This is a genomic window from Serratia sp. YC16 (genome assembly GCF_009707615.1).
In the GTDB taxonomy this organism is placed as follows: Bacteria; Pseudomonadota; Gammaproteobacteria; order Enterobacterales; family Enterobacteriaceae; genus Serratia; species Serratia surfactantfaciens.
Map to the genome: position 1 here is coordinate 56,269 of NZ_WLYN01000003.1, position 57,671 is coordinate 113,939.

Below are 57,671 nucleotides of genomic sequence, written 5' to 3' on the forward strand. Positions count from 1 at the left end.
GCTATCTCTACACCAGCAAAGACGGCAAGAAGAACTGGAACAACGTCACCGCCAGCTCGGTGATCGCCGCCCGCAACGGCGACAGCCCGAAACAGATAGTGATCGTCGCCCACTTCGACACCTATACGCCGCAGAGCGACGAAGATCTGGATAACAATCTCGGCGGCTTGACGCTGCAGGGCGTCGACGACAACGCCTCCGGCATCGGCGTGATGCTGGAACTGGCGGAACGCCTGAAGAACATCCCCACCGCCTACGGCCTGCGCTTCGTCGCCACCAGCGCCGAAGAGATCGGTTCGCTGGGGGCGCAGAACTACCTGCAGCGCATGAGCGCGGAAGAGAAAAGCAACACCGTACTGGTGATCAACCTCGACAGTCTGATCACCGGCGATCGCCTGTACTTCAACGCCGGGCGCAACACGCCGCCGCAGATGGCGAAGCGCTCCCGCGATCGCGCGCTGGATATCGCCCACCGCTACGGCATCGCCGCCGCCACCAACCCTGGCAATGCACAGCATCCGCAGGGTACCGGCTGCTGCTCCGATCAAGAGGTATTCGATGCGGCGGGCATCCCGGTGCTGTCGGTGGAAGCCACCAACTGGTCGCTGGGCGACAAGGACGGTTACCAGCAACGCGCCGTCAGCCCGCACTTCCCGCAGGGCGTCACCTGGCACCGCCCGCAGTATGACAACCTGCAGTATCTGGATCGCTACCTGCCGGGGCGGATCGATAAACGCAGCCGCGACAGCGTGCAGATCCTGCTGCCGCTGATCAAAGAGCTGGCGCAGGCGCACCCGCCGAAAGCGAAAGCGAAAAAGAAAAAGTAGCCCGCAAAAAAAACAGGGCCCAGCATTGCTGAGCCCTGTCGTGTGATTCGCCTCGTTTAGCCTTCGTGCAGACCGCACTCGCGCTTCAGCCCGAAGAAACGCGTCTCTTCCTCGCTCATGCCCGGCTCCCACTTCTGGGTGGTGTGGGTATCGCCTACCGACAGGTAGCCCTGCTCCCACAGCGGGTGATAGCTCAGCCCGTGTTCGGTCAAATACTGGTAAATCTTGCGGTTGTCCCAGTCGATGATCGGCAGGATCTTGAACACCCCGCGCTGCACCGCCAGCACCGGCAGATTGGCGCGGCTGTCGGACTGTTCGCGCCGCAGGCCGGCGAACCAGCTCTGCGCGCCCAGCGTCTCCAGCGCGCGATTCATCGGCTCAACCTTGTTGATCTGGTTGTACTTTTCAATCCCTTCCACGCCCTGTTCCCACAGCTTGCCGTAGCGCGCCTCTTGCCAGGCGGGAGACTGTTCGGCGCGGAACACCTGCAGATTCAGCTTCAGCTGGTCGGTCAGTTGATCGATAAAGCGATAGGTTTCCGGGAACAGGTAACCGGTGTCGGTCAGGATCACCGGGATATCCGGCCGGATGCGCGTCACCAGGTGCAGACATACTGCCGCCTGAATGCCGAAACTGGACGAGAGTACGAACTCGCCGGGCAGATGCTCCAGCGCCCATGCAACGCGCTGTTCGGCGCTGAGGGTCTCCAGTTGGCCGTTGACCACCGCCAATGCCAGCGCCTGCCCGGATTTGGGCAGCGCGTTCAGCGCCGCCAGATCGAATTCAGCCATGTTGTCTCTCCTGCTACTTGAAATTGCCTGTGCGGCCCCTCTGCCCAGAGGCCGCCCGGCCTCACTCCCAGAAATCCCGCGCCGGATCCAGCACCGGTTTGACGATGCCCGCGCGAACGGTGAAGTCGCCGAAGCCTTCGCCGGCGTTGCGCTCCTTCGCCCAGCGCCCCACCAACAGGTCAATCTCGCTCAGGATCTCGTCTTCGTTGATGTTCTCGCGGTACATGCGCGGAATACGCGTGCCTTCGCGGTTGCCACCCAAATGGAGGTTATAGCGGCCGACCGCCTTGCCCACCAGCCCCAGCTCCGCCAGCAGCGCGCGGCCGCAGCCGTTCGGGCAGCCGGTGATGCGCAGCACGATATGCTCGTCGCCCACCCCGTGCCGATGCATGATCCCTTCCACCTTGGTGACAAATTGCGGCAGGAAGCGCTCGGCCTCCGCCATCGCCAGCGGGCAGGTCGGGAAAGACACGCAGGCCATCGAGTTTTTGCGTTGCTCGCTGATCTGGTCGTCGATCAGGCCATGTTCGCGCGCCAGGGCTTCGATCTTCGCCTTCTCGCTTTCCGGCACGCCGGCGATGATCACGTTTTGGTTCGCCGTCAGACGGAAGTCGCCTTTATGGATCTTGGCGATCTCCGCCATACCGGTCTTCAGCGGGCGCCCCGGATAGTCCAGCAGGCGACCGTTCTCGATAAACAGCGTCAGGTGCCACTGATCGTCGATGCCCTTCACCCAACCGATGCGATCGCCGCGGCCGGTGAATTCATACGGCCGGATCGGTGCAAAGGTGATGCCGGCGCGCTTTTCCACTTCGGCGCGGAAAACGTCCACCCCGACGCGCTCCAGCGTGTATTTGGTCTTGGCGTTCTTGCGATCGGTACGATTGCCCCAGTCGCGCTGCGTGGTCACCACCGCTTCCGCCACCGCCAGCGTATGCTCGAGCGGAATGTAGCCGAACTCGCTGGCCTGACGCGCGTAGGTTTTCTTGTTGCCGTGCTCGATGGACAACCCGCCGCCCACCAGCAGGTTGAAGCCCACCAGCTTGCCGTTTTCGGCGATCGCCACGAAGTTCATGTCGTTGGCGTGCAGATCGACGTCATTTTGCGGTGGGATCACCACCGTGGTTTTGAATTTACGCGGCAGGTAGGTCGATCCCAAAATCGGCTCTTCGTCGGTGGTGGCCACCTTCTCCTGATCCAGCCACACTTCTGCGTAGGCGCGGGTGCGTGGCAGCAGGTGTTCGGAGATCTTCTTCGCCCACTCGTAGGCTTCCTGATGCAGCTCGGACTCCACCGGGTTGGAGGTGCACAGCACGTTGCGGTTCACGTCGTTGGCAGTCGCCAGCGCGTCCAGCCCCAGACGGTTCAGCAGTTGGTGCACCGGTTTGACGTTGCCTTTCAGAATGCCGTGAAACTGGAACGTCTGGCGGTTGGTGATGCGAATGCTGCCGTACAGCGTGCTTTCCTGCGCGAACTTGTCGATGCCCAGCCACTGCTGCGGACTGATGACGCCGCCCGGCAGGCGGCAGCGCAGCATCATGGCGTGGCGCGGCTCCAGCTTCTGCTCGGCGCGTTCGGCGCGAATGTCGCGGTCATCCTGCTGGTACATACCGTGAAAACGGATCAACAGGAAGTTGTCGCCGTTGAAGCCGCCGGTCAGGCCGTCGTTCAAATCTTCGGCGATGGTGCCGCGCAAGAAGTTGCTCTCCTTCTTCATGCGCTCCGCATCGGCCAGTTTGCCTTCGACTACCAAAGGCCCGGGGTGTTTATCACTCATCAGTAAACATCTCGCTGATAACGGCGCTCAAGGCGCAGCTCACTTAAAAATTCATCCGCCTGCTCGGTATCCATGCCACCGTGCTCGGCCACCAGTTCCAGTAATGTGTTTTCCACGTCTTTTGCCATGCGATTGGCATCGCCGCAGACGTAAATGTGCGCGCCTTCCTGAATCCAGCGCCACACTTCCGCGCCCTGTTCGCGCAGTTTGTCTTGTACGTATATTTTATGTTGTTGGTCGCGGGACCAGGCCAGATCGATGCGGGTCAGCAGGCCGTCTTTCACGTAGCGCTGCCATTCGACCTGATACAGGAAATCTTCGGTAAAGTGCGGGTTGCCGAAGAACAGCCAGTTTTTGCCGCCGGCGCCGTCGGCATCGCGCTGCTGCATAAAGGCGCGGAACGGCGCGATGCCGGTGCCCGGGCCGATCATGATCACCGGCGTTTCCGGGTTGGCCGGCAGGCGGAAGTTATCGTTATGTTCGATAAACACCCGCACGTCGCCGTCTTCCTCCAGGCGATCCGCCAGGAAGCCGGAGGCGCCGCCGCTGCGGGCGCGCCCGTCGATGTCGTAACGCACCACGCCCACGGTGATGTGCACTTCGCTTTCGTTCTCCGCCTGTGAAGAGGCGATGGAGTACAGGCGCGGCGTCAGCGGGCGCAGCAGACCGACCAGCTGTTCGGCGCTCAGGTCCGCCGGCGCCTGACGCACCATGTCGACGATCGGCGTGTTGTGCGCATAGTGCTGCAGCGCGGCTTTATCCGCCAACAGGCCGATCAGCGTTTCATCGCGCGACAGCGCGGCGTATTTATCGACGATCGGCGTGGTGTTCTGCGTCAGTTCGAAATGGCTGCGCAGCGCCTGCGCCAGCGGCAGGGTTTGCCCTTCCACCTCGACCGGCTCGTCGCCTTTCAGCCACAACAGCTGCACCAGTTCGTCCACCAGCGCCGGATCGTTGTCGAACCATACGCCGAGCGCATCGCCCGGCTGATAGCGCAGGCCGGAGTCGCCCAGATCGATCTCGATATGGCGCACGTCTTTATCCGACGCGCGGCCGGTAATTTTCTGATTGACCGCCAGTTGGGCGGTGAGCGGCTGTTCCTTGCTGTACGGGCTGCTGTCGATCAGATCGACCGCGCCGCTGGCCAACACGCCCGGCGCGGCGCTTTCCGCCGGCGCGCGCGCCTTCAGCACCGACACCACCTGTTTGCGCCAGGCGGCGGCCAGCTCCTGGTACTCCACGTCGGCGTCCACACGCTCCACCAGGCGCTCGGCGCCCAGTTCGGCCAGTTTGCCGTCGAAATCTTTACCAGACTGACAGAAATTCTCATAAGAGGTGTCGCCCAGCCCGAACACCGCAAAAGCGGTATCATTCAGCTTCGGCGCCTTCTTCGAGAACAGGAATTTATGCAGCGCCACCGCTTCTTCCGCCGGTTCGCCCTCCCCCTGCGTGGAGGCGACGATCACCAGCAGGCGCTCTTGCGCTATCTGTTTGAATTTGTAGTCGCCGGCGCTGACCAACGTGGCGCTCAGATTGGCGGCCAAAAGATCGTCTCGCAGCTGCTCCGCCAGGCGGCGCGCATTGCCGGTCTGCGATGCGGAAATGATGGTGATGCCGGCAGCCGCCGCTGGGGCGACAGGCGCAATGCCCACGGCTCCGGGCTGTTGATTGACCATTCCCCAAAAATAGCCGGACAGCCACGCCAGCTGCGTCGGCGAATAATCGCCGATCGTCGCCTGCAGGCGCGCCAGCTGTTCGGGCGTCAGCGGGAGCAAAGATGTTGGAGGAGCCTGAGTCGTCATTGCTGTACTTATTTCCTATACTTAGCGCCTTTGCTGCCAGGCGCGCGCCAGTGTCAGTCGCTGTCTCTTCGCTGCGTCGGGTGTGCGGAAAAGATCAGGAGAGTTTGTAAGGTTACCGAGCAGAATAGCAACGATTAAATAAGGGATAGCAATAAATCATAACCAAAATGACTAAGCTGTTTTTCCGGTAAGGGATAACGCTTAAACCGTTAAACAAAGTTTTTTATCCAGATGAAAATAAAGCACTTTTTTTCATCATTTTTTCACCGTTCAACATTTCGGCTCATAACCCCAGCCGATAGGTGCCGCAAACACCAAACAAAAAAAGTGTTAACCGGGCGCGTTGGCCGTGGCGGTAGACCATAACGGTATAAATGGCAAGCAGACGCGCTTTCCGGTACTATGCGGCGGTTTTTGAGTCAATGAGGCCGTAATAATGGCAACCACGCTGTTTAAAGATTTTCAGTTTGAAGCCGCACACCGTTTGCCGCACGTGCCGGAGGGCCATAAATGCGGCCGTCTGCATGGGCATTCGTTTATGGTGCGTCTGGAAGTGACCGGTGAAGTGGATCCCCACACCGGTTGGGTGATGGATTTCGCCGAGCTCAAGGCTGTGTTTTCCCCGATCTGGGAACGGCTGGATCACCATTATCTGAACGATATTCCAGGATTGGAAAATCCCACCAGCGAAGTGCTCGCCGCCTGGATTTGGCAGCAGCTCAAGCCCCAGCTGCCGGAATTGACGGCGGTGATGGTGAAAGAGACCTGTACTGCGGGATGCGTATATAAAGGTTAAAAGAAAGGGCGCCGCAATGGCGCCCTGATTTTAGGCGATGTTCAGATACTTGTGGGTCTGCATCGACAGCCGCCAGTTGCGCGCGATGCAGGTTTCGATGCACAGGCGGGTCGCCTCTTCTTTTTGGCTGATCGGCTGCAGCGCGATAATGCGGGTCTTGTCGTCCTGCAACGTCGCCAGCAGCGCATCCAGCGCATCGATGTCGCGCTCACGCGCCACCGGATGTTTCACCTCGTCGGCGCGCCGCAGCGCCTGATCCAATACCTTCATGCCGCCGCGCATGTTCACCTTCGGCGAAACCGTCACCCAGGTGTTGGCGGAACAACGGATTTCGTGGGTGCCGCTGGTCTCAATTTGGCAGCTGTAGCCATGCTGTTCGAACAGCTCGGTCAGCGGCGTCAGATCGTAGATACAGGGTTCACCGCCGGTGATCACGACATGGCGCGCGGTGTAGCCCTGCTGGCGCATTACCGCCAACAGCCGTTCGGCGGTGGCGTTGCCCCAGGCGTCGCTCTCTTCTGTTTTGACCAGGATCCGTTGCAGGTCTACTTCCCGATGGGCTTCCTTTTCCCAGGTATGTTTGGTGTCGCACCAGCTGCACCCTACCGGGCAGCCCTGCAGGCGGATGAAAATGGCCGGCACGCCGGTGAAAAAGCCTTCGCCCTGCAAGGTTTGGAACATCTCATTGATCGGGTACTGCATCGGTTTCTCAATCTGGAAAAGTAAAAAGCGATTATCGCAGATTCCGGCCCGGCGACCAAACGGCCAAAAATGTATTAAATTTTATCCTCGGCGCCGCCGTCAGCATATCTCACCGCTAATGGCGTTCATTTAATTTGTTAACCGGCCTTCGGCATTTCATCGGCGGTGCAAGCTGCTCCACAGAAAACAACACGCAGTTAACAAATAAGATAATTATATTTGACATAAAGCGCCGACGCGCAGATGTATATACAAGCAAACACAAGCCGGGCGACAGTTCCGGCCACGTTCCATCACGACTACATCTGCGTTTAGAGGGTGCCATGACTCATTCCACCAGCGAGTTAAACATTCAACAGGCCATCGACGACAGCAAGTTTTCGCTGTTTCACTGGACACTGATCATTCTCGGGTTCCTGATCCTCGCCATCGACGGTTTTGATACCGCCGCCATGGGCTATATCGCGCCGTCGGTCGCCAAAGACTGGGGCATCGTGAAACAGGACCTGGGGCCGGTGCTGAGCGCCGCGCTGCTGGGGCTATCGCTCGGCGCGCTGATCGCCGGGCCGATTTCCGACCGCATCGGCCGCAAGCGCGTGCTGGTGTTTTCCTGCCTGTTCTTCGGCCTGTCGAGCCTGGCCACCGCCTACGCCGGTTCGCTCAATAGCCTGACGCTGTGGCGTTTCCTCACCGGCCTCGGGCTGGGAGCGGCGATGCCCAACGCCATCACGCTGATCTCCGAATACGCGCCGCAGCGCTGCCGTTCGCTGGCGATCAACACCATGTACTGCGGCTTTCCGCTGGGCGCGGCCGGCGGCGGCGCCATTTCGTCGTGGCTGATCCCGAACTACGGCTGGCACAGCGTATTGCTGCTCGGCGCCATCGCGCCGCTGGCGCTGACGGTGTTGCTGATCCTGCTGCTGCCGGAATCGGTCAAGTATATGGTTAACCGTGGACAGGAAGCGGCGAAGATCAAACGCATCGCGCAGCGTTTCGTCAGCCAGAGCCTCGACGGCGTGACGCGTTTTTACCTGTACGAAGAGAAGCTGGCGCAGACCAAGACCAGCATCGGCCTGCTGTTCAGTCGCCCTTACCTGCTCGGCACGCTGATGCTGTGGGTGACCTACTTCATGGGGCTGGTGATCTACTACGTGTTGCTGAGCTGGATGCCGATCCTGATGCAGGGTTTGGGCTATCAGCTGGAGCAATCGGCGATGCTCACCTCGCTGTTCACCTTCGGCGGCACGCTGGGCATTCTGGTGGCCGGCTGGCTGATGGATCGCTGGAATGCGCATAAGGTGGTCTCGAGCGGCTTTGTCGTCACCGCCCTGCTGATCGTGGCGATGGCCACCGAAGACAAGCAGATCGTGCTGCTTGGCGCCTTCATCTTCCTGATGGGCGTCACCATGAACGGCGCGCAGTCCGGCCTGCAAACGCTGGCGGCCACCTTCTACCCCACCCACAGCCGCGCCACCGGCATCGCCTGGATGCAGGGCATCGGCCGCTTCGGCGGCGTCGCCGGCACCATGATGGGGGCTCAACTGCTGGCCATGCAATGGGAAGTGCAGAGCATCCTGATGTTCCTGTGCGTGCCGGCGCTGATCGCCGCCATCGCGACGGTATGCAAGATGAGCCGCAAACCGACGCTGCAACCGGCCGCCTGATCCTTGCCAGCCCGCTCATGGAGGGCTTTTTTTCCTGCGGTGATAGGGGTTGTTTATCCTCCGCCGCCAACTGTAATCAGTCTGTAAAAATATTGTGACTAGCCGCCCAAAAATGAGTCATTTTTAATTCATTTTTGCCGAATAGCTCACTTTTCTCCGGCCTTGTGCACATGAGGCCGGCGATAAAAAAACGCATATCAACCTGATATAAAAAGAAAATAACTTTTTCTTATGCCACTTTTCAGCGGCAACTGGTCAGTGTTGCATATGCTTGTACATACAAGTATATGTTAATAAGCCCTACGCATTGTTATGCCGTGGTTCTCATCCCCACCGCGGCATGGAATCTGCACCGATACTGTTTGAGGAAAATGCTGTGACTACAAATAACAAAGTTCGCAATGTCGATGTACGCGCGCCACGCGGCACACAATTAAACGCAAAAAGCTGGCTGACCGAAGCGCCGTTACGCATGCTGATGAACAACCTCGATCCTGAAGTTGCGGAGAACCCACACGAGCTGGTGGTGTACGGCGGCATCGGCCGCGCCGCGCGCGACTGGGATTGCTACGACAAGATCGTCGAAACCCTGAAAACGCTGGAAGAAGACGAAACCCTGCTGGTGCAGTCCGGCAAGCCGGTCGGCGTATTCAAAACCCACAGCAACGCGCCGCGCGTGCTGATCGCCAACTCCAACCTGGTGCCACACTGGGCGACCTGGGAACACTTCAACGAACTGGATGCCAAAGGCCTGGCCATGTACGGCCAGATGACCGCCGGTAGCTGGATCTACATCGGCAGCCAGGGCATCGTTCAGGGCACCTACGAAACCTTCGTCGAAGCGGGCCGCCAGCACTACGACGGCAGCCTGCAGGGCCGTTGGGTGCTGACCGCCGGTCTGGGCGGCATGGGCGGCGCGCAGCCGCTGGCCGCCACGCTGGCGGGCGCCTGCTCGCTGAACATCGAATGTCAGCAGAGCCGCATCGATTTCCGTCTGAAAACCCGCTATGTCGATGAGCAGGCCAAAGATCTGGACGACGCGCTGGCCCGCATCAAAAAATACACCTCAGAAGGCAAAGCCATCTCCATCGCCCTGTGCGGCAACGCGGCGGAAATCCTGCCGGAGTTGGTGCGCCGCGGCGTGCGCCCGGACATGGTCACCGACCAGACCAGCGCCCACGACCCGCTGAACGGCTACCTGCCGAAGGGTTGGAGCTGGGAAGAGTATCGCCAGCGCGCCCAGACCGAGCCGGCTAAAGTGGTCGCCGCCGCCAAACAGTCGATGGCCGATCACGTCAAAGCCATGCTGGCCTTCCAGCAGATGGGCGTGCCGACATTCGACTACGGCAACAACATTCGCCAGATGGCAAAAGAAACCGGCGTCGACAACGCCTTCGACTTCCCGGGCTTCGTGCCGGCCTACATCCGTCCGCTGTTCTGCCGCGGCATCGGGCCGTTCCGCTGGGCGGCGCTGTCCGGCGATCCACAGGACATCTACAAAACCGACGCCATGGTGAAAGAGCTGATCCCGGATGACGAACACCTGCACCGCTGGCTGGACATGGCGCGCGAGCGCATCAGCTTCCAGGGCCTGCCGGCGCGCATTTGCTGGGTTGGCCTCGGCCAGCGCGCCAAACTGGGCCTGGCGTTCAACGAGATGGTGCGCCGCGGCGAACTGTCCGCCCCGATCGTCATCGGCCGCGACCACCTGGATTCCGGCTCCGTTTCCAGCCCGAACCGTGAAACCGAAGCGATGAAAGACGGCTCCGACGCAGTTTCCGACTGGCCGCTGCTGAACGCCCTGCTGAACACCGCCAGCGGCGCCACCTGGGTTTCCCTGCACCACGGCGGCGGCGTCGGCATGGGCTTCTCCCAACACTCCGGTATGGTGATCGTCTGCGACGGCACCGATGAGGCCGCCGAGCGCATCGCCCGCGTTCTGCACAACGACCCGGCTACCGGGGTCATGCGTCACGCCGACGCCGGTTACGATATCGCTATCGACTGCGCCCGCGAGCAAGGCCTGAACCTGCCGATGGTTGCCGCTACCCAAGGAGAAAAAGCATGAAAGCGCTGACTATTCGCCCAGGCAAACTGACGCTGGCCCAGCTACGCGACGTCTACCAACATCCGCTGACGCTGACGCTGGACGACAACGCCTATGCCCCTATCCAGCAGAGCGTGGCCTGCGTAGAGCGCATCGTTGAAGAAAACCGCACTACTTACGGCATCAACACCGGATTTGGCCTACTGGCTTCGACGCGCATCGCCCGCGACGATCTGGAAAACCTGCAGCGTTCGATCGTGCTGTCACACGCCGCCGGCGTGGGCGAGCCGACCGACGACAATCTGGTGCGCCTGATCATGGTGCTGAAGATCAACAGCCTGTCGCGCGGCTTCTCCGGCATTCGTCTGGAAGTCATCCAGGCGCTGATCGCGCTGGTCAACGCCGAAGTTTATCCGCATATCCCATTGAAAGGCTCGGTCGGCGCTTCCGGCGACCTGGCGCCATTGGCACACATGAGCCTGGTGCTGCTGGGTGAAGGCCAGGCGCGCCATCAGGGCCAATGGCTGCCGGCGACCGAAGCACTGGCCAAAGCCGGCCTGAAACCACTGACGCTGGCGGCGAAAGAAGGCCTGGCGCTGCTGAACGGTACCCAGGTCTCCGCCGCCTTCGCGCTGCGCGGCCTGTTCGATGCGGAAGACCTGTTCGCCGCCGCGACCGTGGCGGGCAGCCTGACGGTGGAAGCGGCGCTGGGCTCCCGCAGCCCGTTTGACGCGCGTATCCACGAGGTGCGCGGCCAGCGCGGCCAGATCGACGCCGCCCTCGCCTATCGCCACCTGCTCGGCGCGCGCAGCGAAGTTTCCGACTCGCACCGCAACTGTGAAAAAGTGCAGGATCCTTACTCCCTGCGCTGCCAGCCACAGGTGATGGGCGCCTGCCTGACGCAGATCCGCCAGGCCGCCGAGGTGCTGGAGATCGAAGCCAACGCCGTCTCCGATAACCCGCTGGTGTTCGCCGAACAGGGCGACGTGCTGTCCGGCGGCAACTTCCACGCCGAACCGGTGGCGATGGCCGCCGATAACCTGGCGCTGGCGTTTGCCGAAATCGGCTCGCTGTCCGAACGCCGCATCTCGCTGATGATGGACAAACACATGTCGCAGCTGCCACCGTTCCTGGTGGAGAACGGCGGCGTGAATTCCGGCTTCATGATCGCCCAGGTCACCGCCGCGGCGCTGGCCAGCGAAAACAAAGCGTTGGCACATCCATCGAGCGTCGACAGCATCCCAACCTCCGCCAACCAGGAAGACCACGTCTCCATGGCACCGGCCGCCGGCCGCCGCCTGTGGAGCATGGCGGACAACGTACGCGGCATTCTGGCGGTCGAATGGCTGGCCGCCTGCCAGGGCCTGGATTTCCGCAACGGCCTGAAGACCTCGGAAGGTCTGGAGCAGGCGCGCCGTCTGCTGCGCGAGCATGTCAGTTTCTATGACAAGGATCGTTTCTTCGCCCCCGACATTGAAGCCGCCAGCCAACTCTTGGCGGCCGGTCACCTGACATCGCTGCTGCCTGCGGCGCTGCTGCCTAGCCAGGCATAATCATCACACACTGAATCACGCAGTTTGTTCTGCCCCGCCGGGTGCGTTCCACCCGGCGCGGGCAGCGCGTGCCTGTTCGGCAAACACTTAACGGGAAGCAACATGCGTAACGAAACAACACAACTCAGACGCGGACTAAACGCGCGGCATATCCGTTTCATGGCTCTCGGCTCGGCGATCGGCACCGGTCTGTTCTATGGCTCCGCCGGCGCCATTCAGCTGGCCGGTCCGGCCGTGCTGCTGGCCTACCTGGTGGGCGGCGCGGCGGTGTTCATGGTGATGCGCGCGCTGGGTGAAATGGCGGTGCACCAACCGGTCTCCGGCTCGTTCGGCCACTACGCCAGCCACTACCTCGGCCCGCTGGCCGGGTTCCTCACCGGCTGGACCTACACCTTTGAAATGGTGATCGTCGCCCTGGCGGACGTCACCGCCTTCGGCATCTATATGGGGCTGTGGTTCCCGGACGTCGCTCAGTGGGTCTGGGTACTCAGCATCATCCTGTTTATCGGCGCGCTCAACCTGTGCAGCGTCAAGGTCTTCGGTGAAATGGAATTCTGGCTGTCGCTGGTCAAGGTCGCCGCCATCGTGGCGATGATCGTCGGCGGCGCGGCGGTGATGTTGTTCGGTTTCGGACAGACCCAGCACGCCACCGGCATCAGCAACCTGTGGCAACACGGCGGCTTTATGCCTAACGGCATCGGCGGCGTGGTCGCGTCGCTGGCGGTAGTGATGTTCGCCTTCGGCGGCATCGAGATCATCGGCATCACCGCCAGCGAGGCGAAAGACCCCGCCAAAGTGCTGCCGAAAGCGATTAACGCCGTGCCGGTGCGCATTCTGTTGTTCTACGTGCTGACGCTGACGGTGCTGATGGCGATCTACCCGTGGAACAGCATCGGCCAGAACGGCAGCCCGTTCGTTGAGATCTTCAGCAACCTCGGCATCAGCTCCGCCGCCAACGTGCTGAACGTGGTGGTGATCACCGCCGCCATCTCGGCCATCAACAGCGACATCTTCGGCGCCGGCCGCATGATGTACGGCATGGCGCAGGACGGCCAGGCGCCGCGCAGCTTCACCAAACTGACCGCCAGCGGCGTGCCGTGGATGACGGTGCTGGTGATGTCGGTCGCTCTGCTGCTGGCGGTAGTGCTCAACTATCTGATTCCAGAGAAAGTCTTCATGATCATCGCCTCGATCGCCACCTTCGCCACCGTCTGGGTATGGCTGATGATCCTGCTGTCGCAGATCGTCATGCGCCGCACGCTGTCGCCGGAAGAAGCTCGTCAGTTAAGCTTCCCGGTACCGTGGTGGCCGGTAGCGCCGGCATTGGCGACCGCCTTTATGGCGTTCGTCATCGGCCTGCTCGGCTACTTCGAAGAGAGCCGCATCGCGCTGTACGTCGGGCTGGTATGGATAGCCCTCCTCACCGTGGCTTACTGGCTGTGGGTGCGCAAGAAAGGCGGTGGCTCGCCGGTCACTGCGGCAACGCAGCAGATGTAGCGTTCGCTGAAGGTAAAACCCGCTGCGGCGGGTTTTTTATTACACGCTTTTGGCCGAACGCCGGCCATAAAAAAACCCGCCGCAGCGGGTTTTTATTCAGCAACCGAATCGGTCGAACTTACTGGCCTTTAACTTCTTTCAGGCCGTTGAATGGCGCACGGTCACCCAGCGCTTCTTCGATACGGATCAGTTGGTTGTACTTGGCAACGCGGTCAGAACGGCTCATGGAACCGGTTTTGATCTGGCCAGCCGCAGTACCTACCGCCAGGTCGGCGATGGTCGCGTCTTCGGTTTCACCGGAACGGTGAGAGATCACTGCAGTGTAACCGGCGTCTTTCGCCATCTTGATAGCCGCCAGGGTTTCGGTCAGAGAACCGATCTGGTTGAACTTGATCAGGATGGAGTTAGCGATGCCTTTCTCGATGCCTTCTTTCAGGATCTTGGTGTTGGTCACGAACAGATCGTCGCCAACCAGCTGGATTTTGTCGCCCAGTACTTTGGTCTGGTAAGCGAAGCCCGCCCAGTCGGATTCATCCAGGCCGTCTTCGATAGACACGATTGGGTACTGTTTGGTCAGCTCTTCCAGGAAGTGAGTGAACTCTTCGGAAGTGAAGGCTTTGTTGCCTTCGCCGGCCAGCACGTATTTACCGTCTTTGTAGAATTCGGAAGCCGCGCAGTCCATCGCCAGAGTAACGTCTTTGCCCAGCTCGTAGCCCGCCGCTTTTACCGCTTCAGCGATAACCGCCAGTGCTTCGGCGTTGGAACCCAGGTTTGGCGCGTAGCCGCCTTCGTCGCCCACAGCGGTGTTCATGCCTTTGGCTTTCAGAACTTTCGCCAGGTGGTGGAACACTTCAGAACCGATGCGCACCGCTTCTTTCAGGGTTTTCGCGCCAACCGGCTGAATCATGAATTCCTGAATGTCGACGTTGTTGTCAGCGTGCTCGCCGCCGTTGATGATGTTCATCATCGGCAGTGGCATGGAGAATTTGCCTGGGGTGCCGTTCAGTTCAGCGATGTGCTCGTACAGCGGCATGCCTTTAGAGGCTGCGGCTGCTTTCGCTGCTGCCAGAGAAACCGCCAGAATGGCGTTGGCGCCGAAGTTGGATTTGTTTTCGGTGCCGTCCAGCTCGATCATGATCTTGTCGATGTTCGCCTGGTCTTTGGCATCTTTACCCAGTACTGCCTGAGCAATCGGACCGTTTACTGCAGCAACGGCTTTCAGTACGCCTTTACCCAGGAAACGAGACTTGTCACCGTCACGCAGTTCCAGCGCTTCGCGGGAACCGGTAGAAGCACCTGACGGCGCAGCAGCCAAGCCGACGAAACCGCCTTCCAGATGAACTTCGGCTTCTACAGTCGGGTTACCGCGGGAGTCGATGATTTCACGACCGATGACTTTAACGATTTTGGACATTAGGTTTTCCTCAGTACAAGTTAAACTAAAACTCCAGACAAACAGCGCGCGGTTCTCACCGCGCGCCGCCTACCAAATATTTTATTTCACCTGGCGCTTCTGATGCTCGCCAGCGGCTTTCACGAAGCCGGCGAACAGCGGATGCCCATCGCGCGGAGTAGATGTAAATTCCGGGTGGAACTGACAGGCTACAAACCACGGGTGATTCGGCAGTTCAATGATCTCAACCAGCTTGTTGTCGGCGGAACGGCCGGCGACACGCAGCCCTGCGGCTTCGATCTGCTTCAACAGCATGTTGTTAACTTCGTAACGGTGACGGTGACGCTCGACAATGGTCGGTTCGCCGTACAGCTGACGCACCAGGCTGTTGTCGCTCAGGTTGCACTGTTGGCCACCTACGCGCATCGTGCCGCCCAAATCGCTTTCTTCGCTGCGCACTTCGACGTTGCCGTCTTCGTCGCGCCATTCGGTGATCAACGCCACCACCGGGTACTTACAGTCTGGCATAAACTCGGTGGAGTTAGCGTTTTCCATGCCGGCCACGTTGCGAGCGAACTCCATCAACGCCACCTGCATGCCCAGGCAAATGCCCAGGTAAGGAATGTTGTTCTCGCGCGCATAGCGTGCGGTCATCACTTTGCCTTCCACACCGCGGTAACCGAAGCCGCCCGGGATCAAGATCGCATCCAACCCTTTCAGCACTTCCACGCCGCGGGTTTCCACGTCCTGCGAGTCGATCAGCTTGATGTTCACGGTCAGACGGTTTTTCAGCCCGCCGTGCTTCAGCGCTTCGATCACCGACTTGTAAGCGTCCGGCAGCTCAACGTATTTGCCGACCATACCGATGGTCACTTCGCCGCCCGGATTGGCTTCTTCGTAGATCACCTGTTCCCATTCGGCCAGGTTGGCTTCCGGCGCGTTCAGGCTGAATCGTTTACAAATATAATCGTCCAGCCCCTGAGATTTCAATAGGCCTGGGATTTTATAAATAGAATCAACGTCTTTCAGAGAGATAACCGCTTTTTCCGGCACGTTGCAGAAAAGTGCGATTTTAGCGCGTTCGTTAGCAGGAACCGCGCGATCGGAACGGCAAATCAGCACATCAGGCTGGATACCGATGGAAAGCAGCTCTTTTACGGAATGCTGGGTCGGCTTGGTTTTCACTTCGCCGGCCGCCGCCATGTAAGGCACCAGCGTCAGGTGCATGTACAGGGTATGCTCGCGGCCCACTTCCACTGCCATCTGACGGATGGCTTCGAGGAACGGCAGCGATTCGATATCGCCGACGGTGCCGCCGATCTCCACCAGCACCACATCGTGGCCTTCGCCGCCTTCGATGATGCGTTCTTTGATCGCGTTGGTGATGTGCGGAATGACCTGCACGGTCGCGCCCAGATAGTCGCCGCGGCGTTCTTTACGCAGCACGTCGGAGTAGATGCGGCCGGTGGTGAAGTTGTTGCGACGCGACATCTTGGTGCGGATGAAGCGCTCGTAGTGACCCAAATCCAGATCGGTTTCTGCGCCGTCTTCGGTGACGAAAACTTCCCCATGCTGAATCGGGCTCATGGTGCCCGGATCCACGTTGATGTACGGGTCCAGTTTCATGATGGTAACGTTGAGGCCACGGGCTTCAAGAATAGCCGCCAGAGAGGCTGCGGCAATGCCTTTACCCAGAGAGGATACGACCCCGCCGGTCACAAAAATATAATTAGTTGTCATGCTGAACCTGAGAGTTTAGGTTTAAAGACGATGGAAGAACCAGGACGGGAAAGTAGTATACCCGAACCTCTCCTGACCTACAAACGATCGTTTTGCTGTCCATCATCTCGGCCGCCCTCCCGTGTTCATCAGGGTTTACTCCGCCGGCGCCCCGCAAACCCTCCAGGAAATACAAAGAGTTAGCGGAGAATATTTCTTTTTACCGCCCCTCAGGAGCGATAAAACGCCTTAGATTTCAGTTTGTTGGCCTTTTGCTGCCGACGGCAGCCATGCGCCTCTGACCTGACCACGAGCTTAACCGTTTCAGCTTGAGTGAACCTTGTCGGCGATCAACATTGTAGCGGTCCCCCGGCTTTCCTGCTTTACCCAAGCGTTCAAATGAAGATTAAAGACCCTATCCGCTGACTTGATCATTTCCGGGCGATGGGCAACAAAAATGCGGGTTATTGGCAATTGCCCGATAGCGCGAGTGATCCTTTTTTCGTTATCAATATCAAGATCGCTGGTTGCCTCATCAAGCAACAGCACATGAGGTTGCCGGTACAGCGCTCTGGCGATAGAAATACGCTGGCGTTGCCCGCCAGAAAGCGTGCTGCCAATATCACCAATCATCGAATCGTATCCCTGCGGAAATGCGCTGATCTCCTCGTCAATGGACGCATGGTTGGCACACTCAGCCATGCGTTCCATATCGGGTGATGCGGTAAAACCGGTAATATTCTGCTGTATGGTTCCGGCCAGGAGTTTGTCGTCTTGCATGACAAAAGCGACATGTTCACGAATGTCTCGTTTGCCCATGCCGGACATCCCCACATTATTGATGAAAACATCCCCTTCGGTAGATTCGTACAACCCCGCCAACACATGGAGGAATGTTGACTTGCCACACCCGGACGGCCCGACAATCGCCACGTTTTCCCCTGGCATGACCTCAAGATTGATCCCCTCGAAGATGTTGCGCTCGGCCTGGGAATGGCGGAACGCTAAGTTGCGGATCACGATATGCCCATTCAGCTGTGGCGATACATGCTCCCCTTCATCCCGTTCCACAGGTGAAACCGCCACGTCTGTCAGACGCTGGCTATGCATGGATACCAGACAGAAGTCGGAAACCGCATTGACTAACTTCACCGTGCGGGTAATCACCATATCGGCATAAAGCATCACAGCCAACAAGGCGCCAGTCGTAATGCCTTTATCGAACCCGATGGCGCCGACGCTAAGTACGTAAATCCCGGAAAAACCCACAAGCAATACAGCCGCCGTATTGGTCAGCAAATCAAGTTTAAACAGTTGGTTCCCTGCATGTGTGCTGTTGACCACATGGTTGACCCATTCGCGGCGGCGAACCGGCGTCAAATTCAACATTTTGATCGCGCTTATCGCTCTAACCGTCTCAAGGAAGTGGGAGGATTGCACCGCTTCAAAAGCGATATGTTCGATTTTACGATTGCGGTATGTCGAGAACAGGCCCGCTTTTAAGGCGGCATATGCACAGGCGGCGATCAGGGGACCGATAGCGAGCACAGGCGAATAGGTAAAAATAATCGCCATCGAAATGACAATCACAATCGCATCAAGGAGCGAGGCAACCATATCGGCCGTGAACGCTTCCTGAATGGCGGTCAACGATTGGAAACGCGACGCGATATCGCCGGTATGGCGCTTTTCAAAAAATGACAGCGTGAGCCTGATAAGCCGGTTAAAGAACATTTCGGCCCATTTGACGCCCAGCGTATAGCGAAGGTTCATCAAAATCCAGGCACGTACCACGGAAAAGGCGGACTTAATCAGCAATGCTGCAATGACCACGATACCGACAAAAAATATCCCTTCACGATCCGATGAACGCACTAATGTATCGATAGTAAATTGCGAAGCGGCCGGCACGGCAATTGAGAGCAGTTCCACCAAAACCGAAAGCATCAGAACGCCGGTAAAAATGCGTCTTAAGCCCCGTACGCCACGAAAAAGATCGGATACGGTAACATTCATTTCCAGCGGTTTTTTATCGAAGGTCTCCGCCGGCCAGGCCTCCATCAGAATGCCGGTGAACTTATCGGAAAGTTCGCGCAGGGAGATACTGCGCCGACCAATGGCGGGATCGAGGATCACGGCGCCTCGACGCGTGACTTTCACCAGCACCACAAAATGATTGAATGACCAATGAAGAATTGCGGGGCGGGTCAGCGAACGCAGTTCATCGAGCTCCACGCGCGAAGCGCGAGCCGTCATCCCCACCCGTTCAAACGCCGTAATGAGATCCCGCAGCGTCATCCCATGGCTGCTTGCGCCGTGGAGGGTGCGCGCCGAGGCGAGATCGATGCGTTTGCCGAAATAGCCGGCCATCATGGCCAAACAGGCCAGCCCGCACTCATTCATTTCCGACTGCAGGATAAGCGGCGTTTTTTGCCAGGAAAAAACCATGTGTCAACTCTCAGCCGTCATACGGTTAATACTTTGTTTTAATGGTAAAAACAGCCATTCCCAGATGCGCCGATGCGTCGTCAAGATATCGGCCTCGACGTCCACGCCCACCGGGAGCGCACGCGTGCCCACATCGGGCGTTATCAACACGCGAAAGCGCCGGTTGTTTCCCGTTAGGGCCTCAGGACTTGCGCTGATGGCAGCAACCGTACCGGACACTTTCCCAAACCACTCCCAAGGCAATGATGCGACACGCATGAAAACATGCTGACCCGCTTTCACTTCCTGCAACGCGGAAGGCGGGATCCACATTTCCACGAATGGGCGCGCGTTTTCCGGCACCACGACCGCAGCAACGGCACCCGCAGCCACTCTCTGCCCTTCCAAAATGCTCATTGAAGCGACGACGCCATCAAGTGGAGCCACTACCCGCGACTCCACGACCGCAGAAGCATTAATCACCTGTTGTTGCAGCGTAACCTTCTGCTGTTGAATGTCAGTAATAGACTGTTTTTCCTGCGATTCAGAGCGAGCCAGCTCATCCAGGAATTGCAGCAGCTCGCCTTTCACCCGCGCGATATTGATTCGATGCGTGTTCAACTGCGCGATGGAATCATGGTATTCGTTCTCCCGCTCAATTTTCTCTTGTACGGTCGTAATACCTTTCTGTAACAGCTGTTGATAAAGCTCCATGCGCTTCTTCAAACCGGCGACACGCTCCGACTCTGCCGCCGCCGCGGCTTGAATCGCCACCATTTCCCGTTCTTTGGCGCCGACTTTCTCACGCAAACGCAGGCGTTCTTCTTCCCCCTCTTTACGCCGTTCTTCCGCACGCTTTTGCAATTCAGTAAGTTGACGCTGAGCCGCATCTTGCAACGCCTGATTCATTCCTCCCCCCGCATAGGCGACGTCGCGTGAAAACGTTGCGATAACATCGCCTTTTTTCACCCTTTCTCCCTGGCGGACTTCGATGCGGCCGATGATGCCTTCATGATTGAATACCGCCTCCGCTGCGGAGGGGGTATAGATCACTCGCCCGGTGACAGGGACCCTTTTGGCATAGGTGGTAAATAACAGGAGAATAGCCACCAGCAAAACAGCAGCGGCGCTCCATAAGGCAATTGGCAACACTGATGGTGCCGACACGGTAAAATCGCCCAGCCAGGCATTTTTTTTATGCTGCAACGCCTCCGGGCGGAAAAGAGAGTTTTCTTTGTCCATCGCGCTAACGGCTGATATAGAGCAGGCGCTCAGGCATATCGATGATCACCTGATGTCCCCGCATGAACTTCATTCCCAACAAGCCGTCGAAATCCAGTTCCTGAGGCGTTGCGCCAAGGGTGACAACGGCCAGATCATCACGAGTCGTCCCTTCACGATCCGTAAAAGCGATTTTTGTCACCCTGCAATCCAGGTTTGATGCTTCAGGTTCAATATCGCGACAGCCAGAAAACAGGAGGCCTGGCGGCAAACGGTCGGAAAACAACAGAGAATGGCTGGCCGCCGTATCGACAATCAGATGCAAAGACGTATCGCCTGCAGAGGCGATAACGCGTAGCCCAGAGGCGGTGGGTTCAATAGGGTAAGATGACCATTTCTTTATGTCAGAAGGCAAATCGGCCAACAGTTGCAACCGATCGTTTTTAAAATCCATCAGCACCCGGCGCTCTCGAAAAAGCCCCAATCCCATAACTTCATTCACGGGGACATCACCGCCAATGCTTAATCCCCATGGTTTGAAACTGACCGTTTCAACATTATCGAAAGGAATGTTTGAAATAAATAACCGGCTAATTTTCCAGGCGGAGACATTATTTTCTCCACCGGAAACATCCATCAACCGACGAGGCGCTTGTTTCGACACTTCCAGACTCGGATTAGCCACCAAGTTGTCAAGATCGTGTTTATAAAGATGCATCCCCTCCCCGCTGCCGGTATCCAGCATTAAGGTATGAAGGCGGTTATCGATCCGCACATCAATTAGCGGCAACCCACGCTCATCATACCGCAAACGCCCAAAATCAGCGGGTGGATCCGCCATGCTAATGCCGGAAAAAAAGAATGCCAACAAGGATAGCCGTTTGATCATGAGTTAACCTCTAGGTTTTTCATGATTATATCTTCACTCACACCCGATTCAATCAAATGCGAAGCCGCGCGGCTCATAATCTTTCTTATCGACGGACAGAACACGGTTTCACGGTTGAAATCATCGCCTGAGGAATAGCGTTGAATATGGCGGCCACCGCCGCAAACTTTTTGCCATACGCAATCAGCGCAAACGGTAGGAAGCTGATTATTCACCGCCATATATTTTTTCATCTGCCATGAAGCCAACGTGCCTGACAGCATTAAATCCTGAACATTGCCAATAGGCGTAAATATAGCGTCATTAGTCGTTCTGAGCGTATCATCCACATACAGATCGCCATCGGAGCTCACCGTGAAAGCGAGAGTGTCGCTTCCGGCTTTACTCACCCCCATTACTGGACTGAATTCTGAACTCAACATGGATTGAATGTGCGTATGGAAGTAGCGTACATACACCTCTTTATCCGCATCCAAAAAGAACTCATCCAACGCTGAGCAATAAAAATCTGACAGTCCGTCAGGATCGGTACACGTATCATGGCTTTCATCAGGAATGAGGAAGTCAAATTTTTTGCATTTCAGCACATCAACAAAATGGCGATAAATCTCAGCACCTTTTACCGAGGGATTGGCGACGCACAGGATACCGGGTTCATCGATAAGCCGACCCGCCTTCCAGGCTGCCTGTAGCATCTCCAGCCCTTTTACCGTACCTTCGTAGGTGCTGCGGCCCTTTCTATCCAGACGGTGCCTGTCGTTAATGTGCTTAGGACCATCAATAGAAATACCCACGCTGATATTATATTTCGAGAAAATATCAATCCACTCATTATCAATAAGGATAGCGTTTGTTTGGCAGGCCAGGTTGAGCCTGGCGCCTTGGTAATCACCTGAAATAAGCTCTTTGCAGGCGTTATCGAAACGCTCTTTCCCCATCATTAATGGTTCGCCACCATGAAAATCAACCTGTACCGTTTCTATTTCATACTCCTGACAGGCCCGCTCGAAGAACCCCCTCAGGTCTTTAATGATGTTATGAGAAATAATTGGTTTTGAATTTATTGCCAAATCATTGCCCAGGTTGAATACATAGCAATACGTGCAGTTAATGTTGCATCGTTCACTAACCTTTAGAATTATTTCAAGATGCTTTATTTTTTTCTTATTCGTCATTGCCTGCACCACGGTTCAACAAAGGAGGAAATGCAGGGTGGTTTCCCACCCTGCACCAAGACTAATTAGAAACTCTTAGACCAACGCGCAAAGGCGTTGACCCAACCGCCAGAAACGCTATCCAGCATAGATTGAGCCAGTGCTTTTCGTGCGTCTTTTTTATCAGCTGCAACGGTGACGGCTGCTTTATTCATGCTAATTTCTTTGGCTAATTTAGACATCACATAATCCTTTTTGTATTGCACACCGGAATTGATGTGCGCAATTACCTTTACTTAAACATTGTTAAAGATAAAGAAGAAAAAACCAAAAATGTTACACAGGATAAGTTTTTTGTTACTGGATTGATAATTTAAAGACTATTTCAAAAAGTTGAGCTATACCTCTAACGCAATATAAAGCCAAAAACTAAAAGTGTCAGAATAAGGTTTAAATATTATTTACTGACACAGGAAATTAAAGTCATAGATTATTCATGACATATTCAGCATCGGAGGCGTATGAACGGTCAACGTATTGGCTACATTCGGATTAGTCACTGTGAACTGAGTCCCGAACAGCAACTGGAAAGAACTCTGGTAGATAAATCTTTCATTGATAACGCGTCAGTCAAGGATCTACAACGCCCAGAGCTGGATGCCCTGTTCTCGGCAGTGCGCAACGGCGATACCGTGGTGGTTCAGAGCATGGATAGATTGGCACGCAACCTGAATGATCTGCAACGTCAGGTCCACAGACTGGCCGATAAAGGCGTCACCGTTGAGTTTGTGAAAGAGAGTTTGACGTTTACCGGTAAAGATTCATCAGCGGATAAGCTAATGCTGTCTGTCATGGGCGCATTTGCCGAATTCGAACGAGCTTTAATTCGTGAACGCCAGCGCGAAGGCATCGCGCTGGCCAGAGTGCGCGGCGCTTACCGGGGTAGAAAAAAATTGCTGTCCTCCGAGCAACAGGCTGAATTGCGGTTACGCGCAACAAACGGTGAGAGGAAAACGCAGCTTGCTCGCGAATTTGGCATCAGCAGAGAGACGCTTTACCAATACCTGAAAAGATGCGGTTAATGGCTCTTCTGCGACAGGTCCCCTACGCAGAAGAGCGATATCGACTGATGTTGAACCGGCGGGTCAAGAAACTCACTCGCCGTGTGCCTCCATCCATTCAGATTTCAGATTTTTTCACCTGCTGCCAGGCCTCTTCCATCTGCTCCAGCGTGGCGTCTTCCAACCGCAGCCCGCGTTGCTGAACGATCTCTTCCACCTGGCGGAAGCGGCGTTCGAACTTGCGGTTCGCCGCCTGCAGCGCGTTCTCCGCCTTGTGCCCCAGATGACGCGACAGGTTCACCGTGGCGAACAGCAGATCGCCGATCTCCTCTTCCAGCTTGCTCTCGTCGACCACCGCCTGGCGGGCTTCGTGCATCACTTCATCGATCTCTTCGTACACTTTGTCCAGCACCGGGCCCAGAGTGTTCCAGTCGAAGCCGACCGAGGCGCAGCGTTTTTGGATCTTGTGCGCTTTCATCAATGCCGGCAGCGCCTGCGGAATATCGTCCAGCACCGAGTGCAGCGCTTTTTCGGCGCGCTCGCCCGCCTTCAGCTGCTCCCAACGCGCCGCGACGGTTTCGCTGTCTCCGCCCTCGGCGTCGCCGAAGATATGCGGATGACGACGCTCCAGCTTATCGCTGATGGCGGTGCACACCTCATCGAAATCGAACAGCCCCTGTTCCTGCCCCATCTGGGCGTAGAACACCACCTGGAACAGCAAATCGCCCAACTCGTCGCGCAGATCGGCGTAATCTTGCCGCTCAATGGCGTCCAGCACCTCGTAAGTTTCCTCCAGCGTGTAGGGCGCAATGGTAGCGAAGGTTTGCTTGCGGTCCCACGAGCAACCGACCTGTGGGTCGCGCAGCGTTTTCATGATGTTCAACAGACGCTGCAGCGGAGTGGATTGGGTCATAAAAAATCTCTGAGAAAAAAGGGCGTGCTGGTATGCCCGCCGGAACTGATGGAGTTCGGGCCGCATCGACATCGGATGCGGCCCGAAAAGTGCCGTGGGCTTAGTTGCCGTGCAGACGCTTGGCGTCTATCACGTCCGGCAGCTGGTTCAGCTTCGCCAACACCCGCCCCAGCACCTGCTGGTTGTAGATTTCGATATCCATGTCGATGGTGGCCAGCTGTTTCTTGGTGTCGCTGCGGCTGGCGACGCCCAGCACGTTGACCTTTTCGTTGGCCAGAATAGTGGTGATATCGCGCAGCAAGCCGCTGCGGTCATTGGCCATCACACGCACCACCAGCGAATAACCGCTGGAGTAGCTTTCGCCCCATACCGCGTCGACAATGCGTTCCGGCGCGTGCGATTGCAAATCGACCAGCTGATCGCAATCCGCACGGTGGATCGAGATGCCGCGCCCCTGGGTGATAAAGCCGACAATGTCGTCGCCCGGGATCGGCTGGCAGCAGCGGGCGATGTGGTGCATCAGATTGCCCACCCCCTCCACCACCACTCGGCCGTTGTCCTTGTTGCGGGTCGGCGGCGGCGCTTTTTGCTGCACCAGCTGGCGCAGCGCCTCGCGATCCTGCTCTTCGGCGCTCGGTTTGTTGAACTTGCCCTGCAGGTAATTCACCATCTGGTTCAGGCGAATGTCCCCGCCGCCGATCGCCGCCAACACCTCGTCCAGCGAGTTCATGTTGTAACGCGGGATCAGCAGCTTTTCGGCCTCTTTCAGGCTGATGCCGAGGTGTTCCAGTTCGTTGTCCAGCATCTGGCGGCCGGCAAGAATGTTCTTGTCGCGATCCTGCTTGCGGAACCAGTTGTGGATCTTCGAGCGCCCGCGGCTGGTGGTGACGTAGCCCAGGTTCGGGTTCAGCCAGTCGCGGCTCGGGTTCGGCTGCTTCTGGGTGATGATCTCAATCTGATCGCCCATCTTCAGCTGATAGGTGAACGGCACGATGCGGCCGCCGATCTTGGCACCGATGCAGCGGTGACCGACGTCGCTGTGAATATGGTAGGCGAAGTCGAGCGGCGTGGAGCCGGCCGGCAGATCCACCACGTCGCCTTTCGGGGTAAACACATAGACCCGATCGTCGAACACCTGGCTGCGCACTTCATCGAGCATCTCGCCGGAGTCCGCCATCTCTTCCTGCCAGGCGATCAGCTTACGCAGCCAGGCGATGCGCTCTTCGTAGCCGGAGCGCACGGTAACCCCCGCACCCTCTTTGTACTTCCAGTGCGCGGCCACGCCCAGCTCGGCGTCTTCGTGCATTTGCCGAGTGCGGATCTGAATCTCGACGGTTTTGCCGCGCGGCCCCAGCACCACGGTATGGATCGACTGGTAGCCGTTGGGTTTCGGGTTGGCGACGTAGTCGTCGAACTCGTCCGGCAGATGGCGGAAGTGGGTATGCACGATGCCCAACGCCGCATAACAATCCTGCAGACGCTCCGCCACGATGCGCACCGCGCGCACGTCGAACAGTTCGTCGAATGCCAGGTGCTTTTTCTGCATCTTGCGCCAGATGCTGTAGATGTGTTTCGGCCGGCCGTAGATCTCCACCCGAATGCCTTCGCTGGCCATCTCGGCGCGCAACCCGGCGACGAAATCGTCGATGAACTGTTCGCGATCGATGCGGCGCTCGTGCAACAGCTTGGCGATGCGCTTGTATTCTTCCGGGTGCAGGTAGCGGAAGCAAAAATCTTCCAGCTCCCATTTCAGCTGACCGATACCGAGCCGGTTAGCCAGCGGGGCGTAGATATTGGAACACTCTTTCGCCGCCAGCACGCGCTCGTCTTCCGGCGCGTCTTTCACCTCGCGCAGATGGGCGATGCGCTCCGCCAGCTTGATGACCACGCAGCGGAAATCCTCTACCATCGCCAACAGCATGCGGCGCACGTTGTCGACCTGTTCGGAAGCCATCGAGTCGTTTTGGGTGGCTTTCAGTTGGCGAATGGCGTCCATGTCGCGCACGCCGTGCACCAGCGCGACGATGCCCTTGCCGAACGCTTCGGTCAGGATCTCTTCCTGCACGATGCCGGCGTCCACCAGCGGGAACAGCAGCGCGGCGCGCATGCTGTCGTTGTCCATGCTCAGCGTCGAGAGGATTTCCACCATCTCCAGGCCGCGCCACAGCAGCAGCGAGGCGTCGGGATGGTTTTGGGTCTGCTGCTCACAATAACGCCAGGTTGCGGCCAATCGCTCACATGACTGCGGGTTAGGTAGCCCCAAGCTGGCGATCCACTCATCGAGAGCGAACTCACCCGCCGTATTCAGATGTGCACTTCTTACCGCAACCATAACCTCTCCCTACTTTGCAGCGACCTCTGGCGCGCGCTCGTTGATAAACAGCGCCATTGATTCAAGATGCCCCGTGTGCGGAAACATATCCAACATCCGCACGCGCGCAAGACGATAACCGGCGCTCAACAGCACTTTGCTGTCGCGAGCCAGCGTGGTGGGGTTACAGGAAACATAAACCACCCGCGCCGGCGCCAGTTTTACAATATGTGACATCACCCCGGCCGCACCGGCGCGGGCGGGATCCAGCATCACCTTATCAAACCCTTGTGCTGCCCAAGGTTGCCGCTCAACGTCGTCCTCCAGATTCTCATGGAAAAACGACGCATTATTCAGCTTATTCTTATGTGCATTATATTGCCCATTCGCTACCAGCGTGGCAACACCTTCGATGCCCACCACCGCAGCGGCGCGGCGCGCCAGCGGCAGAGTGAAGTTGCCCATGCCGCAGAACAGGTCCAGCACCCGATCATTGGGTTGAATGTCGAGCCATTCAAGGGCCTGCGCCACCATTTGTTGGTTTACGGCGTCATTGACCTGAATAAAGTCGCGCGGGCTGAAGTCTAAGCGTAGCCCGTCAACCTGATAATACGGCGCGTCACCGCACAGTTTTTCCAACCGCTCGCTGTCCGGCGCCAGGTAAACGGCGACGTTTTCCCGCTCGCCAAACGCCAACAGCGCCTGCCGATCCGCGTCCTTCAGCGCATCGAGATGGCGCAGCACCAGCAGCGGACCGTTATCCGCCAGCACCAGCTCCACATGCCCCAGCCGCCGCACCGCCTGCAGCCCGCTTAGGCAGGTGCGCACCGGCGCCAGCAGCTGTTCCAGCTCCGGCCGCAACACCGGGCAGTGCGCCACCGCCACCAGCTCGCTGGAGGCCGCCTGGCGAAAACCCATCATCAGGCGCTGCTGCTTCGGCTGCCACGCCAGGCTCAGGCGGGCGCGGCGGCGATAGCCGTATTCCGGGCCGGCGATCACCGGTTCCTGCTGGGGAGTTACCCCGGTTTCGCGGGCGATCATGCGCACCAGCGCCGCCGCCTTGCTCTGCTGTTGCAGCGCCTCATCCGCGTGCTGCTGCTGGCAGCCACCGCATACGCCAAAATGCGGGCAGCGCGGTTCCACCCGCTGCGGGCTGCGGCTCAGCAGGCGCTTGAGCTTGCCTTTGGCGAACTGGCGCTTGTCTTCGGTCAGCTGAATTTCTGCCTGCTCGCCCGGCAGTACGCCCGGCACGAACACCGCTTTGCCGTCGTGGCGCGCCACGCCCTGGCCGAAAGGATCGAGATCGCTCACCGTCACGGTGAAGATTTGTGAGCTCTGCCGGGTCGTCACGCGGCGTTTGGGAGAGTAGAATTGCGCCATATTTGTCGATTGTGTGCTGGTTCATTAAGCTAGTGTCAGCTGTCAATTCTCCCACATTGGAATCCCATGACCAAATACAGCCTGCGTGCGCGCATGATGATCCTGATTCTGGCCCCGACCTTGCTGATTGGTTTGCTGCTCAGCACCTTCTTCGTGGTGCATCGCTACAACGAGCTGCAGGAGCAATTGGTCGACGCCGGCGCCAGCATCATCGAGCCGCTGGCGGTGGCCAGCGAGTACGGCATGACGTTCCGCAGCCGCGAGTCGGTCAGGCAGTTGGTCAGTCTGTTGCATCGCCGCCATTCGGACATCGTGCGTTCGATCACCGTGTTCGATGCGCAGAACAACCTGTTCGTCACCTCCAATTATCATCACAACTTCGCCCAGCTGCAGCTGCCGAAAGGCGTACCGTTGCCCACCGACCTGATGCTCACCCGGCGCGGCGATTCGCTGATCCTGCGCACGCCGATCCTGTCGGAAAACCAATATCCGGATGAAAACGCCGACGGCGGCAGCCATCCCGACAACAACCTGGGCTATGTGGCGATCGAGCTGGATCTGCAGTCGGTGCGGCTGCAGCAATATAAAGAGGTCTTTGTCTCTACCCTGCTGTTGTTGCTGTGCATGTGCATCGCCATCCTGTTCGCCTACCGGCTGATGCGCGACGTGACCGGCCCGATCCGCAACATGGTGAACACCGTCGACCGCATCCGCCGCGGCCAGCTCGACAGCCGCGTGGAGGGCTACATGCTCGGCGAGCTGCACATGCTGAAGAACGGCATCAACTCGATGGCGATGTCGCTCACCGCCTACCACGAAGAGATGCAGCAGAATATCGATCAGGCCACGTCCGATCTGCGCGAAACGCTGGAGCAGATGGAGATCCAAAACGTCGAGCTGGATCTGGCGAAAAAACGCGCGCAGGAGGCGGCGCGCATCAAGTCCGAATTCCTGGCCAACATGTCGCACGAGCTGCGCACCCCGCTCAACGGCGTGATCGGCTTCACCCGCCAGATGCTGAAAACCGATCTGAGCGCGACCCAGACCGATTATTTGCAGACCATCGAACGCTCGGCCAACAACCTGCTGACCATCATCAACGACGTGCTGGATTTCTCCAAGCTGGAGGCCGGCAAGCTGGTGCTGGAACACATTCCGTTCGCCCTGCGTGAAACGCTGGACGAAGTGGTGGTGCTGCTGGCGCCGAGCGCCCACGACAAGGGTCTTGAGCTGACGCTGGATGTGCACAACGACGTGCCGGAGCAGGTGATCGGCGACTCGCTGCGCCTGCAGCAGATCATCACCAACCTGCTGGGCAACGCCATCAAATTCACCGAAACCGGCAATATCGACATTCGCGTCGAGCTACGCAAACAGCTGGAGCGCCGGGTAGAAGTGGAAGTGCAGATCCACGACACCGGCATCGGCATTTCCGAACGCCAGCAGTCGCAGCTGTTCCAGGCATTCCGCCAGGCGGACGCCAGCATCTCCCGCCGCCACGGCGGCACCGGGCTGGGGCTGGTGATCACACAAAAACTGGTGAAGGAGATGGGAGGCGACATCTGCTTCCACAGCCAGCTGAATCGCGGCTCGACCTTCTGGTTCCACATCACGCTGGATCTGAACGAGGGCATGCTGTCGCTGGCACCGAGCCTGCCGGATCTGAACGGCAAAACGCTGGCCTATATCGAGTCCAACCCGACGGCGGCGCAGGCGACGCTCAACATGCTCAGCGTCACGCAGTTGGTGATCACCCACTCGCCGACGCTGGGCCAGCTGCCGCAAGGCCACTATGACTTCCTGCTGGCCGGCGTACCGATCCCGTTCCGCGACAACATGGCGCAGCACGAGGACAAATTGCTGGCCTCGCTGAAGCTGGCCGATAGGGTGATTCTGGCGCTGCCGTGCCAGGCGCAGATCGACGCCGAGCTGCTTAAGCAGCAAGGCGCGCTCGGCTGTCTGATCAAACCGATCACCAGCACCCGGCTGTTCCCGCTATTGAGGATGGAGGCGCCGGCGCGCCTCACCGCGCAGCCGGAGCGTAAACGCCTGCCGCTGACGGTGATGGCGGTTGACGACAATCCGGCCAACCTGAAGCTGATCGGCACGCTGCTGGGTGAACAGGTGGAGAAAACCCTGCTCTGCGAGAGCGGCGAGGAAGCGCTGGAGCTGGCGCGCGACAACGTGTTGGATCTGATCCTGATGGACATTCAGATGCCGAAGATGGATGGCATTCACGCCAGCGAGCTGATTCGCCAACTGCCGCATCACAACTCCACGCCGATCGTCGCCGTCACCGCCCATGCCGCCAGCGGCGAGCGCGAGCACCTGCTGCAGGCTGGCATGGACGACTACCTGGCCAAACCGATCGACGAGAAAATGCTGACCCGCGTGCTGTCGCGCTACCACAGCGGCGACGCGGAAAGCGCCGTCGCCGACGATGCGCCGCTGTCGCTCGACTGGCCGCTGGCGCTGCGCCAGGCGGCCAACAAACCGGATCTGGCGCGCGATCTGCTGCAAATGCTGCTCGATTTCCTGCCGCAGGTGCGCGAACGGGTGCAGACGCTGCTCGACGGACAGCATGACGACGAGATCCTCGATCTGGTGCATAAGCTGCACGGCAGCTGCAGCTACAGCGGCGTGCCGCGTCTCAAACAGCTGTGTTTCTACCTCGAGCGGCAGCTGCGCCAGGGCGTCACCAACGACGAGCTGGAGCCGGAGTGGCTGGAGCTGTTGGATGAGATTGAACTGGTGATCCACGCGGCGCGCGCGCATCTGACGCAGCCCGCTTGAATCCGCAGGCCATAACGCAAAAAGGCACGCCGCAGCGTGCCTTTATTTTTTAAAGCCGGACGCTTATCACTGCGCCAGCAGGTACAATTGGCTCTCGCCGCGCTGAATATTCAACGCCAACACCGACGGCTTGCTGTCGAGAATCTTACGCAGCTCGCCCAGGTTCTGGATCGGCTGTTGGTTCACTCCCAGGATCACATCGCCTTTTTTCAAGCCGATGCGCGCCGCGGCGCTGCCGGCTTTCACGCTGTCGACCTTGACGCCTTTCTGGTTGCCGACCTGGGTGTTGCTCAGCTCGGCACCCTCGATGCCGGTGTAAATATTGCCCGAGGCCACCTGGGTCTGCGCGCTTTGTTCCAGCGTAACGTCAATCGTTACCGGCTTGCCGTCGCGGATAATGCCCAGCGACATTTTGCTGCCGACCGGCAGCGTGCCGATCTCCGCCCTGAACGAGGCGAAGCTGGAGATGGCCTTGCCGTTCATGGTGACGATCACGTCGCCGGCTTTGATGCCCGCCTTCGCGGCGGAGGACTTCGGCATCACCTGGCTGACGAAGGCCCCGCGCTGCGCGTCGACCTTCATCGCCTTGGCCAGCTCGGAGTTCAGCTCGGTGCCCATGATGCCCAGCTCGCCGCGTTTCACCTGGCCATACTCAACCATTTGCGCCGTCAGGTTTTTCACCATGTTGCTCGGAATAGCGAAGCCGATGCCGATGTTGCCGCCGTCCGGCGCCAGGATCGCGGTGTTGATGCCGATCAGTTCGCCGTTCAGGTTAACCAGCGCGCCGCCGGAGTTGCCGCGGTTGATCGCCGCATCGGTCTGGATGAAGTTCTCGTAGTTTTCGATGTTCAGGCCGCTGCGCCCCAGGGCGGAAACGATGCCCGAGGTGGCGGTCTCACCCAGCCCGTACGGGTTGCCAATCGCCACGGTGTAATCGCCGACGCGCAGCTGATCGGAGTCGGCCATCTTGATCGCCGTCAGATTCTTGAAATCTTTCAGTTGGATCAGCGCGATATCGGAACGCGGATCCTTGCCGATCACCTTGGCGTCGAAACGGCGGCCGTCGCTCAGCTGCACCTGGATCTTGTTGGCGTTGTCCACCACATGGTTATTGGTCACCACATAGCCCTTGGCGGCATCGATGACCACCCCGGCGCCCAGCGCCTGGAATTTCTGCTGCGTACCCTGCGGCTGGCCATCCGGCCCGGGCTGTTCGCCGCCCTGGCACATCGGCGAACCCTGGAACGGCGAACCGTCCTGGCAGAACGGCGAATCTTCGCCGAAGAACTGTTGGAACTGCTGCGGCATGCGCGGCGTATTGACCGTGGTGCTGCCCTCAACGTTAATGCTCACGACGGAAGGCATTACCTTTTCCAGCATCGGCGCCAGGCTCGGCAACTGCTGGGTGCTGGAAGAGGCGGTTTCAGCGGCGTTGGCCGTGACCGGGCCGATCGCCATACCGATGCTGAATGCCAGTGCGCTCAGAACTAATGCGGTTTTTTTCATCTGTGTGTCTCTTATAAAGTCGTTCAAAAAAGAATGGCCGTCTTGCGTGCTTATTCAGAGTTAATTAATAGCCTGAAGTTCCGGCACAGATGATTGGCAATAGTAAACAAATATTGTCCGTCTTTACAAAACTCGAGACAGCCAACCGGTTGGAATTGCTGACAATTATTCCTCAGCTTAATTATTCCGCCGCCATCAATCGACGATATTCATCATAGGCATACAGGTCGGTCATTCCGCTGATATAGTCCTGCAGTAAACGCGCGCGGAAATAATATTCCCGAATGGTTTGCTGCTCCGGCGATAAATGCTGCAGCCCTTCTACCGCCTCCACATACGCCAGCCGATGCTTGGTGGACAGCTTGTGGAACAGGCGCGTTTCGATCGGGTAAGCGCGATGACTGTCCTCGCGCACCAGCTGGCTGAAGTCCGCCAGCGACATCGCCAACAGCGGGCTGTAAATGTCCAGCAGGCCGCTGATCACCCGGTAGCCTTGCAGCTCGAGCTGCTCGACCTCGGGGTGGTTGAACACATGCTTGAACGCCACATTTTTAAATATTTTCAGCAGCCGATAGGCCGGGCTGGAATCCTCCAGCAGCGCCTGATTGAAACTGCCCTGATAAACCGCGTCCAGATTGTCGATAAAGCGCTGCGCCGCGTGCGGCACCAGCCGCGCCACGGTAAACACCCGCAGATACATGAAGAACTGATCTTCTGCGCTGCGCCGCGCGCCGCCGCGATCGATCTTGCGAAACGCGCTGGCGACGGTCTTGTCGAACAGATCGCCCGGCACCACCTCGCCCCACTCCTGAATCAGGTGCTGATACAGCTGCTCGACGGTGAAAATGCTCTTCTCCACCGCGTCTTCCAGATCGGCCACGCAGTAAGAGATATCATCGGCGGCCTCCATAATATAGGTCAGCGGGAAACGATCGAACTCGCCCATGTGCAGCTCTCGCCGCAGCCGATCGACAAAGGCCTCTTCCGCCAGATAGTAACCGGGCTTTTTCATCAGATAGCTGTGGCTGGCGGGAATATCGCCCGCCCAATAAGCCGGGCGGGTGTATTTCAAAATGCAGCCGACCTGAGCGTAGGTCAGGTTGAGCTTCAACAGGCTGTACACCATGCGAATCGCCTGGGCGTTACCCTCGAAGTGGCTGAGATCCTGACGGATCCGGCTGCGCAGCCGGTTCAGATCGCTCTCCCCTTCATGCAGGCGCAGCGCCGCCACCTGGCAGCGATCGTGGCTGCCAGGTTCGCTGCCGCAGCTGGCGGGATCGAGGCGCTGGGCAAACCAGTCGTTGATCGCCGACTCGCCGAAGTGACCGAACGGCGGGTTGCCGATATCGTGCATCAGACAGGCCATTTCCACGATGCTTTCAAACGGATCGAGCAGCCGAGCCAGGCCGAGTTCATCGATCTTCCCTGCCTGTTTGAAGCGGTTGAGGATCTCTTTGGCGATGTGGCGCCCGACCTGCTGCACCTCCATCGAGTGCGTCAGGCGGCTGCGCACCGCCGCGTTGCGCTCGAGCGGAAACACCTGGGTTTTTTGCTGCAGACGGCGAATGGCGGCCGAGTTGACGATGCGACCGCGATCGCTCTCGAACTGCCGCACGATGTCGTACTCTTCCTCAGCCTCGATCGGTTTGCTGAAAGGCCGTTGGAAACTGATTTTTTGCTTGAAGTCGATCCCGGACATCTGTTCCTCCGCCGTTACGCCCTGCCCCGTGATAACAATTCCCGGCGGCGGATGCAACGCATTATCTCTCACACACAGCCATGATAGACTATGCCGCAATTCTCACGGCCAATCAGCGAGTGTTATTTATGAAAGTAGGCATCATCGGCGCAATGGAGCAGGAAGTCACCCTGCTGCGCGATCAAATCGAAAACCGTCAAACCATCCAACGTGCGGGCTGCGAAATCTACACCGGCCAGATCGGCGGCGTTGAAGTGGCCCTGCTGAAATCCGGCATCGGCAAAGTCTCTGCCGCCATGGGCACCACCCTGCTGCTGGAACACTGCAGCCCGGACGTGGTGATCAACACCGGCTCCGCCGGCGGCCTGGCCAGCACGCTGCGCGTGGGGGATATCGTGGTATCGGAAGAAGTGCGCTACCACGACGCCGACGTTACCGCTTTCGGTTACGAGCCGGGCCAGATGGCCGGCTGCCCGGCGGCGTTCGTCGCCGACGACGCGCTGATCGCGCTGGCGGAAAGCTGCATCAAACAGCTGGATCTGCACGCGGTGCGCGGCCTGATTTGCAGCGGTGACGCCTTCATCAACGGCGCCGAGCCGCTGGCGCGCATTCGCGCTACCTTCCCGCGCGTCGCCGCGGTAGAAATGGAAGCCGCAGCGATCGCCCACGTCTGCCATCTGTTCGGCACGCCGTTCGTGGTGGTGCGTGCCATTTCCGACGTCGCCGACAGCGAGTCGCACATGAGCTTTGACGAGTTCCTGGTGGTGGCGGCCAAACAGTCTACGCTGATGGTCAACGCCATGCTGCAAACCCTGGCCAAGCGCGGTTGATGTGAGGCTGCGCTTCACCTCGGCGTTCTGGCTGCTGGCGCTCTGGCTGGCCATGCCGGCCGGCGCCGCCCAGCGGGTGATCAGCCTGGCGCCCAACGCCACCGAACTCGCCTATGCCGCCGGCATGGGCGATGTCTTGGTGGCGGCGAGCGCCTATTCCGATTATCCGCCACAGGCCGCCAGGCTGGAGCAGGTGGCCTCCTGGCAGGGCATCAATCTGGAACGGGTGCTGGCGCTGAAGCCGGACCTGATCCTCGCCTGGCGCGGCGGCAATCCGCAGCGCGTGCTCGATCAGCTCGCCGCGTTCGGCATCCCGATCTTCTATGCGGACGCCGACAATCTCGAAGGGCTCGCCGGCCTGTTGGACAAGCTGGCACGCTACAGTCCGCACCCGGACCAGGCGCATCAGGCGGCAGACGCCCTTCGCCGCCAGTTCGCCGCTCTCAAACAACAGTACGCTGCCAACCCGCCGCGGCGGGTGCTGCTACAGTTCGGCACCCAGCCGCTGTTCACCAGCTCCGGCGCCACACTGCAGAGCCAGGTGCTGGCGCTGTGCGGCGCGCAGAACGTCTTCGCCGACAGCCGCACCCCTTGGCCGCAGATCAGCCGCGAGCAGGTGCTGGCGCGTCAACCGCAGGCCATCGTCATCACCGGCGGCGCAAAAGAGGCCGCCAATGTGAAGGCCTTCTGGGCGCCGCAGCTGCAGGTGCCGGTGATCGCGCTGAACGAAGACTGGTTCAATCGCGGCGGGCCGCGCATCCTGTTGGCAGCGCAGCAGCTGTGCCACCAGTTGGCGGAGATCCGCTGATGTTGGTGTTCTGGCTGGATATTCTCGGCACCGCGGTGTTCGCCGTCTCCGGCGTACTGCTGGCCGGCAAGCTGCGCATGGATCCGTTCGGCGTGCTGGTATTGGGCGTGGTCACCGCGGTCGGCGGCGGCACCATCCGCGATATGGCGCTGGCCAACGGCCCGGTATTCTGGGTCAAGGATCCCACCGACCTGGTGGTGGCGATGATCACCTGCGTCTTGACGCTGCTGCTGGTACGCCAGCCGCGCCGCCTGCCGAAGTGGGTGCTGCCGGTGCTGGACGCCGTCGGGCTGGCGGTGTTCGTCGGCATCGGCGTCAACAAGGCCTTCGCGGCCGGCACCGGCCCGCTGGTGGCGATCTGCATGGGGGTGATCACCGGCGTCGGCGGCGGCATTATCCGCGACGTGCTGGCGCGCGAGATCCCGATGATCCTGCGCACCGAAATTTACGCCACCGCCTGCATCATCGGCGGCATCGTGCACGCCACGGCGTTTTATACCTTCGGTATGCCGCTGCAGCAGGCCATGATGCTGGGCATGCTCATCACCCTGGCCATTCGGCTGGCGGCCATTCGTTGGCATCTCAAACTGCCCGCCTTTATCCTCGAACGCTGAGCCGTCGTCCTTCGGGACGGCGGCCTGGTGATTTATTAGACTAAAAACGTGTTTGTTGGTATTATTTTCGCCCGAAAAATAGCGTAGTGACGATGTAAAATTCTGTAACCCTCAGGTTAAGGCTTTCCCCGCGCTGTTAAAACTTTTTAACTTTTTGCCGATAAGTCATCACAAGATTGCTTATGGATGGCTATTCCCGCAATGATGAAAAAAATTCTGCTTGCCTGCTGTGGCGCTCTGCTGAGTGGCGCCGTCTATGCCGATGCCGTCAGCGGCCAGATCGGCGTTACCCTGACCATTGAACCGCAATGCGCCGTGCGCCTCGAAGCCGCTGCGCCACAGGCCGAATGCAGCCATGCGGCGGCGCAGCCCAAGGTCATCCGCACCCCACCGACCCAGGAGAACGGCGCGGAAGTGATCCTGGTGGAATGGTAGACATAAAAAAACCCGCCGGCCGGCAGGCGAGCGGGTTGATATTCTGACAGGCGAACTCAGATGCTGAACGAAGAACCGCAACCGCAGGTGGTTTTGGCATTCGGGTTGGTCACCACGAAGCGCGACCCTTCCAGCCCTTCGGTGTAGTCCACCGAACCGCCCACCAGATACTGCAGGCTCATCGGATCGACCACCAGCGCTACGCCCTGCTTCTCGATGGTCATGTCGCCATCGTTGACCTTGTCGTCAAAAGTGAAGCCGTACTGGAATCCGCTGCAGCCGCCACCGGTAATGTAAACCCGCAACTTCAGGTTCGGGTTTTCTTCGTCAGCAATCAGGAACTTCACCTTGTTTGCTGCTGCCTCGGTAAATTGCAGGGGCAGTGCCGTTTCATCACTCATAGTCTTTACTCCCAACATTGTTCAGCATCAGATCGCTACTATGGCCGCCTGATTAATATTAACGATTATCCGATACCTGAGTGTTGCGTTCAAGTATTCACCGCATTTGTTGTATTTTCCTTACCTGTTTTCTCCGCCGCTTCTCGCGCCAGCTGCGCCTCCTGTTTTTGCAACGTGCGGGCCAGGATCGACGAATACAGCGGCTTGCCGCCGAGCAGTTGCGCCACCACCGTGGCGCCGAGGCAGGTGATGATCATCGGTAAAATCAGCTGGTAGTTGTCGGTCATTTCCAGCACCAGCACGATGCCGGTCAGCGGGGCGCGCACCGTCGCGGCGAACAATGCCCCCATGCCGGCGATGGCGAAGGTGCCCGCCTCGATGCCGTATTGCGGGAACAGGTGCGCCCCCGCCAGCCCGAAGGCGGTGCCGAACAGCGTGCCCAACGCCAGCATCGGCGCGAAGATGCCGCCCGGCGCGCCGGAACCGAAGCACAGCAGCGTGGTGAAGATACGGGTAATAAAGATAAACATCAGCATGCCGACGCTGTAATTGCCCGCCGCGGCGATCGGGATCAGCCCAAAGCCGCCGCCCGCCGCCTCCGGCTGAATCAGCCCCAGAATGCCGCACACGCCGCCGAGTAGCCCGCCCATCAGCAAGACATTGCGCATTCTGCCGCCGTGCAGGCGCGCAAACATGTCCTGGGTGCGGAAGATCAACGCGTTGAATCCCACGCCCACCGCGCCGAAGATCGCCCCCAGCACCAGATAGAGCCACAGGGTATTGATGGGCGCCGAAGAAAGCTTGCCGACTTCGATCACCGATCCCTGGCCGTTAAACAGCTGGAACACCACGCTCGACATGATAACGCCGATGAATACCGCTTTAATCGAGATCAGGTTGTAGCGAAACTGCGGCCGCATCTCTTCGATGATGAACAGGATGCCGGCCAGCGGCGCGTTGAACGCGGCGGACAAGCCGGCGGCGGCCCCGGTCGCCAGCAGCGAATGGCGCGCCTCGGCGCCGCGAATGCGCAGCATGTCCAATACCATGCGCCCGACGTTGCCGCCCATCTGCACCGTGGGCCCTTCGCGCCCCAGCACCATGCCCGCCCCCAGCGTGCCCATGCCGCCGATGAATTTCACCGGGATCACGCGCCACCAGCGCACCGGCCGCAGCTCCTCCAGCGCACCTTCGATCTCCGGAATGCCCGAGCCGCCCGCTTCCGGCGCAAAGCGGCGCACCAGGTAATAACCCAGCGCCGCCAGCGCGGCGGACAGGATAAACGCCAGCGGCCACACCAGGATCCAGGAGTCGGCGACCTGCGCCAGTGAAGCCAGCCGCTGCTGCTGCACCCACTCCACCGCTTTATCGAAGGCCACGCCGAGCAAGCCGGCCAGCGTTCCCACCAGCGCGGCCATCAACAGGATCGCCACCGGCGTTTTATCGCGGCGGATAAACTGGCGCACCGCATCGCTGCGGCTAAGACGCGGGCTCAATGCCCCTGCAGGCTGTGATTGTGATTCAGTCATCGCGAGTGATTCGTCAGGTAATTTGTAATACAAATAGGCAAGGCGGTTATTCTACCCCAACCCGGCGGCGGGCGCTGCCGTTAATGGTATCTGACTGTGATCGTTTCATAACGCGGCGCTCTCCTCTAGAATAGCGCGGTCAAATCATTCAAAAGAGAATCCAGGAGCCGATTTATGAGCCTACACAGCAAGTCCGAAAGTCTGTACGCCCAGGCGCAACAGTTGATCCCCGGCGGGGTGAACTCTCCGGTGCGTGCATTCACCGGCGTGGGCGGTGTGCCGCTGTTTATCGAGCGGGCAGACGGGGCTTACCTGTTCGATGCCGACGGCAAGGCCTATATCGACTATGTCGGTTCCTGGGGGCCGATGGTGCTGGGGCACAACCACCCGGCTATCCGCGACGCGGTAATCGAAGCGGCGCAGCGCGGCCTGAGCTTTGGCGCGCCGACCGAAATGGAAGTCAAAATGGCGCAGTTGGTCACCGAACTGGTGCCGACCATGGATATGGTGCGCATGGTGAACTCGGGCACCGAAGCCACCATGAGCGCTATTCGTCTGGCGCGCGGCTACACCAACCGCGATAAAATCATCAAGTTCGAAGGCTGCTACCACGGCCATGCCGACTGCCTGCTGGTGAAAGCCGGTTCCGGCGCACTGACCCTCGGCCAGCCGAACTCACCGGGCGTGCCGGCCGATTTCGCCAAACACACCCTGACCTGCACCTATAACGATCTGGACTCGGTGCGCGCCGCCTTCGAGCAATACCCGTCCGAGATCGCCTGCATCATCGTCGAGCCGGTCGCCGGCAACATGAACTGCGTGCCGCCGCTGCCGGAATTCCTGCCGGGCCTGCGCGCCCTGTGCGACAAATACGGCGCGCTGCTGATCATCGACGAAGTGATGACCGGCTTCCGCGTGGCGCTGGCCGGCGCGCAATCCTATTACGGTGTCGAGCCTGATCTGACCTGCCTCGGCAAAATCATCGGCGGCGGCATGCCGGTGGGCGCCTTCGGCGGCCGTCGCGAGGTGATGGACGCGCTGGCGCCGACCGGCCCGGTCTACCAGGCGGGCACCCTGTCCGGCAACCCGATCGCCATGGCGGCGGGCTACGCTTGCCTGACCGAAGTGTCGCAGGTCGGCGTGCACCAGACGCTGACCGAACTGACCGAAATGCTGGCCGCGGGCCTGCTGCACGCGGCGCAGGAAGAGAGCATCCCGTTGGTGGTCAACAACGTCGGCGGCATGTTCGGCCTGTTCTTCACCGACGCGCCAGCGGTCACCTGCTACCAGGACGTCATGCAGTGCGACGTGGAGCGCTTCAAGCGCTTCTTCCACCTGATGCTGGAAGAAGGGGTGTATCTGGCGCCGTCCGCCTTCGAAGCGGGCTTTATGTCCGTGGCGCACAGCAAGGAAGACATCCAGCGCACCATCGACGCCGCGCGTCGCTGTTTCGCCAAGCTGTAATCCCGGCCGAATGGCCAAAAAAACGGGCGCCTCGGCGCCCGTTTTGCTTTTCGCAGCGGCTTAAAGCAGCGTGCCGTAAATGGTCAGCAGCGCCACTACCACCACGATGATCATCGTCACCTTGCGCGCCAGCGTCACCGCCGCCCGTGGCGTTTGCACCGGATCCATATGCGGATCGCGCGCCAGCGAGAACTGCGCCAGCCGCGTTAACACCTGATACGACGACGAGTGCAGATCCCCCAACGAAGCGAACCAGGCCGGCAGCGCGCGCTCGCCGTGGCCGAACAGCGCATAGGCAGCCCCGGCTAAACGCACCGGGATCCAGTCTAGCCAGTTCAGCAGGTGATCGATGCCCGACTGCGAACGCTCCAGCGGTGTATTGTGGCGCGCCAGCCAGGTTTGATAGGCGCGCAGGAAAGCATACCCCGCCAGCGCTATCGGCCCATAAGGCCCAAACACCACAAACCAGAACAGCGGCGCCAGGTAATAACGGAAGTTGATCCACAGCAGCGCATTTTGCAGCTCGCGCAGGCGCAGCTCTTCGCTGCAGTCCACCGGCAAGCCGTGGATCAACGCCAGCTCTTCCGCCATCTGATCGCTGGCGTGAGTATCCCCCTGCCGCGCTGCTTTCAGATAAGCCCGGTAGTGTTTACGCTTGATGCCGGCGCCGACGCACAGCAGATCGATGACGATCCACAGCAGCAGCGTCACCACGCCGAAGAATAACCCGTGCGACAACCACAGAATGCCCCAGACGATCACCATCCAGGCGGCCGTCATCGCCAGCGTCTGCGCCAGCGAAACCCGATGCAGCCGCTGAAACACCACTTCGAGACGGTGATCCAGCTGCCAGTGTTCACCCAGCTTAAACAGGCGCTCCCAGGCCAAAACCAGCAACAGCGTAAACAGCGTCATTAGCGATTCCTCTCCCTTTTTCTTGTCTCAAGCATAGCGTCGGCGGGCGCGCCGCGTTGTTCCAGAGATGCCAGATAGCGATCCCAATCGAACGCCGGCCCGGGATCAGTCTTGCGCCCGGGCGCGATATCGCAATGCCCGACGATATTTTCCGCCAGCGGCGGATAATGTTCGGCCAGCAGCGCGGTGACCGCCTGCAGCGCGCGATATTGCGCCTCGGTGTAGGGCAGCCGATCGGTGCCTTCCAGCTCGATGCCGATGGAGAAATCGTTGCACCGATCGCGCCCCTGATACAGGGACACGCCCGCGTGCCAGGCGCGCTGGTCGAAGGGCACATACTGCACGATCGCCCCGTCGCGGCGGATCAGACAGTGCGCCGACACCCGCAGCTGATGGATTTCAGCAAAATAAGGATGCTGCGCGGGATCGAGCGTGCCGGTGAACAGCTGGTCGATATAGGGGCCGCCGAACTCGCCGGGCGGCAGGCTGATATTGTGGATGACCAGCAGCGAGGGGAGCTCGTCATCCGGGCGACGATCGCAGTGCGGCGAGACCACTCGCGTCGCCCCGACAATCCAGCCATTTTCCAACTGCATCAGACACCTCTCTGCGGTGGTACTTATTCCTGCAACAGAGTAGCATGTTCCCCTACGATCTAACCGTCCATTTCGGAGTTTTCCATGCCGACACGCCGCTACAGTGCCGACAGTCGCCGCACCGAGCTTCTTGAACGAATTGAAAGTGATATTCCCTATGCCGTCGACCAGGCGCTGCGCGAAGACCTGGGGGGTGAAGTCGACGCCGGGCGCGATATTACCGCGCAATTGTTACCGGCTGACAAGCAGGCCGAAGCCACCGTCATCACCCGCGAAGCCGGTGTGTTCTGCGGCCGCCGTTGGCTGAATGAGGTCTTTATTCAACTGGGCAATCAGGTGCAGGTGGAGTGGCTGGTGGCGGACGGCGATCGTCTGACACCAAACCAGCCGCTTTGCCGGCTGCGCGGCCCCGCGCGAGTGATGCTGACCGGCGAGCGCACCGCGCTGAACTTCGTGCAGACGCTCTCCGGCGTGGCAACCGAGGTCAGCCGCTATGTGGCCCTGCTGGAAGGCACCCGGACTCGCCTGCTCGATACCCGCAAGACCCTGCCCGGCCTGCGCACCGCGCTGAAATACGCCGTGCTGTGCGGTGGCGGCAGCAACCACCGGCTCGGGCTCTCCGACGCCTTCCTGATCAAGGAAAATCACATCATCGCCTCCGGTTCTATCAAGAACGCGGTGGAAAAAGCCTTCTGGCTGCACGCCGATGTGCCGGTGGAAGTGGAGGTCGAATCGCTCGATGAACTGCAGCAGGCGCTGGATGCCGGCGCCGACATCATCATGCTGGACAACTTCAGCGTCGAGATGATGCGCCAGGCGGTCGCCCAGACCCAGGGGCGCGCCCAGCTGGAAGTGTCCGGCAACGTCACCAGCGAGACGCTGCGCACCTTCGCCGAAACCGGTGTGGATTACATTTCGGTCGGCGCGCTGACCAAGCACATCACCGCACTCGATCTGTCGATGCGCTTCAAGTGATCCCCCTCGCCCCCGGCCGCTGTCGGGGGCGTTACCGTAAAATTGCGAACCCCCTCGCACTGTTTTATTTACCGCTGCAAACAACATCATTACTGATGGAAGCGCGCCGAGAAACGCGCAAAAGCCCCTCGCCGCGCCCCCAAGCAAGCCGCTACCGTTGCCTTCCACACCCCAATGGAGGAAACAACGTATGGAAACGCAACGCGGCTTTACCCTGATAGAACTGATGGTGGTGATCGCCATCATCGCCATCCTCAGCGCCATCGGCATTCCCGCCTACCAGCGCTACATTCAGAAAGCGGCGATGACCGACATGTTGCAAACCATGGCGCCGTATAAGCTGGCGGTTGAGCTGTGCGTGCTGGATGAAGGCGCCCCCGCCGGCTGCGAAGCCGGCAGCAAAGGCATTCCCACCGGCGGCGCATCGCGTTACGTCAGCGGGGTGAAGGTCGTCAAAGGCGTGATCACGCTGACCGGCGCTCAGACGCTGCAGGGGCTGGCGGTGGCGTTAACCCCCACAGCGAACGCCGAAGGGCTGACCCGCTGGAGCCGGCTATGCAGCAGCGAAAACGCCACGCTGGTTGAGGTGTGCCAGGAAGTCTTCCGCTTCGATAATGCAGCGGAGTAACGGCGATGAGCGCACAAATCAGCGAGGAAGTTCACGCCCTGTGCCAGCGCTATCAGGCGCTGGCGCTGAACGAAGACCCGACCACCCTGACGGTCGCGCTCAGCGAAGAAGCGCCGCAAGGATTGCTGGCGGCGCTGCGCTTCGCTACCGGCAAACGCATCCACCTGGAACAATGGCCGGCGGCCAGGCTTGAGCTGGCGCTGAACCAACGCCAGGAGCCGCTCCCGGCGCCGCTGGCGGCCGAAGAGGACGCCGCCGACATCGCCTACGCCGACGACGGCGATGCGCCGGTAGTACAGTTCATCAACCAGACGCTGCGCCTGGCCATCCAACGCCGCGCTTCGGACATCCACTTCGAACCCTTTCGGCAGCATTTTCGCCTGCGCCTGCGCATCGACGGCGTGCTGCAAACCTTCGCCTCACCGCCGCCGCAGCTGACCACGCGCCTTATCGCCCGGCTGAAGATCCTCGGCCAGTTAGATATCGCCGAACGCCGGCAGCCTCAGGACGGGCAGCTCAGCCTGACGCTGGACGGTGCGCGCTATGCCATGCGCATCGCCACCCTGCCGACGTTGCATGGCGAGAAGGTGGTGCTGCGCGTTCAACAGGGCGAGCAACAGGATCTGCCGCTGGATCAACTGGGCATGAGTCGGGTGGATCTGGCGCGCTACGCGGCGGCGTTAGCCTGCCCGCAAGGTTTGATCCTGGTGACCGGCCCAACCGGCAGCGGCAAGACGGTAACGCTGTACAGCGGGCTGCGCCAGTTGAACGATGCGCAAAGCAACCTGTGCAGCGTCGAAGATCCGGTCGAGATCCCGCTGTTCGGCGTCAATCAGACCCAGATCAACGCCAAAACGGATCTGAGCTTCGCCAGGGTGCTGCGCGCCCTGCTGCGCCAGGATCCGGATGTCATCATGATCGGAGAGATCCGCGATGCGGAAACTGCCGAGATCGCGGTCAAGGCCGCACAAACCGGCCACCTGGTACTGTCGACGCTGCATACCAACTCCACGGCTGAAACCCTGACGCGGCTGATGCATATGGGGATCCCCGGCTACCTGCTCGCCGGCTGCCTGAAGCTGGTCGTCGCGCAGCGGCTGGTACGCAGGCTGTGTCGCCACTGTCGCTACCCGCACAGCCAGCCGGCGCATTTTCCCGCCTCGATCTGGCCGGAACCGCTGACCGCCTGGCGCGCCGATGGCTGTGAGCACTGCTTCGGTGGTTACTATGGTCGCATCGGCGTGTATGAGCTGCTGGCCATTACGCCGGAAATACAGGCGGCCTTGCTGGCGAACGCCACCCCTCTTCTGCTGGCGGATATCGCCCGCGAGCAGGGGCAGCTTTCGCTGCTGCAGGCGGGTCTGGCGCTGGCCACCGAAGGCACGACTTCACTGGAAGAACTGTACCGCGTGATCGACGTCGTCCAGCCCGGCGCAATCGCGCCATGAAAGCGCGCCGGCTGTTCCTTTGGCAGGCTCTCGACGCTCAGGGCGCCTTACGCCGTGGCGAACTGATGAGTGATGAAAAACGCCAGGTGAGCCAGTGGCTGATCGAACAAGGCCTACAACCTTGGTGGATTGGGCACGGCAAACGCGTCCCGCCCGGCCAGTGGCGCGGAGAGCCCTTAATCCACTTCACCCGCCAGCTCGCCACTCTGCTGCAGGCCGGGTTACCGCTGGTCGATGCGCTGCGGCTGCTGGCGGCAGAACATCCCTCGGCAGCCTGGCGCTGCCTGTTGCGCCAGTTGACGGAACAGGTGCGAGAAGGGCAACCGCTTTCCGAAACCCTCGCCGAACAACCGGGGATTTTTCCGCTTATCTATCGCCAGCTGATCGCCATCGGTGAACTGACCGGTAACCTCGATGGCTGCTGTCTGCAGCTGGCACAGCAGCAGGAAGCTCAGCTGTTGCTGCGCCGCAAAGTGACCAAAGCGCTGCGTTATCCGCTGTTCATCTGCGCAGTGGCACTGCTGGTCAGCGTGCTGATGCTGGTGTTGGTGCTGCCGGAATTCGCCAAGGTTTATCAGTCGTTCGATGCGCCGCTACCCTGGTTTACCCTGGGGCTATTGGCGTTGTCTGCGCAACTGATCGCCGTCGGCCCCTATCTGGCGCTGCTGCTGGGCGCGTTGCTGTTCGGCTATTGTCGCTGGCTGCATCCGCGCCCGCCGTGGCGCCGGCGTGAACAGGCGGCCTTGCTGAAGCTGCCGCTGCTCGCCCGGCTGGTGAGCGGCGGCGCACTGAGCCAAACCTTTCGCATCCTGACCATGACCCAACTCGCAGGGCTGACGCTGGTAGAAGGCTTGAACGCAGCGGCGCTGGCGGCAGACCACCTGCTGTACCGGCAGGCGCTGGAACAGGTGCAGCGCCAGATCGCCGAAGGCGAAGCGTTTCATCATGCCCTGGGCCTGCAACCGCTGTTTCCACCGCTGTGTCGGCAGTTGGTGCGAGTGGGCGAGGAGTCCGGTTCGCTGGACGCCTTGTTGGATAAACTGGCGCAGTGGTATGAACGGCAGACTCACGAGTTGGCCGATACGCTGGCGCAAACGCTGGAGCCGCTGCTGATGCTGGTGGTGGGCGGCATTGTCGGCGCTTTGGTGATCGCCATGTACCTGCCAATCTTTCAACTGGGCAGCGTGTTGGGATAAAGAAGAGGATAGCGGGCACCGTGGTGCGCGGCGCCCGAATGCAAGGTGCGGCTTATTTGCTGCCGAAGACGCGGTTTTCCTGCTCCGCCACGCGGATAAAGGTGGTGCGCTTGGTCAGCTCTTTCAGACGCTCGGCGCCGACGTAGGTGCAGGCGGAACGCAGGCCGCCCAAGATATCGCGCACGGTGAACTCCACCTCGCCGCGCAGCGGCAGCTTGACGGTTTTGCCTTCGGCCGCGCGATACTCCGCTACGCCGCCGACGTGGCGCTTCATCGCCGACTCAGAGCTCATGCCGTAGAACAGCATGAACTTCTCGCCGTTCTCTTCCACCACGGTGCCTTCGCACTCGTCGTGGCCGGCCAGCATGCCGCCCAGCATCACGAAGTCCGCGCCGCCGCCGAAGGCTTTGGCGACATCGCCCGGCACCGAGCAGCCGCCGTCGCTGACGATTTGGCCGCCCAGCCCATGGGCCGCGTCGGCGCATTCGATCACCGCCGACAGCTGTGGGTAACCCACGCCGGTTTTCACGCGAGTGGTGCATACTGAACCCGGGCCGATGCCGACCTTAACGATGTCGGCGCCGGAAAGGATAAGCTCCTCCACCATCTCGCCGGTCACCACGTTGCCGGCGCAGATCACGTGATTCGGACAGGCTTCGCGCGCTTTTTGCAGGAAGGCGACAAAATGCTCTGAATAGCCGTTGGCCACGTCGATACAGATGAATTTCAGCGCCGGAGACAGCGCCAGGATTTGCTGCATTTTGGCGAAATCGGCTTCGGAGGTGCCGGTGGACACCATCACGTGGCGCAGCACCGATTCCGGCATGCGCTGCACGAAGTCAGCCCATTGCTCGACGCTGTAATGTTTGTGTACGGCGGTGAGAACGTCGAAAGAAGCCAGGGCCTCGGCCATGCGGAAGGTGCCTACCGTGTCCATGTTGGCGGCGATAATCGGCACGCCGGACCAGCTGCAACCTGAATGCTTGAAGGTAAACTGACGTTCCAGTTCAACTTCGGAACGGCTTTTCAGCGTGGAACGCTTAGGGCGGATCAGCACGTCTTTAAAGCCTAACTTCAAATCTTCTTCAATACGCATGACTCATGATTTCCTGGTTAATGGCGACGGATCGCAAGGAGGATATTCGCACCTCTGCCCGACGGCTTTCCAGTGGCGCGGAAAGACGGTGGCGAGATTAATGCCAGTTCCAGTGACGTTATAATACGCGCTAATAATCGCCGAACAAGACTGCGAATTCGCCTTTATTTACGCTACAATCCGACAAATTTACCTGCATAATCGCAGTGTGATTGTCCGCTCATTTTTGCTGTGCCGCTGCGCTTTTTCTCGCCGCCCTGGCAGGCCCGCCGCCTGTCGACTTGCACTTCTGCGCGATCGCTTTATGATTCGTCTATTATTTTTTTATGAACATCGGATGCACCTAACACCATGGCCTACATTGTTGCGTTGACCGGGGGCATAGGCAGCGGCAAAACGACCGTCGCAAACGCCTTCGCGCGCCACGGCGCAACCATCGTCGATGCCGACGTGATCGCCCGTCAGGTCGTCGAGCCGGGCACCCCTGCTTTGGCCGCGATCGCCGAACGATTTGGTAATGAAATGTTGCTGCCCGACGGCTCATTGAACCGCGCTGCGCTGCGCCAGCACATTTTCAGCCACCCCGATGACAAAGCCTGGCTGAACCAACTGCTGCATCCGCTGATACACCGCGAAACCCAGCGCCAGCTGGCGCAGGCCGCCAGCCCTTACGCGCTGTGGGTGGTGCCGCTGCTGGTGGAAAACGGCCTGCAGGATCGCGCCGATCGCGTACTGGTGATCGACGTCGATGCCGAAACCCAGTTGGCTCGCACCATCGCGCGCGACGGCGTCACCCGTGAGCAAGCGCAAAGCATTCTCGCCGCCCAGGCCACGCGCCAGCAGCGCCTCGCCGTGGCGGATGACATTATTGACAACAGCGGCGCCGCTCAGGGGATAGAGCCACGGGTCGCCGCACTGCATCGTCGCTACCTTGAACTGGCGGCAACAGCGCCCCAACAGGATTAAACTGCATGAGTGATGTTTCCCCAACCGTTCTCTTTGAACACCCGCTGAACGAGAAGATGCGCACCTGGCTGCGCATCGAATTTTTGCTGCAACAGCTGCACGGCCAACGTGCCCTGAGTGAAACCGCCATCGCCCTCACCTTTTTCCGCACCGTCTCCGATTTGCTGGACGTACTGGAGCGCGGCGAGGTGCGCACCGAACTGCTCAAGGAGCTGGAACGTCAGCAGCAGAAACTGTTGGCCTGGGCCGATGTGCCGGGCGTGGATATGGCGCTGATCGATCAGCTGCGCGGCCAGCTGAAGTCGCGTTCATCAGCGCTGATGGCGGCACCGCGCCTCGGTCAAGCGCTGCGTGAAGATCGGCTGATCGCCCTGGTGCGCCAGCGGCTGAACATCCCTGGCGGCTGCTGCAGCTTCGATCTGCCGACCCTGCACATGTGGATGCACGCGCCGCAGCAGGATCGCGACGCCGACGTCGCCGCCTGGCTGCAATCGCTGGAGCCGCTGAATCAAGCGTTGATCATGGTGTTGGATCTGATCCGTCAATCCGGGCCGTTCCGCAACCAAATCAGCCTGAACGGCTTTTTCCAGGACAACGCCGAAGGGGCGGATCTGCTGCGTCTGCGTCTCCATCTGGCGCCGCAGCTTTATCCGCAGATTTCCGGCCACAAGACGCGTTACGCCATCCGTTTCCTGCCGCTGGACAGTGAAAACGGCGTGGTGCCTGAACGCCTGACGTTCGAACTGGCCTGTTGTTGAACCCGTGAAAGAAAGCCTTCTCAGCACTGTCAGAAGGCGTAAGGAACCGTTATGACGACCGTAGTGAAATGCCCAACCTGTGGCACCGGCGTGGTTTGGGGCGATGTCAGCCCGTTCCGGCCGTTTTGCAGCAAGCGCTGCCAGCTGATCGATCTTGGCGAATGGGCCGATGAAGAGAAGCGTATTCCGAGCAACAGCGATCTGTCGGAAAGCGAAGACTGGAGCGAACTCGACGACCGCTAGTCGCCGGTTGAAGGCCTGGCGCCCGCCAGGCCAATCTTGTTATTGCGCGGCGTTCGCCTGTGCCACCAGCAGTTGGATAATACCGGCGTTGGCTTCCGGGAACTCTTCTTCTTGCAGCTCCGCCTGTTTGACCCAGCGCATCGGTTGCCCCTCGCAGCCAAACGGCTCGCCCGCCCAACGCTCAACCAGATAAAAATTCAGCGTCACGATGCGATCGCTGAAGCGATGCTCCACCACCTCCAGCAGTTCGGCGCGCTCGGCTTCGATACCGGTCTCTTCACGCAGCTCACGGCTCAGCGCCTGTTCAGGCGTTTCACCCTGTTCGATCTTGCCGCCGGGAAACTCCCAAAAACCGGCCATGTGCGCATTGGCGGCGCGGCGGGTAATAAAGATCTCCTGTTGAGCATTGCGGATAATGCCCACGGCGATATTCAGATGTTTCATCTCACCCTCCTGATGGGTGCCAAAAAATAGGGGCTCAGCAAGCTGAACCCCTGGGTGTTATCGGTTAACCGCGGCCGGCATTACTGCAGGCGGCCGTGGCACTGCTTGAACTTCTTGCCGGAGCCGCATGGGCAAGGATCGTTGCGGCCCACTTTACGCTCGGCGATCGCCGGGGCATTCGGATCTTCGGTCACCAGCGCATTTTCGTCGTGGTGGCTCAGCTGTTGGTGCTGCGCCAGGCGCTCAGCCTCTTCACGACGCTGCTGTTCCAGCGCCTCCACCTCTTCCGGCATCCGCACCTGTACCTTGCTCAGCACGCTGATCACTTCGTATTTCAGCGATTCCAGCATGGTGGCGAACATGTTGAAGGATTCACGCTTGTACTCCTGCTTCGGATCCTTCTGCGCATAGCCACGCAGGTGGATGCCCTGACGCAGGTAGTCCATCGCCGCCAGATGCTCTTTCCACAGGGAGTCCAGCGTCTGCAGCATCACGCCCTTCTCGAAGTTGCGCATCATTTCGCTGCCGACTACTTCTTCCTTACGCTGGTACTGCTCTTTGGCGTTCTCCAGAATGCGTTCGCGCAGCGTTTCTTCGTGCAGCTCCGGCTCTTTGTCCAGCCATTGTGCGATCGGCATATCCAGATCGAAGTCGTTCTTCAGGCGCTCTTCCAGCCCCTGAATGTCCCACTCTTCTTCCAGCGATTGCGGTGTGATGTAGTTGTCGATGGTGCTCTTGAACACGTCCTCGCGGATGCTGGCGATGGTTTCGCTCACATCGGACACGTCCAGCAATTCGTTACGCTGGCTGTAGATGGCGCGACGCTGATCGTTGGCGACGTCGTCGTACTCCAGCAGTTGCTTACGGATGTCGAAGTTGCGGCTCTCCACCTTGCGCTGGGCGTTGGCGATCGCCTTGGTCACCCACGGGTGCTCAATCGCTTCGCCTTCTTTCATACCCAGTTTACGCATCATGCCGGACACGCGATCCGAGGCGAAGATGCGCATCAGGGCATCTTCCATCGACAGGTAGAAGCGGGATGAACCGGCGTCGCCCTGACGACCGGAACGGCCGCGCAGCTGGTTATCGATACGGCGCGATTCATGGCGCTCGGTACCGATGATATGCAGGCCGCCCGCCGCCAGCACCGCGTCGTGGCGCACTTTCCAGGCGGCTTTGATGGCTTCGATCTGCTCTTCGGTCGGCGCTTCCAGCAGCGCCACTTCGGCCTGCCAGCTGCCGCCCAGCACGATATCGGTACCACGGCCCGCCATGTTGGTGGCGATGGTCACCGCGCCGCTCTGGCCGGCCTGGGCGACGATGTCCGCTTCCATGGCGTGGAATTTGGCGTTCAGCACCTTGTGCTCGATGCCCGCTTTGGTCAGCTCATGGGAAACCACTTCGGATTTCTCGATTGAGATGGTGCCCACCAGCACCGGCTGGCCTTTGGCGGTGCGCTCGCGGATGTCTTCGATGATGGCGCCGATCTTCTCTTTCTCGGTCATGTACACCAGATCCGGCATGTCCTTACGGATCATCGGACGGTTGGTGGGTACCACGATGGTGTCCAGCTTGTAGATCGAGCTGAATTCGAAGGCTTCGGTATCGGCGGTACCGGTCATGCCGGCCAGCTTCTCGTACAGACGGAAGTAGTTCTGGAAGGTGATCGAAGCCAGCGTCTGGTTCTCGTTCTGGATCTCCACGCCTTCTTTGGCTTCCACCGCCTGGTGCAGACCATCGGACCAACGGCGGCCCTGCATGGTACGGCCGGTGTGTTCGTCAACGATGATCACTTCGCCGTCTTTCACGATGTAATCGACGTCGCGGGTGAACAGCACGTGGGCGCGCAGCGCGGCGGTCACGTGGTGCATCAGCATGATGTTGGTCGGTGAGTACAGCGACTCGCCTTCATCCATGATGCCGGCTTCCACCAGCATCTCTTCGATCAGGATCAGGCCGCGTTCGGTCAGGTGCACCTGACGCGCCTTTTCATCCACCGAGAAGTGTCCTTCACCCTTGAAGGTGTCGGAGTCTTCTTTTTCCTGGCGGATCAGTTTAGGGATCAGCTTGTTGACCTTGATGTACATCTCGGAGCTGTCTTCGGCCGGGCCGGAGATGATCAGCGGCGTACGCGCTTCATCGATCAGGATGGAGTCCACCTCATCCACCAGCGCATAGTGCAGTTTGCGCTGCACGCGCTCTTCCGGGCTGAACGCCATGTTGTCGCGCAGGTAGTCGAAGCCGTATTCGTTGTTGGTGCCGTAGGTGATGTCGGCGGCGTAAGCTTCGCGCTTGGCCGGCGCCGGCATGCCCGGCAGGTTGATGCCGATGCTCAGGCCGAGGAACTCGAACAGCGGACGGTTGTTTTCGGCGTCGCGCTGCGCCAGGTAGTCGTTGACGGTCACGACGTGCACGCCGCGGCCGCTCAGGGCGTTCAGATAAGCCGGCAGCGTCGCGGTCAGGGTTTTACCTTCACCGGTGCGCATCTCGGCGATGCAGCGGTCGTTCAGCACCATGCCGCCCAGCAGCTGCACGTCGAAGTGGCGCATGCCGAACACGCGCTTGCTCGCCTCACGCACCACGGCGAAGGCTTCGGGGATCAGGCTTTCCAGCGACTCGCCCTTTTCCAGGCGCGCGCGGAACTCGTTGGTTTTCGCTTTCAGCTCGTCATCGGACAGTTTTTCCATGTCCGGTTCCATGCGGTTGATCTGCTCAACCACTTTGCGCATGCGGCGCAGGGTACGATCGTTACGGCTACCAAAAACTTTGGTTAATAATTTCACTAACATGATGTTTGATATCTCTGTCATGACGGCCGAATACGGCAGTCAACTTGCTATTATTTATGGTTTTTGTGCCCTAAGGGCGGAGTCAGACGAGCGCGGCAGGCCCGGCACGAATGCCCTGTACCTGCGCCACCCACAGGCCGGTCTGGTGCCGCGCCAGCGTTGGCAGCACCTCAAGGTGTGTGTGACGAATGATGGTCGGCGGCTTCGGCTCGTGCGTCAGCAGCGCGTTGAGAGTAGAAAGCAGCGCCAGTTGCGCCACCTGCAAAGGGGGTTCCGCTTCGGCTTCGCTCTCCTGCACCCGCGCATAAACCGCCTGCGGCGCCAGCGCGAAAGAGAGGTGACGAATGACGGTGCGCAGCGCATGCTGCTGCCAGTAATCTACGCTGAAGGTAGGGCGGCGATGCGCGTCCTGCAGCAGGGCCAGGCTGTTGAAGGCGCCGTTGGCCGAATTTTGCCGGTTAAGGCTGGACGATGTGCTCGGCAGTGCGGCCTGATCGGGAGCGCCGGACAAATTGGAAGACGCACCAAGCGTGGCCGCAACCATCCCTAACAGGAGATGGGGCCAGAAATAACGTCTGCCAAATTGTCGCCAACGATTTAGAATACCGATCACGAGTTTATAATCCGCCGGAGCCCATTATGCGCGATAGCCGTCCACAATTATTAGATGTCCTGTTCGACGACGCGTCTGCCGGCAGCAAAGGGCCGCTGCATAACGTCCAGCAACGCGCGGTGGCGCTGCTCAAGCTTAACCGTGCAGTGAAGGGCCTGTTGCCCGCTCCCCTGCATCCCTGGTGCCGCGTCGCGAATTTCCGACAGGGTATTTTAGTGCTCGAAACGGCAAATGCCAGTTGGATGATGCGCTTGCGCTACGAACAACCCGCTTTGCTGTCTGCACTACGAGCGCAAATTCTACCATCATTGTCGTCGATCGACATCAGGATTAATCCGGCCTTGATGGCGAAAGGCAGCAACCAAGTGCAAAGCGCCGAAAAAGCGCCGGAAAAACCCGTGCCGATGCGCCATTTGAGTCTGGAAAGTGCAGAAGAGCTGAGGGGATTGGCGAGCCGTAGCCCGGAGAAACTGCGCAAGATATTGGAACGGCTGGCTGCATTGGCCGGAGAGGGTACCAACACAACCAGTCGTGATAAGTAATCAGCGACACAACTGCAAAACATCGGGCAGCCGACATCACACCCTCGTGAGCCTGAATGCTCAGGCTCTCAGGGGATGCGCCTGCCGTTACTCGCAGGCGAGGAATTCAGACCTTACGCCAATACGGTAGACGGCGCCTTGAATGCCAATGGCATTTCGGCTTCGTCCTGGAAGGTCACGTATTCCCACGCTTCCTGCTTGGCCAGCACGGCCTGCAGCAGTTTGTTGTTCAACGCGTGGCCAGACTTGTACGCGGTGAACGCGCCAATGATGTTGTGGCCGCACATGAACAGGTCGCCGATGGCGTCCAGCATTTTGTGACGTACGAACTCGTCTTCGAAACGCAGACCGTCTTCGTTCAGCACGCGGTAATCATCCACCACGATGGCGCAATCGAAGCTGCCGCCCAGGGCCAGACCGCGGGACTGCAGGTATTCGATGTCACGCATGAACCCGAAGGTACGCGCGCGGCTGATTTGACGCACGAACGACTCAGCCGAGAAATCGAGACGATAGCGCTGAGAGCTGGCGTCGATAGCCGGGTGGTTGAAGTCGATGGTGAAGTCCAGGCGGAACCCGTTATGCGGGGACAGCTCGGCCCACTTGTCGCCATCTTCAACGCGCACGGTCTCTTTCAGACGCAGGAATTTCTTCGCCGAGTTCAGTTCTTCGATGCCGGCATCCAGCAGCAAGAACACGAACGGACTGGCGCTGCCGTCCATGATTGGGATTTCAGCGGCGTCGACTTCAATGACGATGTTGTCGATGCCCAGCCCAGCCAGCGCGGCGTTGAGGTGCTCAACGGTCGAAATACGCACGTCATGCTCATTCACCAGGCAAGTACAGAGCATGGTATCACGCACGGATTTTGCATCAGCCGGAAAATCAACCGGTGGATTCAAGTCAGTGCGACGATAGATGACCCCGGTATTAGCCGGCGCTGGGCGCATTGTCAGCGTGACTTTCTTGCCGGTATGCAAACCGACACCAGTCGCCTGAACAATACGTTTTAATGTCCTTTGTTTGATCATCGTTTTATCTCGCAATGTTATCCATCCTACCAGCCAAGCATACAGCAAGGCTGGCGGGACAGTTTAGCACAAAGAGCGGAGATTCCAAATTCTCAGGATATTCTTAGTCTGCCTGTTTACGCAGGAAGGCTGGAATATCAAGATAGTCGGGCTCTTTATTCGGCTGCGCAGCTTGGTCGTTGACCACCTTGGCGGCAGGTTTCACTTCCTGCGGCAGAGGCGACATACCGTGCTGCTGGTAACGGTGATCCATCACCGGCTGGCTGGCCTGCTTATTGGTCACCAGGGTGATTTCAGGACGCTTGTCCATGCCGATACCGGTCGCCACCACGGTGACGCGCAGTTCGTCGTTCATTTCCGGATCCAGCGAGGTACCGATAACCACGGTCGCGTTGTCGGAGGCGAACGCGCGGATGGTGTTACCCACGGTTTCGAACTCATCCAGACGCAGGTCGAAGCCGGCGGTGATGTTGACCAGCACGCCGCGCGCGCCAGACAGATCGATGTCTTCCAGCAGCGGGCTGGAGATCGCCATTTCGGCCGCTTCTTCGGCGCGGTCTTCACCGCAAGCGACGCCGGAACCCATCATCGCGTAGCCCATTTCGGACATCACGGTGCGCACGTCGGCGAAGTCGACGTTCATCAGGCCCGGACGGGTGATCAGCTCGGCGATACCCTGCACCGCACCTTTCAGCACGTCGTTGGCCGCGCCGAACGCGTCCAGCAGAGAGATGCCACGACCCAGAACTTTCAACAGTTTGTCGTTCGGGATGGTGATCAGCGAGTCCACGTGTTTGGACAGTTCAGCGATACCCTGCTCCGCGAACGCCATGCGCTTTTTGCCTTCGAAGTTGAAAGGCTTGGTCACCACGGCCACGGTCAGAATACCCAAATCTTTAGCCACTTCAGCCACCACTGGCGCCGCACCGGTACCGGTACCGCCGCCCATGCCGGCCGCGATGAAGACCATGTCTGCGCCGTCCAGCGCTGCGCGCAGGGCTTCGCGGTCTTCTTCCGCTGAATTGCGACCCACTTCAGGGTTCGCGCCCGCACCCAGACCTTTGGTAATACCGCTACCAATCTGGATGGTTTGGCCAACCGCCGTTTTGCGGAGCGCCTGGGCGTCCGTGTTCACAGCGAAGAATTCAACACCTTCGATGCGCTCGCGCACCATGTGTTCAACGGCGTTGCCACCGCCGCCGCCGACGCCGATGACTTTAATCACCGCGTCATTGGTTAGTTCCATTGGTTCAAACATAGTTTCTCTCCGTTTTGTGCCTGTCGCTGCGAGATCATAAAAAGATTACTCAGCATGATCTCTTTGTTGAAACATTAAAACTCTTTTCTCAGCCAGCTATTGATGCGTTTAAACCAATTGCCCACCGAGGCGCGTTTTTCTACTTCTGTCTCACCGCTCAGGTGAGACTCTTTTCCATAGTGCAGCAGACCTACCGCCGTTGAGTAGTAAGGCTCCTGCGCATAATCCGTCAGACCCGTGATGTTCAAGGGTTGGCCGATGCGTACCTGAGTGTGGAACACCCGTTGCGCACAGGCTGCCAGGCCATCAATCTGGGCGGCGCCACCGGTCAGCACGATACCTGCCGCCAGATGATGCTTCACCCCTTGCTGACGCAGTTGCTCCTGCAATTGCAAAATTTCATCGTTAACCAGATTCAACAGTTCGGTGTAGCGTGGCTCAATGACTTCAGCCAGCGTCTGTCTTTGCAGACTGCGCGGAGGACGTCCCCCGACGCTAGGCACCTCTACATTCTCATCCTTGCTAACAATCGACCCAAGCGCACAGCCGTGTCGAACTTTAATCGCTTCCGCGTCGGTCGGCGGCGTGCCGAAGGCGTAAGCGATATCGCTGGTGACCACGTTCCCGGCGTAAGGGATCACTTTGGTGTGGCGCAGCGCACCGCCGGTGTACACCGCCATATCCATGGTGCCGCCGCCGATATCCACCACGCAAACGCCGAGTTCGCGTTCATCTTCGGTCAGCACCGCGTAACTCGCGGCCAGACCGGCGAAAATAAGTTGGTCAACTTTCAGGCCGCAACGTTCCACGGCCTTGACGATGTTCTTCGCCATATCGTTATGACAGGTAATCAGATGCACCTTGGCCTGCATGCGCACGCCGGACAGCCCAACCGGGTTTTTGATGCCTTCCTGATAATCGATGGCGTATTCCTGAGGAATCACGTGCAGGATACGGTGTTCGTCGCGCACGCGCACCGATTTGGCGGTGTGCACCACGTTCTCCACGTCGTCCTGCGTCACTTCCTCTTCCGAAATAGGCACCATGCCGATTTCGTTCTGGCAGCTGATGTGTTTGCCCGACAGCGCCAGGTACACCGAAGAGATCTGGCAGTCCGCCATCAGCTCGGCCTGATCGATGGCGCGCTGCACGCACTTCACCACCGACTCCAGGTCGTTTACGCCGCCCTTATCCATGCCGCGAGACGGGCAGCTGCCCACCCCGATAATGTTGACCATGCCATCGGGCAGAACTTCCCCTACCAACGCGGAGACTTTTGCAGTACCGATCTCCAGTCCAACTACCAGTTTTCTGTCCGTCGACTTGATCATTGTTGTTTTGCCTGTGCCTGATTCTGTTGCTGATTACTGTTTTGCTGACCGCCAAGCGCCTGCGGATCGACCAACACCGGAGCCCACCCTACCGAAGCGCCGGACTCGTAGCGCAGATCGACATAGCTGACACGCTTGCTCTCCGCCTGGCCCTGCTGCTGCAATACCGGGTAAAGCTCGATAAACCGCTGCAAACGCCCGTTGCGGTCATCGCGCCCCAGCTCAAGCCGGACATCGTTGTCCAGCGCCAGCTGCCAGGAATGGCGCGCGGTCATCGCCGCCATTTTCAGCGTATATTTGCTGGCCGCCAACGTGGCGCTCATCGCCCGATAGCCGTCCAGCACATCCTGCTCGCTCCCTTCCGGCCCGTAGAGCAGCGGCAACTTCTGTTTGCCTGCCCGCTCCGCCGGCACGCTGAACGCTTTGCCCTCGGCGTCCACCATGTGCAAATCGTTCCAGCGCGCCACCGGGACGTACTCCACCAGATGGATCTTCAGCTCATCCGGCCATTGTTTGCGCACGCTGGCCTGCTTGATCCACGGCAGACGTTCGATCTGCTGCTGGATAACGTCCACATCCTGCGTCATGAAGGTGCCGGGCGCGCCCAGCGCCAGGATCGCCTGACGAATATCATCGTTGGTGGTGTAATGGCGTTCGCCGGTCACCACCAGCCTTGAGAGCGGCAGGCGACTGGCGTCTTTCATCCAGCCAAGCACCGCCCAACCGCTCCACACGACCGTTCCCAACACCATCAGCAGGAAAATCATCCCCGCCAACTGGGTTCCATTGCTGCGGCGCGGGCCGTTATCCACCTCGCGATCGCGCGCATTCAGGGCAGC

General features: G+C 59.5%; 49 protein-coding genes (2 of these 49 only partly in view). 21 read left to right on the plus strand and 28 right to left on the minus strand.

Annotated features, from left to right (window positions below):
* Positions 1-827, plus strand: the 3' portion of a protein-coding gene (locus tag GKN89_RS12190) for an aminopeptidase (RefSeq protein WP_154747091.1). The gene continues 250 nt to the left of window position 1, outside the view; the window shows 827 of its 1,077 coding nt (coding positions 251-1,077); the start codon falls outside the window, past its left edge; the stop codon is at positions 825-827.
* A gap of 56 nt (positions 828-883) precedes the next feature.
* Here the strand turns inward: GKN89_RS12190 and GKN89_RS12195 are convergent, their stop codons facing one another.
* The 3 genes from GKN89_RS12195 to cysJ form a co-directional block, all read right to left on the minus strand.
* Positions 884-1,618, minus strand: coding sequence for a phosphoadenylyl-sulfate reductase (locus GKN89_RS12195; protein WP_154747092.1), 735 nt, complete (start codon positions 1,616-1,618; stop codon positions 884-886).
* Positions 1,619-1,679: 61 nt separating this feature from the next.
* A complete protein-coding gene (cysI, locus tag GKN89_RS12200; protein WP_063918179.1) occupies positions 1,680-3,395 on the minus strand; it encodes an assimilatory sulfite reductase (NADPH) hemoprotein subunit in 1,716 nt (571 codons plus the stop codon).
* The gene (gene cysJ, locus GKN89_RS12205; RefSeq protein ID WP_154747093.1) at positions 3,395-5,197 is read right to left on the minus strand and encodes an NADPH-dependent assimilatory sulfite reductase flavoprotein subunit; all 1,803 of its coding nucleotides are present in this window, start codon (positions 5,195-5,197) and stop codon (positions 3,395-3,397) included. Before cysJ ends, cysI begins: the two co-directional genes overlap by 1 nt.
* Before the next feature lie 436 nt (positions 5,198-5,633).
* Between cysJ and queD the strand changes: the two genes are divergently transcribed.
* On the plus strand, positions 5,634-5,993 hold the full coding sequence (gene queD, locus GKN89_RS12210; protein WP_004932638.1) for a 6-carboxytetrahydropterin synthase QueD: 360 nt from the start codon (positions 5,634-5,636) through the stop codon (positions 5,991-5,993).
* 30 nt (positions 5,994-6,023) lie between these two features.
* On the opposite strand, the gene queE is transcribed toward queD, so the two are convergent.
* Entirely contained in the window at positions 6,024-6,695 is a 672-nt protein-coding gene (queE, locus tag GKN89_RS12215; protein WP_154747094.1) for a 7-carboxy-7-deazaguanine synthase QueE, read from the minus strand.
* 323 nt (positions 6,696-7,018) lie between these two features.
* Here queE and GKN89_RS12220 point away from each other — a divergent pair, with 323 nt between their 5' ends.
* From GKN89_RS12220 to GKN89_RS12235, 4 genes are all read left to right on the plus strand, one after another.
* Positions 7,019-8,359 (plus strand): aromatic acid/H+ symport family MFS transporter, encoded by a 1,341-nt coding sequence (locus tag GKN89_RS12220; RefSeq protein ID WP_019455103.1) that lies wholly within the window; start codon positions 7,019-7,021, stop codon positions 8,357-8,359.
* A 376-nt stretch (positions 8,360-8,735) separates the two neighbouring features.
* The gene (gene hutU, locus GKN89_RS12225) at positions 8,736-10,427 is read left to right on the plus strand and encodes a urocanate hydratase (RefSeq protein ID WP_025159649.1); all 1,692 of its coding nucleotides are present in this window, start codon (positions 8,736-8,738) and stop codon (positions 10,425-10,427) included.
* Positions 10,424-11,959, plus strand: a complete 1,536-nt coding sequence (hutH, locus tag GKN89_RS12230; protein WP_154747095.1) for a histidine ammonia-lyase — start codon at positions 10,424-10,426, stop codon at positions 11,957-11,959. The genes hutU and hutH overlap by 4 nt, the downstream gene beginning before the upstream one ends.
* Before the next feature lie 102 nt (positions 11,960-12,061).
* Positions 12,062-13,456 carry an amino acid permease gene (locus tag GKN89_RS12235; protein ID WP_025159648.1) on the plus strand — a complete coding sequence of 465 codons (1,395 nt, stop codon included), beginning with the start codon at positions 12,062-12,064 and terminating at the stop codon, positions 13,454-13,456.
* A 118-nt stretch (positions 13,457-13,574) separates the two neighbouring features.
* Here the strand turns inward: GKN89_RS12235 and eno are convergent, their stop codons facing one another.
* The 7 genes from eno to xyeA form a co-directional block, all read right to left on the minus strand.
* Positions 13,575-14,870 (minus strand): phosphopyruvate hydratase, encoded by a 1,296-nt coding sequence (gene eno / locus GKN89_RS12240; protein WP_004932670.1) that lies wholly within the window; start codon positions 14,868-14,870, stop codon positions 13,575-13,577.
* Positions 14,871-14,951: 81 nt separating this feature from the next.
* Entirely contained in the window at positions 14,952-16,589 is a 1,638-nt protein-coding gene (gene pyrG, locus GKN89_RS12245; protein WP_004932674.1) for a glutamine hydrolyzing CTP synthase, read from the minus strand.
* Positions 16,590-16,892: 303 nt separating this feature from the next.
* Positions 16,893-19,016: a peptidase domain-containing ABC transporter gene (locus tag GKN89_RS12250; RefSeq protein ID WP_063918175.1), complete on the minus strand. Its 2,124-nt coding sequence runs from the start codon at positions 19,014-19,016 to the stop codon at positions 16,893-16,895.
* A gap of 3 nt (positions 19,017-19,019) precedes the next feature.
* Positions 19,020-20,237 carry an HlyD family secretion protein gene (locus tag GKN89_RS12255; RefSeq protein ID WP_063918174.1) on the minus strand — a complete coding sequence of 406 codons (1,218 nt, stop codon included), beginning with the start codon at positions 20,235-20,237 and terminating at the stop codon, positions 19,020-19,022.
* Positions 20,238-20,241: 4 nt separating this feature from the next.
* On the minus strand, positions 20,242-21,105 hold the full coding sequence (locus GKN89_RS12260; protein WP_063918173.1) for a hypothetical protein: 864 nt from the start codon (positions 21,103-21,105) through the stop codon (positions 20,242-20,244).
* Complete coding sequence (gene xyeB / locus GKN89_RS12265) at positions 21,102-22,280, minus strand: cyclophane-forming radical SAM/SPASM peptide maturase XyeB (protein WP_063918172.1); 1,179 nt, start codon at positions 22,278-22,280, stop codon at positions 21,102-21,104. Before xyeB ends, GKN89_RS12260 begins: the two co-directional genes overlap by 4 nt.
* Positions 22,281-22,345: 65 nt before the next feature.
* Complete coding sequence (xyeA, locus tag GKN89_RS12270; protein WP_071891933.1) at positions 22,346-22,501, minus strand: XyeA family cyclophane-containing RiPP triceptide; 156 nt, start codon at positions 22,499-22,501, stop codon at positions 22,346-22,348.
* A gap of 279 nt (positions 22,502-22,780) precedes the next feature.
* Here xyeA and GKN89_RS12275 point away from each other — a divergent pair, with 279 nt between their 5' ends.
* Entirely contained in the window at positions 22,781-23,341 is a 561-nt protein-coding gene (locus GKN89_RS12275) for a recombinase family protein (RefSeq protein ID WP_154747096.1), read from the plus strand.
* Between the two features lie 97 nt (positions 23,342-23,438).
* Here GKN89_RS12275 and mazG read toward each other — a convergent pair whose 3' ends face one another.
* The 3 genes from mazG to rlmD all read right to left on the minus strand — a co-directional run bounded on the left by mazG (position 23,439) and on the right by rlmD (position 27,924).
* Positions 23,439-24,233, minus strand: a complete 795-nt coding sequence (gene mazG / locus GKN89_RS12280) for a nucleoside triphosphate pyrophosphohydrolase (protein WP_063918170.1) — start codon at positions 24,231-24,233, stop codon at positions 23,439-23,441.
* Positions 24,234-24,333: 100 nt separating this feature from the next.
* On the minus strand, positions 24,334-26,565 hold the full coding sequence (gene relA, locus GKN89_RS12285) for a GTP diphosphokinase (RefSeq protein ID WP_025159647.1): 2,232 nt from the start codon (positions 26,563-26,565) through the stop codon (positions 24,334-24,336).
* A 9-nt stretch (positions 26,566-26,574) separates the two neighbouring features.
* Positions 26,575-27,924, minus strand: a complete 1,350-nt coding sequence (gene rlmD / locus GKN89_RS12290) for a 23S rRNA (uracil(1939)-C(5))-methyltransferase RlmD (RefSeq protein WP_154747097.1) — start codon at positions 27,922-27,924, stop codon at positions 26,575-26,577.
* Positions 27,925-27,990: 66 nt separating this feature from the next.
* Here rlmD and barA point away from each other — a divergent pair, with 66 nt between their 5' ends.
* Complete coding sequence (barA, locus tag GKN89_RS12295) at positions 27,991-30,717, plus strand: two-component sensor histidine kinase BarA (protein WP_019455097.1); 2,727 nt, start codon at positions 27,991-27,993, stop codon at positions 30,715-30,717.
* Between the two features lie 66 nt (positions 30,718-30,783).
* Here the strand turns inward: barA and degP are convergent, their stop codons facing one another.
* Positions 30,784-32,223, minus strand: coding sequence for a serine endoprotease DegP (degP, locus tag GKN89_RS12300; RefSeq protein ID WP_154747098.1), 1,440 nt, complete (start codon positions 32,221-32,223; stop codon positions 30,784-30,786).
* Positions 32,224-32,404: 181 nt separating this feature from the next.
* The gene (gene dgt, locus GKN89_RS12305; RefSeq protein WP_154747099.1) at positions 32,405-33,922 is read right to left on the minus strand and encodes a dGTPase; all 1,518 of its coding nucleotides are present in this window, start codon (positions 33,920-33,922) and stop codon (positions 32,405-32,407) included.
* Between the two features lie 128 nt (positions 33,923-34,050).
* Here dgt and mtnN point away from each other — a divergent pair, with 128 nt between their 5' ends.
* From mtnN to GKN89_RS12325, 4 genes are all read left to right on the plus strand, one after another.
* Positions 34,051-34,752, plus strand: a complete 702-nt coding sequence (gene mtnN / locus GKN89_RS12310; RefSeq protein WP_019455094.1) for a 5'-methylthioadenosine/S-adenosylhomocysteine nucleosidase — start codon at positions 34,051-34,053, stop codon at positions 34,750-34,752.
* Between the two features lie 52 nt (positions 34,753-34,804).
* Positions 34,805-35,560 (plus strand): vitamin B12 ABC transporter substrate-binding protein BtuF, encoded by a 756-nt coding sequence (btuF, locus tag GKN89_RS12315; protein WP_154747225.1) that lies wholly within the window; start codon positions 34,805-34,807, stop codon positions 35,558-35,560.
* Entirely contained in the window at positions 35,560-36,174 is a 615-nt protein-coding gene (locus tag GKN89_RS12320) for a TRIC cation channel family protein (RefSeq protein WP_019455092.1), read from the plus strand. The genes btuF and GKN89_RS12320 overlap by 1 nt, the downstream gene beginning before the upstream one ends.
* A 201-nt stretch (positions 36,175-36,375) precedes the next feature.
* Positions 36,376-36,609 (plus strand): hypothetical protein, encoded by a 234-nt coding sequence (locus tag GKN89_RS12325; protein ID WP_063918166.1) that lies wholly within the window; start codon positions 36,376-36,378, stop codon positions 36,607-36,609.
* 56 nt (positions 36,610-36,665) lie between these two features.
* On the opposite strand, the gene erpA is transcribed toward GKN89_RS12325, so the two are convergent.
* The gene (gene erpA, locus GKN89_RS12330) at positions 36,666-37,010 is read right to left on the minus strand and encodes an iron-sulfur cluster insertion protein ErpA (RefSeq protein ID WP_019455090.1); all 345 of its coding nucleotides are present in this window, start codon (positions 37,008-37,010) and stop codon (positions 36,666-36,668) included.
* A gap of 89 nt (positions 37,011-37,099) precedes the next feature.
* Positions 37,100-38,539, minus strand: a complete 1,440-nt coding sequence (gene clcA / locus GKN89_RS12335; protein ID WP_154747100.1) for a H(+)/Cl(-) exchange transporter ClcA — start codon at positions 38,537-38,539, stop codon at positions 37,100-37,102.
* 174 nt (positions 38,540-38,713) lie between these two features.
* On the opposite strand from clcA, the gene hemL reads away from it, so the two are divergent.
* On the plus strand, positions 38,714-40,003 hold the full coding sequence (hemL, locus tag GKN89_RS12340; protein ID WP_154747101.1) for a glutamate-1-semialdehyde 2,1-aminomutase: 1,290 nt from the start codon (positions 38,714-38,716) through the stop codon (positions 40,001-40,003).
* 60 nt (positions 40,004-40,063) lie between these two features.
* On the opposite strand, the gene ampE is transcribed toward hemL, so the two are convergent.
* Both ampE and ampD read right to left on the minus strand, forming a co-directional pair.
* Positions 40,064-40,918, minus strand: coding sequence for a beta-lactamase regulator AmpE (gene ampE, locus GKN89_RS12345; protein WP_063918164.1), 855 nt, complete (start codon positions 40,916-40,918; stop codon positions 40,064-40,066).
* Positions 40,918-41,514 carry a 1,6-anhydro-N-acetylmuramyl-L-alanine amidase AmpD gene (gene ampD / locus GKN89_RS12350; protein ID WP_154747102.1) on the minus strand — a complete coding sequence of 199 codons (597 nt, stop codon included), beginning with the start codon at positions 41,512-41,514 and terminating at the stop codon, positions 40,918-40,920. The genes ampE and ampD overlap by 1 nt, the downstream gene beginning before the upstream one ends.
* A gap of 84 nt (positions 41,515-41,598) precedes the next feature.
* Here ampD and nadC point away from each other — a divergent pair, with 84 nt between their 5' ends.
* The 4 genes from nadC (at position 41,599) to hofC (ending at position 45,761) form a co-directional block, all read left to right on the plus strand.
* Positions 41,599-42,489 (plus strand): carboxylating nicotinate-nucleotide diphosphorylase, encoded by an 891-nt coding sequence (gene nadC / locus GKN89_RS12355; protein ID WP_154747103.1) that lies wholly within the window; start codon positions 41,599-41,601, stop codon positions 42,487-42,489.
* A 190-nt stretch (positions 42,490-42,679) separates the two neighbouring features.
* Complete coding sequence (gene ppdD, locus GKN89_RS12360) at positions 42,680-43,117, plus strand: prepilin peptidase-dependent pilin (RefSeq protein WP_154747104.1); 438 nt, start codon at positions 42,680-42,682, stop codon at positions 43,115-43,117.
* A gap of 5 nt (positions 43,118-43,122) precedes the next feature.
* Positions 43,123-44,565 (plus strand): type II secretion system protein GspE, encoded by a 1,443-nt coding sequence (gene gspE / locus GKN89_RS12365; protein WP_154747105.1) that lies wholly within the window; start codon positions 43,123-43,125, stop codon positions 44,563-44,565.
* Positions 44,562-45,761, plus strand: coding sequence for a protein transport protein HofC (hofC, locus tag GKN89_RS12370; RefSeq protein WP_154747106.1), 1,200 nt, complete (start codon positions 44,562-44,564; stop codon positions 45,759-45,761). Before gspE ends, hofC begins: the two co-directional genes overlap by 4 nt.
* Before the next feature lie 52 nt (positions 45,762-45,813).
* Here the strand turns inward: hofC and GKN89_RS12375 are convergent, their stop codons facing one another.
* Positions 45,814-46,857: a GMP reductase gene (locus GKN89_RS12375; RefSeq protein ID WP_015376656.1), complete on the minus strand. Its 1,044-nt coding sequence runs from the start codon at positions 46,855-46,857 to the stop codon at positions 45,814-45,816.
* Positions 46,858-47,208: 351 nt separating this feature from the next.
* Between GKN89_RS12375 and coaE the strand changes: the two genes are divergently transcribed.
* Genes coaE through yacG form a run of 3 tightly spaced genes read left to right on the plus strand, consistent with a single transcriptional unit; the run spans position 47,209 to position 48,824 of the window.
* Positions 47,209-47,823: a dephospho-CoA kinase gene (gene coaE / locus GKN89_RS12380; RefSeq protein ID WP_154747107.1), complete on the plus strand. Its 615-nt coding sequence runs from the start codon at positions 47,209-47,211 to the stop codon at positions 47,821-47,823.
* A 5-nt stretch (positions 47,824-47,828) separates the two neighbouring features.
* The gene (zapD, locus tag GKN89_RS12385; RefSeq protein ID WP_019455081.1) at positions 47,829-48,581 is read left to right on the plus strand and encodes a cell division protein ZapD; all 753 of its coding nucleotides are present in this window, start codon (positions 47,829-47,831) and stop codon (positions 48,579-48,581) included.
* A gap of 51 nt (positions 48,582-48,632) precedes the next feature.
* On the plus strand, positions 48,633-48,824 hold the full coding sequence (gene yacG / locus GKN89_RS12390; RefSeq protein WP_019455080.1) for a DNA gyrase inhibitor YacG: 192 nt from the start codon (positions 48,633-48,635) through the stop codon (positions 48,822-48,824).
* A 39-nt stretch (positions 48,825-48,863) separates the two neighbouring features.
* Here yacG and mutT read toward each other — a convergent pair whose 3' ends face one another.
* The 3 genes from mutT to secM form a co-directional block, all read right to left on the minus strand.
* Complete coding sequence (gene mutT, locus GKN89_RS12395) at positions 48,864-49,268, minus strand: 8-oxo-dGTP diphosphatase MutT (RefSeq protein ID WP_154747108.1); 405 nt, start codon at positions 49,266-49,268, stop codon at positions 48,864-48,866.
* A gap of 80 nt (positions 49,269-49,348) precedes the next feature.
* Positions 49,349-52,057 (minus strand): preprotein translocase subunit SecA, encoded by a 2,709-nt coding sequence (gene secA, locus GKN89_RS12400; protein WP_154747109.1) that lies wholly within the window; start codon positions 52,055-52,057, stop codon positions 49,349-49,351.
* An 82-nt stretch (positions 52,058-52,139) separates the two neighbouring features.
* Positions 52,140-52,670, minus strand: coding sequence for a secA translation cis-regulator SecM (gene secM, locus GKN89_RS12405; protein ID WP_043128869.1), 531 nt, complete (start codon positions 52,668-52,670; stop codon positions 52,140-52,142).
* Between the two features lie 26 nt (positions 52,671-52,696).
* Between secM and GKN89_RS12410 the strand changes: the two genes are divergently transcribed.
* Positions 52,697-53,212, plus strand: a complete 516-nt coding sequence (locus GKN89_RS12410; RefSeq protein WP_019455076.1) for a DUF721 domain-containing protein — start codon at positions 52,697-52,699, stop codon at positions 53,210-53,212.
* A gap of 113 nt (positions 53,213-53,325) precedes the next feature.
* On the opposite strand, the gene lpxC is transcribed toward GKN89_RS12410, so the two are convergent.
* The 4 genes from lpxC to ftsQ form a co-directional block, all read right to left on the minus strand.
* On the minus strand, positions 53,326-54,243 hold the full coding sequence (lpxC, locus tag GKN89_RS12415) for a UDP-3-O-acyl-N-acetylglucosamine deacetylase (protein ID WP_025159644.1): 918 nt from the start codon (positions 54,241-54,243) through the stop codon (positions 53,326-53,328).
* Positions 54,244-54,346: 103 nt separating this feature from the next.
* Positions 54,347-55,501: a cell division protein FtsZ gene (gene ftsZ, locus GKN89_RS12420; RefSeq protein WP_004932757.1), complete on the minus strand. Its 1,155-nt coding sequence runs from the start codon at positions 55,499-55,501 to the stop codon at positions 54,347-54,349.
* Between the two features lie 74 nt (positions 55,502-55,575).
* Positions 55,576-56,832 carry a cell division protein FtsA gene (gene ftsA, locus GKN89_RS12425; RefSeq protein ID WP_004932758.1) on the minus strand — a complete coding sequence of 419 codons (1,257 nt, stop codon included), beginning with the start codon at positions 56,830-56,832 and terminating at the stop codon, positions 55,576-55,578.
* Positions 56,829-57,671, minus strand: partial view of a cell division protein FtsQ gene (gene ftsQ, locus GKN89_RS12430; RefSeq protein ID WP_019455074.1) — the 3' portion only. Its footprint extends 9 nt past the window's final position; the window shows 843 of its 852 coding nt (coding positions 10-852); its start codon lies beyond the right edge, outside the window; its stop codon occupies positions 56,829-56,831. Before ftsQ ends, ftsA begins: the two co-directional genes overlap by 4 nt.

Bases quoted from the DNA above. Each gene is read 5' to 3' on its own strand.
- GKN89_RS12195 (WP_154747092.1), bottom strand. From the start codon at position 1,618: ATGGCTGAATTCGATCTGGCGGCGCTGAACGCGCTGCCCAAATCCGGG.
- cysI (WP_063918179.1), bottom strand. From the start codon at position 3,395: ATGAGTGATAAACACCCCGGGCCTTTGGTAGTCGAAGGCAAACTGGCC.
- cysJ (WP_154747093.1), bottom strand. From the start codon at position 5,197: ATGACGACTCAGGCTCCTCCAACATCTTTGCTCCCGCTGACGCCCGAA.
- queD (WP_004932638.1), top strand. From the start codon at position 5,634: ATGGCAACCACGCTGTTTAAAGATTTTCAGTTTGAAGCCGCACACCGT.
- queE (WP_154747094.1), bottom strand. From the start codon at position 6,695: ATGCAGTACCCGATCAATGAGATGTTCCAAACCTTGCAGGGCGAAGGC.
- GKN89_RS12220 (WP_019455103.1), top strand. From the start codon at position 7,019: ATGACTCATTCCACCAGCGAGTTAAACATTCAACAGGCCATCGACGAC.
- hutH (WP_154747095.1), top strand. From the start codon at position 10,424: ATGAAAGCGCTGACTATTCGCCCAGGCAAACTGACGCTGGCCCAGCTA.
- GKN89_RS12235 (WP_025159648.1), top strand. From the start codon at position 12,062: ATGCGTAACGAAACAACACAACTCAGACGCGGACTAAACGCGCGGCAT.
- eno (WP_004932670.1), bottom strand. From the start codon at position 14,870: ATGTCCAAAATCGTTAAAGTCATCGGTCGTGAAATCATCGACTCCCGC.
- pyrG (WP_004932674.1), bottom strand. From the start codon at position 16,589: ATGACAACTAATTATATTTTTGTGACCGGCGGGGTCGTATCCTCTCTG.
- GKN89_RS12250 (WP_063918175.1), bottom strand. From the start codon at position 19,016: ATGGTTTTTTCCTGGCAAAAAACGCCGCTTATCCTGCAGTCGGAAATG.
- GKN89_RS12255 (WP_063918174.1), bottom strand. From the start codon at position 20,237: ATGGACAAAGAAAACTCTCTTTTCCGCCCGGAGGCGTTGCAGCATAAA.
- GKN89_RS12260 (WP_063918173.1), bottom strand. From the start codon at position 21,105: ATGATCAAACGGCTATCCTTGTTGGCATTCTTTTTTTCCGGCATTAGC.
- xyeB (WP_063918172.1), bottom strand. From the start codon at position 22,280: ATGACGAATAAGAAAAAAATAAAGCATCTTGAAATAATTCTAAAGGTT.
- xyeA (WP_071891933.1), bottom strand. From the start codon at position 22,501: ATGTCTAAATTAGCCAAAGAAATTAGCATGAATAAAGCAGCCGTCACC.
- GKN89_RS12275 (WP_154747096.1), top strand. From the start codon at position 22,781: ATGAACGGTCAACGTATTGGCTACATTCGGATTAGTCACTGTGAACTG.
- mazG (WP_063918170.1), bottom strand. From the start codon at position 24,233: ATGACCCAATCCACTCCGCTGCAGCGTCTGTTGAACATCATGAAAACG.
- relA (WP_025159647.1), bottom strand. From the start codon at position 26,565: ATGGTTGCGGTAAGAAGTGCACATCTGAATACGGCGGGTGAGTTCGCT.
- rlmD (WP_154747097.1), bottom strand. From the start codon at position 27,924: ATGGCGCAATTCTACTCTCCCAAACGCCGCGTGACGACCCGGCAGAGC.
- barA (WP_019455097.1), top strand. From the start codon at position 27,991: ATGACCAAATACAGCCTGCGTGCGCGCATGATGATCCTGATTCTGGCC.
- degP (WP_154747098.1), bottom strand. From the start codon at position 32,223: ATGAAAAAAACCGCATTAGTTCTGAGCGCACTGGCATTCAGCATCGGT.
- dgt (WP_154747099.1), bottom strand. From the start codon at position 33,922: ATGTCCGGGATCGACTTCAAGCAAAAAATCAGTTTCCAACGGCCTTTC.
- mtnN (WP_019455094.1), top strand. From the start codon at position 34,051: ATGAAAGTAGGCATCATCGGCGCAATGGAGCAGGAAGTCACCCTGCTG.
- btuF (WP_154747225.1), top strand. From the start codon at position 34,805: ATGCCGGCCGGCGCCGCCCAGCGGGTGATCAGCCTGGCGCCCAACGCC.
- GKN89_RS12320 (WP_019455092.1), top strand. From the start codon at position 35,560: ATGTTGGTGTTCTGGCTGGATATTCTCGGCACCGCGGTGTTCGCCGTC.
- GKN89_RS12325 (WP_063918166.1), top strand. From the start codon at position 36,376: ATGATGAAAAAAATTCTGCTTGCCTGCTGTGGCGCTCTGCTGAGTGGC.
- erpA (WP_019455090.1), bottom strand. From the start codon at position 37,010: ATGAGTGATGAAACGGCACTGCCCCTGCAATTTACCGAGGCAGCAGCA.
- clcA (WP_154747100.1), bottom strand. From the start codon at position 38,539: ATGACTGAATCACAATCACAGCCTGCAGGGGCATTGAGCCCGCGTCTT.
- hemL (WP_154747101.1), top strand. From the start codon at position 38,714: ATGAGCCTACACAGCAAGTCCGAAAGTCTGTACGCCCAGGCGCAACAG.
- ampE (WP_063918164.1), bottom strand. From the start codon at position 40,918: ATGACGCTGTTTACGCTGTTGCTGGTTTTGGCCTGGGAGCGCCTGTTT.
- ampD (WP_154747102.1), bottom strand. From the start codon at position 41,514: ATGCAGTTGGAAAATGGCTGGATTGTCGGGGCGACGCGAGTGGTCTCG.
- nadC (WP_154747103.1), top strand. From the start codon at position 41,599: ATGCCGACACGCCGCTACAGTGCCGACAGTCGCCGCACCGAGCTTCTT.
- ppdD (WP_154747104.1), top strand. From the start codon at position 42,680: ATGGAAACGCAACGCGGCTTTACCCTGATAGAACTGATGGTGGTGATC.
- gspE (WP_154747105.1), top strand. From the start codon at position 43,123: ATGAGCGCACAAATCAGCGAGGAAGTTCACGCCCTGTGCCAGCGCTAT.
- hofC (WP_154747106.1), top strand. From the start codon at position 44,562: ATGAAAGCGCGCCGGCTGTTCCTTTGGCAGGCTCTCGACGCTCAGGGC.
- GKN89_RS12375 (WP_015376656.1), bottom strand. From the start codon at position 46,857: ATGCGTATTGAAGAAGATTTGAAGTTAGGCTTTAAAGACGTGCTGATC.
- coaE (WP_154747107.1), top strand. From the start codon at position 47,209: ATGGCCTACATTGTTGCGTTGACCGGGGGCATAGGCAGCGGCAAAACG.
- zapD (WP_019455081.1), top strand. From the start codon at position 47,829: ATGAGTGATGTTTCCCCAACCGTTCTCTTTGAACACCCGCTGAACGAG.
- yacG (WP_019455080.1), top strand. From the start codon at position 48,633: ATGACGACCGTAGTGAAATGCCCAACCTGTGGCACCGGCGTGGTTTGG.
- mutT (WP_154747108.1), bottom strand. From the start codon at position 49,268: ATGAAACATCTGAATATCGCCGTGGGCATTATCCGCAATGCTCAACAG.
- secA (WP_154747109.1), bottom strand. From the start codon at position 52,057: ATGTTAGTGAAATTATTAACCAAAGTTTTTGGTAGCCGTAACGATCGT.
- GKN89_RS12410 (WP_019455076.1), top strand. From the start codon at position 52,697: ATGCGCGATAGCCGTCCACAATTATTAGATGTCCTGTTCGACGACGCG.
- lpxC (WP_025159644.1), bottom strand. From the start codon at position 54,243: ATGATCAAACAAAGGACATTAAAACGTATTGTTCAGGCGACTGGTGTC.
- ftsZ (WP_004932757.1), bottom strand. From the start codon at position 55,501: ATGTTTGAACCAATGGAACTAACCAATGACGCGGTGATTAAAGTCATC.
- ftsA (WP_004932758.1), bottom strand. From the start codon at position 56,832: ATGATCAAGTCGACGGACAGAAAACTGGTAGTTGGACTGGAGATCGGT.